Source organism: Vibrio ostreicida (genome assembly GCF_013074385.2).
Classification (GTDB): Bacteria; Pseudomonadota; Gammaproteobacteria; order Enterobacterales; family Vibrionaceae; genus Vibrio; species Vibrio ostreicida.
The window spans coordinates 1-57,671 of record NZ_JABEYA020000015.1 but is presented as its reverse complement, the minus strand read 5'-3'; the positions used below and the strand labels follow the sequence as shown (position 1 = coordinate 57,671).

Annotated in this window: 52 protein-coding genes (1 of these 52 running past the window's edge); 22 read left to right on the top strand and 30 right to left on the bottom strand. The window is 46.3% G+C overall.

Annotation, left to right across the window (positions count from 1 at the left end; all coding sequences use genetic code 11):
• Positions 1-162: the 5' portion of an exoribonuclease II gene (rnb, locus tag HLM86_RS15845; RefSeq protein WP_170883673.1), read on the bottom strand. 1,842 nt of this gene lie to the left of the window's left edge; only the first 162 of its 2,004 coding nucleotides appear in the window; the start codon lies at positions 160-162; its stop codon lies off the left edge, out of view.
• A gap of 377 nt (positions 163-539) precedes the next feature.
• Between rnb and HLM86_RS15840 the strand changes: the two genes are divergently transcribed.
• A complete protein-coding gene (locus tag HLM86_RS15840; protein WP_076589224.1) occupies positions 540-2,453 on the top strand; it encodes a DEAD/DEAH box helicase in 1,914 nt (637 codons plus the stop codon).
• A 131-nt stretch (positions 2,454-2,584) separates the two neighbouring features.
• Entirely contained in the window at positions 2,585-4,528 is a 1,944-nt protein-coding gene (locus HLM86_RS15835) for a sensor histidine kinase (protein ID WP_170883672.1), read from the top strand.
• An 11-nt stretch (positions 4,529-4,539) separates the two neighbouring features.
• On the opposite strand, the gene HLM86_RS15830 is transcribed toward HLM86_RS15835, so the two are convergent.
• From HLM86_RS15830 to HLM86_RS15790, 9 genes are all read right to left on the bottom strand, one after another.
• A complete protein-coding gene (locus tag HLM86_RS15830; RefSeq protein ID WP_076589226.1) occupies positions 4,540-6,087 on the bottom strand; it encodes a DUF3369 domain-containing protein in 1,548 nt (515 codons plus the stop codon).
• 118 nt (positions 6,088-6,205) lie between these two features.
• The gene (locus HLM86_RS15825) at positions 6,206-7,210 is read right to left on the bottom strand and encodes a substrate-binding domain-containing protein (RefSeq protein ID WP_076589227.1); all 1,005 of its coding nucleotides are present in this window, start codon (positions 7,208-7,210) and stop codon (positions 6,206-6,208) included.
• Positions 7,211-7,232: 22 nt separating this feature from the next.
• Entirely contained in the window at positions 7,233-8,153 is a 921-nt protein-coding gene (gene rbsK / locus HLM86_RS15820) for a ribokinase (RefSeq protein WP_170883671.1), read from the bottom strand.
• 133 nt (positions 8,154-8,286) lie between these two features.
• The gene (rbsB, locus tag HLM86_RS15815; RefSeq protein WP_076589229.1) at positions 8,287-9,165 is read right to left on the bottom strand and encodes a ribose ABC transporter substrate-binding protein RbsB; all 879 of its coding nucleotides are present in this window, start codon (positions 9,163-9,165) and stop codon (positions 8,287-8,289) included.
• Positions 9,166-9,224: 59 nt separating this feature from the next.
• Positions 9,225-10,208 carry a ribose ABC transporter permease gene (rbsC, locus tag HLM86_RS15810; protein ID WP_170883670.1) on the bottom strand — a complete coding sequence of 328 codons (984 nt, stop codon included), beginning with the start codon at positions 10,206-10,208 and terminating at the stop codon, positions 9,225-9,227.
• Positions 10,205-11,710, bottom strand: coding sequence for a ribose ABC transporter ATP-binding protein RbsA (gene rbsA, locus HLM86_RS15805; RefSeq protein WP_076589231.1), 1,506 nt, complete (start codon positions 11,708-11,710; stop codon positions 10,205-10,207). Before rbsA ends, rbsC begins: the two co-directional genes overlap by 4 nt.
• Positions 11,711-11,734: 24 nt before the next feature.
• Positions 11,735-12,139, bottom strand: coding sequence for a D-ribose pyranase (rbsD, locus tag HLM86_RS15800; protein WP_076589232.1), 405 nt, complete (start codon positions 12,137-12,139; stop codon positions 11,735-11,737).
• A gap of 254 nt (positions 12,140-12,393) precedes the next feature.
• Positions 12,394-13,740: a UDP-glucose dehydrogenase family protein gene (locus tag HLM86_RS15795; protein ID WP_076589279.1), complete on the bottom strand. Its 1,347-nt coding sequence runs from the start codon at positions 13,738-13,740 to the stop codon at positions 12,394-12,396.
• Between the two features lie 118 nt (positions 13,741-13,858).
• The gene (locus HLM86_RS15790) at positions 13,859-16,138 is read right to left on the bottom strand and encodes an ATP-binding protein (RefSeq protein ID WP_170883669.1); all 2,280 of its coding nucleotides are present in this window, start codon (positions 16,136-16,138) and stop codon (positions 13,859-13,861) included.
• A gap of 278 nt (positions 16,139-16,416) precedes the next feature.
• Here HLM86_RS15790 and HLM86_RS15785 point away from each other — a divergent pair, with 278 nt between their 5' ends.
• Positions 16,417-16,965, top strand: a complete 549-nt coding sequence (locus HLM86_RS15785; protein WP_170883668.1) for an MSHA operon transcriptional regulator — start codon at positions 16,417-16,419, stop codon at positions 16,963-16,965.
• A gap of 35 nt (positions 16,966-17,000) precedes the next feature.
• On the opposite strand, the gene HLM86_RS15780 is transcribed toward HLM86_RS15785, so the two are convergent.
• Entirely contained in the window at positions 17,001-17,783 is a 783-nt protein-coding gene (locus tag HLM86_RS15780) for a transporter substrate-binding domain-containing protein (RefSeq protein WP_083949353.1), read from the bottom strand.
• A 122-nt stretch (positions 17,784-17,905) separates the two neighbouring features.
• Positions 17,906-18,814: a DMT family transporter gene (locus HLM86_RS15775; RefSeq protein WP_170883667.1), complete on the bottom strand. Its 909-nt coding sequence runs from the start codon at positions 18,812-18,814 to the stop codon at positions 17,906-17,908.
• An 86-nt stretch (positions 18,815-18,900) separates the two neighbouring features.
• Here HLM86_RS15775 and HLM86_RS15770 point away from each other — a divergent pair, with 86 nt between their 5' ends.
• The 5 genes from HLM86_RS15770 (at position 18,901) to HLM86_RS15750 (ending at position 23,097) form a co-directional block, all read left to right on the top strand.
• On the top strand, positions 18,901-20,358 hold the full coding sequence (locus tag HLM86_RS15770; protein ID WP_076589236.1) for an aminotransferase-like domain-containing protein: 1,458 nt from the start codon (positions 18,901-18,903) through the stop codon (positions 20,356-20,358).
• 116 nt (positions 20,359-20,474) lie between these two features.
• Complete coding sequence (locus HLM86_RS15765; RefSeq protein ID WP_076589237.1) at positions 20,475-20,885, top strand: VOC family protein; 411 nt, start codon at positions 20,475-20,477, stop codon at positions 20,883-20,885.
• Between the two features lie 118 nt (positions 20,886-21,003).
• Positions 21,004-21,306, top strand: coding sequence for a Dabb family protein (locus HLM86_RS15760; protein ID WP_076589238.1), 303 nt, complete (start codon positions 21,004-21,006; stop codon positions 21,304-21,306).
• Positions 21,306-21,620, top strand: a complete 315-nt coding sequence (locus tag HLM86_RS15755) for a cupin domain-containing protein (protein ID WP_170883666.1) — start codon at positions 21,306-21,308, stop codon at positions 21,618-21,620. The genes HLM86_RS15760 and HLM86_RS15755 overlap by 1 nt, the downstream gene beginning before the upstream one ends.
• Before the next feature lie 169 nt (positions 21,621-21,789).
• A complete protein-coding gene (locus HLM86_RS15750) occupies positions 21,790-23,097 on the top strand; it encodes a methyl-accepting chemotaxis protein (RefSeq protein ID WP_076589240.1) in 1,308 nt (435 codons plus the stop codon).
• 68 nt (positions 23,098-23,165) lie between these two features.
• Here HLM86_RS15750 and HLM86_RS15745 read toward each other — a convergent pair whose 3' ends face one another.
• Positions 23,166-24,989: a M4 family metallopeptidase gene (locus HLM86_RS15745; protein ID WP_170883665.1), complete on the bottom strand. Its 1,824-nt coding sequence runs from the start codon at positions 24,987-24,989 to the stop codon at positions 23,166-23,168.
• Positions 24,990-25,588: 599 nt separating this feature from the next.
• On the bottom strand, positions 25,589-26,164 hold the full coding sequence (locus tag HLM86_RS15740; RefSeq protein WP_076589243.1) for an aldolase/citrate lyase/malate synthase family protein: 576 nt from the start codon (positions 26,162-26,164) through the stop codon (positions 25,589-25,591).
• 162 nt (positions 26,165-26,326) lie between these two features.
• Here HLM86_RS15740 and HLM86_RS15735 point away from each other — a divergent pair, with 162 nt between their 5' ends.
• Positions 26,327-27,850 carry a DUF3612 domain-containing protein gene (locus HLM86_RS15735; RefSeq protein ID WP_076589244.1) on the top strand — a complete coding sequence of 508 codons (1,524 nt, stop codon included), beginning with the start codon at positions 26,327-26,329 and terminating at the stop codon, positions 27,848-27,850.
• Positions 27,851-28,316: 466 nt separating this feature from the next.
• Here the strand turns inward: HLM86_RS15735 and HLM86_RS15730 are convergent, their stop codons facing one another.
• The gene (locus tag HLM86_RS15730) at positions 28,317-28,751 is read right to left on the bottom strand and encodes an Mpo1 family 2-hydroxy fatty acid dioxygenase (RefSeq protein ID WP_076589245.1); all 435 of its coding nucleotides are present in this window, start codon (positions 28,749-28,751) and stop codon (positions 28,317-28,319) included.
• 113 nt (positions 28,752-28,864) lie between these two features.
• Positions 28,865-30,214, bottom strand: coding sequence for a diguanylate cyclase (locus tag HLM86_RS15725; protein ID WP_076589246.1), 1,350 nt, complete (start codon positions 30,212-30,214; stop codon positions 28,865-28,867).
• Between the two features lie 184 nt (positions 30,215-30,398).
• On the opposite strand from HLM86_RS15725, the gene HLM86_RS15720 reads away from it, so the two are divergent.
• Complete coding sequence (locus HLM86_RS15720) at positions 30,399-30,992, top strand: alpha-ketoglutarate-dependent dioxygenase AlkB family protein (RefSeq protein ID WP_170883664.1); 594 nt, start codon at positions 30,399-30,401, stop codon at positions 30,990-30,992.
• 49 nt (positions 30,993-31,041) lie between these two features.
• On the opposite strand, the gene HLM86_RS15715 is transcribed toward HLM86_RS15720, so the two are convergent.
• Positions 31,042-31,953: a DMT family transporter gene (locus tag HLM86_RS15715; RefSeq protein ID WP_076589248.1), complete on the bottom strand. Its 912-nt coding sequence runs from the start codon at positions 31,951-31,953 to the stop codon at positions 31,042-31,044.
• A gap of 88 nt (positions 31,954-32,041) precedes the next feature.
• Here HLM86_RS15715 and HLM86_RS15710 point away from each other — a divergent pair, with 88 nt between their 5' ends.
• Positions 32,042-32,929: a LysR substrate-binding domain-containing protein gene (locus HLM86_RS15710; protein WP_076589249.1), complete on the top strand. Its 888-nt coding sequence runs from the start codon at positions 32,042-32,044 to the stop codon at positions 32,927-32,929.
• Between the two features lie 305 nt (positions 32,930-33,234).
• On the top strand, positions 33,235-34,383 hold the full coding sequence (locus HLM86_RS15705) for a GGDEF domain-containing protein (RefSeq protein ID WP_170883663.1): 1,149 nt from the start codon (positions 33,235-33,237) through the stop codon (positions 34,381-34,383).
• On the opposite strand, the gene HLM86_RS15700 is transcribed toward HLM86_RS15705, so the two are convergent.
• On the bottom strand, positions 34,380-34,667 hold the full coding sequence (locus tag HLM86_RS15700; RefSeq protein ID WP_076589251.1) for a hypothetical protein: 288 nt from the start codon (positions 34,665-34,667) through the stop codon (positions 34,380-34,382). The genes HLM86_RS15705 and HLM86_RS15700 overlap by 4 nt on opposite strands.
• 264 nt (positions 34,668-34,931) lie before the next feature.
• Between HLM86_RS15700 and HLM86_RS15695 the strand changes: the two genes are divergently transcribed.
• The 3 genes from HLM86_RS15695 (at position 34,932) to HLM86_RS15685 (ending at position 38,121) form a co-directional block, all read left to right on the top strand.
• On the top strand, positions 34,932-36,248 hold the full coding sequence (locus tag HLM86_RS15695) for an ABC1 kinase family protein (protein WP_170883662.1): 1,317 nt from the start codon (positions 34,932-34,934) through the stop codon (positions 36,246-36,248).
• Positions 36,249-36,419: 171 nt separating this feature from the next.
• Positions 36,420-36,863: a DUF2850 domain-containing protein gene (locus tag HLM86_RS15690; protein WP_076589281.1), complete on the top strand. Its 444-nt coding sequence runs from the start codon at positions 36,420-36,422 to the stop codon at positions 36,861-36,863.
• A gap of 124 nt (positions 36,864-36,987) precedes the next feature.
• Positions 36,988-38,121: a mechanosensitive ion channel family protein gene (locus tag HLM86_RS15685; protein WP_083949354.1), complete on the top strand. Its 1,134-nt coding sequence runs from the start codon at positions 36,988-36,990 to the stop codon at positions 38,119-38,121.
• 46 nt (positions 38,122-38,167) lie between these two features.
• On the opposite strand, the gene HLM86_RS15680 is transcribed toward HLM86_RS15685, so the two are convergent.
• The gene (locus tag HLM86_RS15680) at positions 38,168-39,343 is read right to left on the bottom strand and encodes an MBL fold metallo-hydrolase (protein ID WP_083949356.1); all 1,176 of its coding nucleotides are present in this window, start codon (positions 39,341-39,343) and stop codon (positions 38,168-38,170) included.
• A gap of 109 nt (positions 39,344-39,452) precedes the next feature.
• Between HLM86_RS15680 and HLM86_RS15675 the strand changes: the two genes are divergently transcribed.
• Positions 39,453-40,061 carry a TetR/AcrR family transcriptional regulator gene (locus HLM86_RS15675; protein ID WP_076589253.1) on the top strand — a complete coding sequence of 203 codons (609 nt, stop codon included), beginning with the start codon at positions 39,453-39,455 and terminating at the stop codon, positions 40,059-40,061.
• 377 nt (positions 40,062-40,438) lie between these two features.
• Here the strand turns inward: HLM86_RS15675 and HLM86_RS15670 are convergent, their stop codons facing one another.
• The 4 genes from HLM86_RS15670 to yegD all read right to left on the bottom strand — a co-directional run bounded on the left by HLM86_RS15670 (position 40,439) and on the right by yegD (position 45,478).
• Positions 40,439-41,053, bottom strand: a complete 615-nt coding sequence (locus tag HLM86_RS15670; RefSeq protein ID WP_076589254.1) for a fumarylacetoacetate hydrolase family protein — start codon at positions 41,051-41,053, stop codon at positions 40,439-40,441.
• 206 nt (positions 41,054-41,259) lie between these two features.
• Positions 41,260-42,282, bottom strand: a complete 1,023-nt coding sequence (locus HLM86_RS15665) for a porin (protein WP_076589255.1) — start codon at positions 42,280-42,282, stop codon at positions 41,260-41,262.
• 779 nt (positions 42,283-43,061) lie between these two features.
• Positions 43,062-43,529 (bottom strand): ASCH domain-containing protein, encoded by a 468-nt coding sequence (locus HLM86_RS15660; protein ID WP_076589256.1) that lies wholly within the window; start codon positions 43,527-43,529, stop codon positions 43,062-43,064.
• Positions 43,530-44,125: 596 nt separating this feature from the next.
• On the bottom strand, positions 44,126-45,478 hold the full coding sequence (gene yegD / locus HLM86_RS15655) for a molecular chaperone (protein ID WP_170883661.1): 1,353 nt from the start codon (positions 45,476-45,478) through the stop codon (positions 44,126-44,128).
• Positions 45,479-45,628: 150 nt separating this feature from the next.
• Between yegD and HLM86_RS15650 the strand changes: the two genes are divergently transcribed.
• The 3 genes from HLM86_RS15650 (at position 45,629) to dgcA (ending at position 48,592) form a co-directional block, all read left to right on the top strand.
• Entirely contained in the window at positions 45,629-46,507 is an 879-nt protein-coding gene (locus HLM86_RS15650; protein ID WP_170883660.1) for a LysR family transcriptional regulator, read from the top strand.
• Between the two features lie 101 nt (positions 46,508-46,608).
• Complete coding sequence (gene dgcN / locus HLM86_RS15645; RefSeq protein WP_170883659.1) at positions 46,609-47,631, top strand: N-acetyltransferase DgcN; 1,023 nt, start codon at positions 46,609-46,611, stop codon at positions 47,629-47,631.
• Positions 47,621-48,592: an N-acetyl-D-Glu racemase DgcA gene (dgcA, locus tag HLM86_RS15640; protein ID WP_170883658.1), complete on the top strand. Its 972-nt coding sequence runs from the start codon at positions 47,621-47,623 to the stop codon at positions 48,590-48,592. Before dgcN ends, dgcA begins: the two co-directional genes overlap by 11 nt.
• Positions 48,593-48,695: 103 nt before the next feature.
• Here the strand turns inward: dgcA and HLM86_RS15635 are convergent, their stop codons facing one another.
• Together HLM86_RS15635 and HLM86_RS15630 are read right to left on the bottom strand one after the other, a co-directional pair.
• Entirely contained in the window at positions 48,696-48,890 is a 195-nt protein-coding gene (locus HLM86_RS15635; RefSeq protein ID WP_076589261.1) for a hypothetical protein, read from the bottom strand.
• Between the two features lie 236 nt (positions 48,891-49,126).
• Positions 49,127-49,786 (bottom strand): response regulator transcription factor, encoded by a 660-nt coding sequence (locus HLM86_RS15630; protein WP_170883657.1) that lies wholly within the window; start codon positions 49,784-49,786, stop codon positions 49,127-49,129.
• A 957-nt stretch (positions 49,787-50,743) separates the two neighbouring features.
• Between HLM86_RS15630 and HLM86_RS15625 the strand changes: the two genes are divergently transcribed.
• Positions 50,744-52,528, top strand: coding sequence for a M28 family metallopeptidase (locus tag HLM86_RS15625; RefSeq protein WP_076589263.1), 1,785 nt, complete (start codon positions 50,744-50,746; stop codon positions 52,526-52,528).
• An 86-nt stretch (positions 52,529-52,614) separates the two neighbouring features.
• Here the strand turns inward: HLM86_RS15625 and HLM86_RS15620 are convergent, their stop codons facing one another.
• Together HLM86_RS15620 and HLM86_RS15615 are read right to left on the bottom strand one after the other, a co-directional pair.
• A complete protein-coding gene (locus HLM86_RS15620; protein WP_170883656.1) occupies positions 52,615-53,229 on the bottom strand; it encodes a DsbA family protein in 615 nt (204 codons plus the stop codon).
• Positions 53,230-53,306: 77 nt separating this feature from the next.
• Positions 53,307-53,933: a LysE family translocator gene (locus tag HLM86_RS15615; protein ID WP_076589265.1), complete on the bottom strand. Its 627-nt coding sequence runs from the start codon at positions 53,931-53,933 to the stop codon at positions 53,307-53,309.
• A gap of 222 nt (positions 53,934-54,155) precedes the next feature.
• On the opposite strand from HLM86_RS15615, the gene HLM86_RS15610 reads away from it, so the two are divergent.
• Positions 54,156-54,404, top strand: a complete 249-nt coding sequence (locus tag HLM86_RS15610) for a hypothetical protein (protein ID WP_076589266.1) — start codon at positions 54,156-54,158, stop codon at positions 54,402-54,404.
• Between the two features lie 10 nt (positions 54,405-54,414).
• Here HLM86_RS15610 and HLM86_RS15605 read toward each other — a convergent pair whose 3' ends face one another.
• The 3 genes from HLM86_RS15605 to HLM86_RS15595 all read right to left on the bottom strand — a co-directional run bounded on the left by HLM86_RS15605 (position 54,415) and on the right by HLM86_RS15595 (position 56,555).
• Positions 54,415-55,842, bottom strand: a complete 1,428-nt coding sequence (locus HLM86_RS15605) for an NAD-dependent succinate-semialdehyde dehydrogenase (protein ID WP_170883655.1) — start codon at positions 55,840-55,842, stop codon at positions 54,415-54,417.
• Positions 55,843-55,921: 79 nt separating this feature from the next.
• Positions 55,922-56,137, bottom strand: a complete 216-nt coding sequence (locus tag HLM86_RS15600) for a DUF3820 family protein (RefSeq protein ID WP_076589268.1) — start codon at positions 56,135-56,137, stop codon at positions 55,922-55,924.
• Between the two features lie 64 nt (positions 56,138-56,201).
• Positions 56,202-56,555: a helix-turn-helix domain-containing protein gene (locus tag HLM86_RS15595; protein ID WP_076589269.1), complete on the bottom strand. Its 354-nt coding sequence runs from the start codon at positions 56,553-56,555 to the stop codon at positions 56,202-56,204.
• 379 nt (positions 56,556-56,934) lie between these two features.
• Here HLM86_RS15595 and HLM86_RS20120 point away from each other — a divergent pair, with 379 nt between their 5' ends.
• Complete coding sequence (locus HLM86_RS20120; RefSeq protein ID WP_143678233.1) at positions 56,935-57,123, top strand: hypothetical protein; 189 nt, start codon at positions 56,935-56,937, stop codon at positions 57,121-57,123.
• Positions 57,124-57,671: the final 548 nt, after the last annotated feature.

Below are 57,671 nucleotides of genomic sequence, written 5' to 3'. Positions count from 1 at the left end.
GCATTTTTTCATGTAGGGAGGTGGAATAAATACGCTGGTTTTGCTGTCGACTTCGAGAAAGCCAAAGCCCTTTTCCGTCGCCTTAATCGTCCCTTCTTTCTTAGGAAGGTTTTCTTGCATTTGCTGCTTAAGTTGAGCCAGTAGAGGATTGTCTTGGAACATCTTTACATATCTAACCGAAAAAATTCGTTTTACTATATCACCCTGCCTAATCACTCGCTAGCATCTAAGGTCGTCGCAAGACGAAAAATCGCCCATCCTAAAGACGGCGAAGGGTGTTATTGTCTTCTTTGTTGGCTGACTTTTGGTGAATAGTTGAACTTAAACGACCAAATCAACAGAAATTTGTGATGAAATTCAATTTTTTCTGGCTTTTTTTGTGCATTTAAGGAATAATCCGCCCCCTTGTTTACGTCCCTAGTGGCTTGATGCGATTTACGACTTGTCCGCATCTGAACGGAATCAGCTCTCAACTGGATTGGTATTGGAATTGGTAGAGCTCGTGGGACCTTTTGTTGACTTAATATAGTAGGATCCCAATGACAGATTCTGTAATCCAGTTTAGCGACTTAGCGCTGAACGACTCTATCCTTTCCGCTCTTAATGGTATGGGTTTTGTATCACCGACCCCAATTCAGGCGGCCGCTATCCCTCACCTAATGGAAGGAACAGACGCCCTAGGTAAAGCACAAACGGGCACAGGCAAAACTGCTGCATTCTCGTTGCCGCTTCTAAACAAAATCGATTTATCTCAACGTAAGCCTCAGGCCATTGTTCTGGCGCCAACGCGTGAGCTTGCCATTCAGGTTGCAGCCGAAATCAAAAATCTAGGTCAAAACATCTCTGGTCTTAAAGTACTGGAGATCTACGGTGGTGCTTCTATCGTTGACCAAATGCGTTCACTCAAAAACGGCGCACATATTATCGTAGGGACACCTGGACGAGTTCAGGACTTGATCAATCGCGATCGTCTTCATCTTGATGAAGTACACACGTTCGTTCTTGATGAAGCAGACGAAATGCTCAACATGGGCTTCGTCGAAGATGTTACTGCCATCATGGAGCATGCCCCATCATCGGCACAACGTGTTCTTTTCTCTGCGACCATGCCTCCGATGTTGAAGAACATTGTTGAGCGTTTCCTACGTGGTCCTGTCATGATTGATGTGGCAGGTAAAAACCATACTGTTGACAAAGTAGAGCAACAATTTTGGGTCGTAAAAGGCGTCGAGAAAGACGAAGCGATGTCTCGTTTATTAGAGACAGAAGAAACCGACGCATCGATTGTGTTTGTTCGCACCCGTCAAGACACTGAACGTCTAGCGGATTGGTTGTCTGCTCGCGGATTTAAAGCCTCTGCATTGCACGGCGACATCCCTCAGTCTTTACGTGAACGTACTGTCGACCATATCAAACAAGGCGTGATCGATATCTTGGTTGCCACTGATGTGGTTGCTCGTGGTCTTGATGTTCCTCGTATCACGCACGTGTTCAACTACGATATCCCATTTGATGTTGAGTCTTACATCCACCGTATTGGCCGTACTGGCCGTGCTGGACGCAAAGGTAAAGCGATCCTTCTTGTTCGCACCAACCAACTGCGTATGCTGCGTACTATCGAACGTGTGACTAAGTCGTCAATGGAAGAGATCCAGCTTCCACACCGCAATAAAGTTGCTGAGTCTCGTCTGACTAAGCTTGGCGCTGAGCTGGAAACGGAAAAAGAACACAAAGCACTAGAGAAATTCTCTGAGCTTGTCGAAAAGCTACAAGAGTCTTTACAACTTGATGCCGCAACGCTTGCCGCCATCTTGCTGAAACGTCAGCAAGGCAAACGCCCATTGTTCTACATTGGTGAAGACCCAATGATTGAAGCAGTTGAACGTGACAAGCAGCGTCGTAAAGAGCGTCGTGATAACGGTCGTGACGGTCGTGATGGTAAACGTGAAGGCGGTCGCAGCTTCAATACGCAAGATTGGGATACTTACCAATTGCAAGTTGGCCGTGAACAAGGCGTTCAAGTGAAAGATATTGTCGGTGCTCTCGCGAATGAACTTGGCCTAACCAAAGGCTCGATCGGTGCGATTAAACTTGCTCAAGGCGAGACTTACGTTCAGTTGCCTAAAGCGATGTCTTCAGAAACGGCTGGCAAGCTGCGCAAACTGCGCATTCGTCAGAAGCAAGTCGATGCGGTCGTGTGTGATTTCACGGATTTTCGCGAGCCTCGTGGCAACCGCGAAGGTAACCGTGGCCGTCGTGATGGTGGCGGCAACCGTGGTAACCGTGAAGGCGGTCGTGGTGGACGCGAAGGTGGCGGTTACCGTGGTAACCGTGAAGGCAACCGTAGCGGTCGTGATGGCGAACGTCGCTTCGATCGCAACCGCGGTGGCGATCATCGCGGTAATCACCGTGGTGAACGTGGTCACAACACTGAACGTCGCAGCGAAGCTTAATTAAACGCTAAGACATCAAATCCCCACCAGCGCAAGCTCGTGGGGATTTTTTGTTTTCAATCCTCTCTCGCTTTTTTAAAAACTTATTGAGCGCAAGCTATACTTGTTTAAAAATGTTGCCTTAGAGTGCTATGAGTCGTCGTAGAAAAGTAGAAGAGAGCATCAATAACCCCTTGTCTAGCCGAATTGGTCGAAGAATCATACTGCTGATGGTGACCCTAAGCAGTGTCATTACCTTATTGACGACACTGTTACAGCTATCTTGGGATTACAGCAAAGAATTTAACGATGTCCAGCAGCGCCACATCGAAATTCGTGACGTCCACGCTGGCCTGCTGGCCTCATCACTGTGGTCGTTTGATCTCGTCGTCTTGCAGGAAAGATTGGACGGTTTGATTAATTTGCCCAAGATTGATTACTTAGAAGTCACCTCCGGCAGTTATAGCTTTAGTTCAGGCCATGCCGTTACGGACAATGCAGTCAGAGCCAACTATTTGCTAACGTACCGTGATCCAGAAGATGGCCACACCGAGGACATCGGCACCATTCACGTTGAATCAAATGCACAAGAAATTTATAACTATTTGATCAAACAGTTTATCTCCAGCCTACTCCTCAATGCGTTTAAGACTATGCTTGTCTGTTCTATTATGCTGTTGATCTTCCACGTCAGTGTTAATCGTAGAATTTTCCAAATCGCACAATTCTTAAGAGCCTTTAACCCCCGTCATCCAGCCCGGCCTCTGGTTCTTGACAAAAAACGCTGGTTGTCTGAAAAAGATGATGAACTGGACTGGCTCGCCGATGGCGCGAATAAGATCAGTAGCAACATTACCCTGCTTTATAACAACATAAAACATGAGCAAGAGAGGCTGTCGGATTTTACCCATGTCTCTTCGGACTGGTTATGGGAAACCAATGAGCTTGGCACGCTCACCTATTGTTCAGAACATATGCGAGAGACTCTCAATATCGTGGATGACAACGTAGACATCAGTTTTAACACTCTGGCGACGTTTGAGCACAGCGAGCAACTGCTTACAGCCATCGACGGTCGCAATGACTTTTCTCAAATCGAAGAGAGTATCAATATAAATCGTGCCTCCATCCACCTTCTATTTCAGGCCACCGCTCGTTATGAAGGCGATCGTTTTATTGGCTTCCGAGGAACAACCATCAATATTACTGAACTTAAGTCCGCGCAATTTGAGCTTGAAAAACTCAACCAAAATCTAGAACGTATGGTCGCCTCTAGAACCATTGATTTAAAGCAAAGTATGGAACAATTGCAAGATGCCCAAAATAAACTGGTGGAGTCAGAAAAGTTAGCGGCCTTAGGCGGCCTCGTCGCTGGTGTCGCGCATGAGGTCAACACCCCACTTGGCATCGCCGTCACCGCCGCCTCAATCATGGGGGATGTCACCAAAGAACTCAACGATGCGTTCTCCGCACAAACTCTCACCAGCACGCAGTTTGAGAGCTTAATGAAACGCATGTCTGAAGGCGGTGAAATGTTAGGGCATAATTTAGACCGCGCTGCCAAACTGATACGAGATTTTAAACAAACTGCGGTCGATCAGGTCTCGGAAGCTCGCTCCCACTTTAATGTTATGCAGGTTTTGCAAGCGTTACTGACCAGTTTACATCCGGAAACGCACAAAGTGCCGGTAATACCTCAGCTGAGTGGGGATGGAGCGATCGCCATGACCAGCCTACCCGGAGTGCTGACGCAAATCATCTCGAATTTGGTGATGAACAGCATCAATCACGCTTTTGACCAACAGCCTGAGGCCAAGATTGATATTGTGTTCTATCAGGATGAGGACAATGTGGTTTTTGAGTACAAGGATAATGGCAGTGGAGTCGATGCCTCTTTGCATCATAAGATTTTTGAACCGTTTTACACCAGTAAGCGAGGGGCTGGCGGATCAGGGCTCGGACTTAACTTAGTGTTTAATCTCATCAAACAAAAGTTGTATGGTGAGCTGGAATTCAACTCCGAGCCAGGGCAAGGTGTGCACTTCAAGATCACGCTGCCTGCAACCCTCCCTCAGGAACAAGCGCCCGACGCCTAAATTGAGTTGACTCAGTCGGGCAGTGAATTACGAATTTCAATAAACTCCGCCCAGTGGTCAACCAATATTTCCACCAGTTCAGGCTCAAAATGTTTGCCCTTTTGAGAGACTAATTCGAGCATAATGTCTTCATCGCTCCAAGGCTCTTTGTAGCTGCGTTTTGAGCCAAGCGCATCAAAGACATCAGCCAACGCCGTAATACGACCTGTCACCGGAATATCAGTACCCGATAACTGTTTAGGGTACCCTGTCCCATCCCACTTCTCATGGTGAGAACCCGCGATTTCCTTAGCAACGGTGATAAGACGACGCTTTGATTTACTCAAAATATCGACGCCATAATCCACGTGCTTTTTCATAATTTCCCACTCTTCGGCGTTCAATTTTCCCGGTTTGTGTAAAATCGAATCTGGCACGGCCACTTTACCGACATCATGCAACGGCGAGGCATGCTTTATCATTGAGGCGTCATACTCACTGAGCCCATACAATAAGGCGAGCTTTTCACTAAACAGGGACACGCGCTGAACGTGAGCGCCAGTCTCTTTACTGCGGGCTTCGACCGCGTTGGCTAAATTGTACACCAGCTCTTTTGACGTCTCTCGTATATCCAGCATCAGACTGAGGTTTTCAAAAGTCAGCCCGATGTTTTGCATATAGATTTCCAGTAGCTGCATATCCAGTTCAGACAACAAGCGGGTGACATTAACATATAAAATACAATCAACCCCTTGTTCATCGTGGCTATACATCACGTACGCGTCATCGTAATTCTTTGAAGCGCCGCTCTGAAAGACTTCTTTGCAACGTTCGGATACTCCCTCGGGCAACTTTTCAAATGCACATTCACTGTAAAAGTCAACGAAGTCGCCCGTCGCAGCCAATGTTAAGGCCCGTGATTCTTCCCCATTCGGCCGAGGTTGAACGATACAATAAAGGGCGGATTTATCCAACTTAAGTAATGACGTCAACTGTTCAAGCACACTCGTGGCGTAGGTTTGAAGTGAGTTGGTGTTTTGGACGTAGGCTGAAGCTTCGATGACTTTTCTCAACCCTTTTTTTTGCTGTTCAATCAGGCACAAATCACGGTACGAACGCAACATAGAATACAGTAGGGTTTTGAGCTTTTGTGTGGTTAGCTCTGTCTTTTCTTTGTAATCGTCGATTTCATATTCACGAATCACAGTGTCTTCGGGCGCTTGCCCCGCTTGACCAGTACGGAGTACTAATCTGACGAGGCTATTACCCAAATCTTCACGTACGTATTTGACGAGGTCCAATCCCGCATGTTCTGTTTCCATGACAACGTCCACCAAGGCTAAAGCGATGTCATCATAATGATGAAAATGCTCTTTGGCCTCACTCGCGGAATGCGCTGAAATTAGCTCAAGCTTACGCTCCTCGAACTCAAAATCCGAGAGCGCAAGTTTAGTAATTTGATGCATCTGTTCGTCATCGTCAATCAGCAGCACTTTCCAAGGCGCCGAAGATTTTTTCGTCGCTTCGCTTTGAATCCTTTTAGGCTGGCCTGACTGTCGGTGATCTGCAAACAATTCCATTAATGAACACACTCCTATTGCAACCGCCCTACCATTAGGTTTAGCACAATCCAATGAAAAAAGGCTAGTTAGTCACGCTCTAATTGACATCGACATCATTAGAATAAGGTGCCGTTAATTAAGTCATTATGCGCACCGTTTTCCGTTTAACCAAGGTTGGCTCTATTTGAACCACCTGTGCTTCGGTTTCGCCCTGTTCCAATTTTTTAAGCAATGCCTCCACGGCCGCTTTCCCCAAACGATATTTTGGCTGGTGGATCGTCGTCAATGCTGGGGTCATAAATTTAGAAATGAGAATGTCGTCGTAGCCAATAATAGACAAGTCATCGGGGATTCGAATCCCTTTCTCATTCGCCGCGTTGATCACCCCCATCGCCATCATGTCGTTGCACACAAAAACAGCGCTCGGGAGCGGCCCATTGGCATGCATTTTATTGAACGCTTGATAGCCTCCCTCGCACTCAAAATCTGATTCGATAATCCAATGAGGGTTAAATTCTAGCCCTGCGTCAAGCAAGGCACGCTTATAGCCTTCATAACGCATCTGCGCTTGGTGCTTAACCAAAGGCCCAGTAATACAACCAATGTCTTTATGCCCAGAGTCAATCAAATTTTGTGCGGCCAGATATCCGCCCGTTAACGAGTTATCCTGAATTTTATCGCTGGCAAATAACATAGGTCCCCAGTCCATCACGACCACAGGCACATCTGGGTATTTTTCAAAAACATCAATCCGTTCACCTTCTAAAGAAGAACACATCAGAATCAGCCCATCAACCCGCTTTTGCAACAAGGTGTCTATCGACTCCCGCATTCGCGTATTGTCACCTTCAGTATTGCATAAAATAAGGTGATAGCCTTGCTGATAGCAGCTGCGCTCAACCCCTTTAACCACTTCGCCAAAAAATGGGTTGGTGGATGTCGTCACCAACATCCCTAGGGTTCGAGTTCGGTTGAGCTTGAGACTTCGAGCCAATGCTGAAGGCGTATAATTGAGCTCTTGCGCGGCTTGATTGACACGTGCCGAAATGGCATCACTGACAAAGCGAGATTGATTAATCACATGGCTAACTGTCGACGTGGAAACACCCGCAAGTCTGGCGATGTCTTTCATAGTAGCCATGTCATTGTCTCCTGATTCTCGCTTATGAGTATTGTTGTAAAAAGGCCTCAACCTCATGCCGTGTCGGAATCGACGTTTGAGCGCCGAAACGCGTCACCGAAATCGCGGCCGCCGCATGGGCAAACTTTATCGCTGATTTTAGTGGTAAATCTTCCAATACACCAGTGATCAGCGCCCCATTAAACGTGTCGCCTGCTGCGGTCGTGTCAGTGACCTCAACATTAAACCCAGAAATACGCTCGCCCTTGCCACTCTCGCTTAACCACGCACCTCTTGACCCGAGGGTAATCAACACGGTGCCCACGCCTTTAGCATGCAACACATCAGCGGCCTTTTGAGCGCTGAAATCATCATTCACCGCGATCCCCGTTAACACCTCAATCTCTGTTTCATTAGGGGTAATGATATCAATACAAGCCAACAGTTGATCACTGAGCACTCTGGCTGGGGCAGGATTCAATATCACCTGTGTGTCGGCTGCTTTCGCTACCATCGCCGCTTTTTCGATACCACATATCGGCGTCTCCAATTGCATCAATAAGTAGCGGGCCTGTGCAATACGTGCCAAATCAGGTTCAAGGGCCTCTGCCGTCAGCTTTGCGTTGGCTTCCGCTGAGAGACAAATGCTGTTTTCGCCATTGTCGGCGACCTGAATCATTGCAATGCCCGTCGGACAATTGGGCTGCATTTTCACCCCAATTGTGTTCATTTTTTCTAACTTAAATGTTTCGCGAATATTAATGCCAAACGCATCGTCCCCGACGCAAGCAATAAACCCCACATCGGCCTTTAACCTCGCGGCGGCCACGGCTTGATTTGCTCCTTTACCCCCTGCGATCACTTGATAATTTTGGCCATGTAATGTCTCGCCCGGACGAGGAAAAGCGGGCACTTGCAGAACATGATCAGCGTTAACACTGCCTAAAACCACTAACTTATTCATTCATTATCCCCGGTTCTCACGAACCTCACTGGTTAACAACAGCCATCATAGGTTTGCACTGGCAAACCAATACAAACCTATGGGTGCTCCCCATGAGACTGGCGCATCCGCGCACACGTCTCATGGGTTAACATCATTTGCTGATGACTTTCAACGGCACAGGAATAAACGCTTCCACCGCCTCATCCTTAAGTACTTTGTCGGCCGTTTCAATACCCAACGCCCCAATCAAGTCGGGTTGTTGAGCGATAGTCGCCTCAAGCTGACCACGGTTAACAGCAGCAATACCATCGTCGGTTCCATCAAAACCGACGATCATCACCTGCTTTCCTGAAGCCTGCACCGCGCGCAATGCGCCAAGCGCCATTTCATCATTTTGTGCGAACACGGCTTGCACATCTGAATTCGCAGCCAATAGGTTTTCCATGACATTTAGACCTTTAGTGCGGTCAAAGTCCGCAGGTTGACTCGCCAGCAATTGCATATCGCTGCTCTTGACCGCGTTCATAAACCCTTCACCACGCTCACGGGCAGCAGACGTCCCAGCGATCCCTTCAAGTTGAATTACCTTGGCCTTTTCACCCACTTTTTCTACAATGAATTTGCCCGCCAACTCACCTCCTATCACGTTATCAGAGGCAATGTGGCTAACCACCTCTCCACGGCTAGCCCCGCGATCCAATGTGATTACTGGGATCTTGGCTCGATTCGCAATACGAATGGCATTTGACACCGCATCAGAATCGGTTGGATTGATCAAAATCGCTTTGACTCCACGTACCGTCAAATCTTCTACGTTCGACAGCTCTTTACTGGGATCGTTTTGCGAATCCAGAACAATCAGTTCATAACCGAGTTGTTTAGCTTTCGCTTGTGCGCCCTCTTTCATCGTCACAAAAAAAGGATTGTTGAGAGTCGATAGAACAATCGCCATGGTTTCTTGTGCTTGCGCTGACACCGAAAATGTCGATGAAAGTAGGAGGGTAGACATCAGGCTTGCGAGTTTTTTCATTATGTGGATTCCTTTTTGTGTAGGGTGTGCTCGGGGTCCTTTCCCCGAGCTTATAAGCATTACTTGTTTTTGTTGTCAACCAACACGGCTAACAGGATGACCAAGGCTTTGGCTATCATTTGGTAGTAAGAGGTCACATCAAGCAGGTTAAGCGCATTGTTAAGGAAGCCAATGATCAACGCACCAATCAACGTGCCCATGATCCGTCCTTTTCCACCCATCAGGCTGGTGCCTCCCAGCACCACTGCTGCGATGGCATCTAACTCATAACCCATCCCCGCCGTCGGCTGAGCAGAGGACAAGCGGGAAGTGATGATGATGCCCGCTAAGGCGGCAAGCAAACCACAGATGGAATAAACCCCAATTTTAACTCGGTCAACATTGATGCCCGATAGACGGGTGGCCGATTCATTACCGCCCAGCGCGTAGACATAACGACCAAAACGAGTGTGAGTCAGCAAATACCAAACCGCAGCGAACACCAAGACCATGAGCCATACTGGCACCGGAATCCCCAATACGTAGCCAGTACCAAACCACGCAAAGGCATCGGCGGTATCGGTAAAGCCCGTCGATATAGGGCGGCCATCGGTGTACACCATGGTCACGCCACGGAGCAATGTCATCGTGACTAAGGTAGCAATGAAGGCCTGTACCTTGCCTTTGGCAATGATGAAACCGCTTAACGCCCCTAACCCAGCTCCAGCGATCAGCGACATGGGCAAAGCAATCATGACAGGCACTTCCATCGCGATAAGACTCGCCGCAAGCGCACCGCAAAGGGCAAGAACGGAGCCGACGCTGAGATCAATCCCAGCGGTGAGGATCACCAAGGTCATCCCAACCGCAATGATCGCGTTAACCGACGTCTGGCGCAGAATATTGAGAAGGTTGTCCACGCTAAAAAAGTGTGGGTTAAGAAACGAAACAACAACAATCAAAAACAGTAGGGCAATCAGCGATTTCTGCTCGATAAGCGATTCTTTGCTCAGCCACTTTTTACGGCCCGTTTGATGGGTTTTGTTCATGGTTTTGGTACTCACGCTGCTTCCTCACTGATTTCTTTTCCAACGGCACACGCCAGAATTTTTTCTTGATCGGCGTCTTGGGCATCAAACTCCCCACTAATACGACCTTCATGCATCACAATGATACGGTCACTCATCCCCAATACCTCCGGCATTTCCGATGACACCAGTATGATACTCATTCCATCCGCTTTGAATTGGTTGATGAGTTGGTAGATTTCTTTTTTTGCGCCGACATCCACGCCTCGAGTCGGCTCATCCAAGATCAAGACTTTGGGTTGGGTCATTAAGCCTTTGGCTATCGCCACTTTTTGCTGGTTTCCGCCGGATAGGTAGCCAATGACCTGCTCACGCCCTGGGGTTTTGATGTTGAACAGATCGATAAAGTCATCAACGGCATCTACCTCAGCCGAGCGCTGAATGTGACCGCCTTTGGCGAATCTATCTAACGAACACAGTGACATGTTCTCTTTGACGGAGAGCCCCAACACCAAACCATCACCTTTACGATCCTCGGAAATATAAGCAATACCACTTGCCAACGCTGCTTGGGGGCTGCTCGGAGTGATGGTCTGATTGTTCAACTTTATGGTTCCGCACGTTGTGGGAAGTGCACCATAAATCATTTTCATCAACTCGGTTCGCCCAGCGCCCATCAGGCCAGAGACACCCAGTATTTCTCCTTTTTTGAGAGAAAAGCTGACATTGTCTATGCCCGGCGCGCTCAGGCCGTTGACCTCAAGGCAAAGATCGCCATGCTGCACTTCAACACGTGGATATTGTTCGTCCAATTTGCGTCCAACCATCAATTCAATCAACCCATCTTCATTCGTGTCTGACACCTCACATTGACGAATAAATTTGCCATCACGCAGCACGGTAATGTCATCACAAATTTCAAAAATTTCTTTCAAACGGTGGGAGATATAAACAATGCCACACCCCTGCTTTTTCAGTTCCCGAATTACCGCAAACAAGGACGCCGTTTCCGTATCCGTTAAGGCGTCTGTTGGCTCATCCATGATGATAACTTTCGATTCGAAGGACAGCGCTTTTGCAATCTCGACCATTTGTTGCTCACCAAGGCTAAGTTCCCCCAACCGCTGCTTAGCACTGTGTTTGACATTAAGCCGTGACAGCAGAGCATCGGCTTCAGCGTACATTTTATTCCATTGTATTCGGCCGAATGCGTTGGTAAATTCGCGGCCCAAAAAGATATTTTCAGCAATGGTTAACTCTGGGATGAGATTCAATTCCTGATGAATAATACTGATGCCAGCGCGCTGCGATTCTCGCGGGCCTTTGAATTTTGCTGTCTGACCTTGATACACAATCACCCCACCATCCAAGGTTTCTATGCCAGTCAGCACCTTCATCAAGGTCGATTTACCGGCCCCATTTTCCCCTAATAAGGCCATAGCCTTACCCGGATAAACCGTCAGGCTGGCTTGATCCAGAGCTTTTACACCTGGAAATGCCTTTTCAATATCGCTGAGTTGTAATATCGCATCTGTCATCAAAAGCTCCTCACTATCAAACGACTAAAACCCAACACCAGCGCTGAAAATAACATTGGCAAACGGGGTGCATTCTCCTGTTCTAACCACCGCTTTACAGCGATGAGTTTGTACCTTCAGTGCTTCATGCGGTAGGTAGGTAACGTCAACCTTCTCACCAGCATTGAGTTCCGCAAGCAAAGCGTCATGCAGCGCTGGACTCACTAAGGCAAATTCTTCCGCAATGATCACGCTGTCAATGTGAGTTTCAGATAGCATCACTTTGACGGTCTCTAGGAAACTCGGTACACCATGAGTCAAAGCCAAATCAATACGTTGAACACCATCTGGTATCGGCAAGCCAGCATCACATATGGTGACTTGATCAGTATGGCCTAGTGTGGCGACCAAGTAAGATAAGTCAGAGTTTAGTAAGGTACTTTTTTTCATTTTATTGCCCTATCGAACGCGAATAGCCAGGGAATCGTGTGACCGTTTTACCCATACCTACTATTGATAAAACTAACATCGAAACGTTTCGATAGAATATTGATCAGTGAATCGAATTTTGCGACAGTCCGATTGCAATAATGTGAATTTGATCTTTAATTGACGAGTTTAACAATGAAAAGAGTGACAAGATTCACCCCATTGGGCGACATGAATTGGTCATCAAGGGCGCTGATGACGGTGTTTATCGATCATTATGCGCGTCCAATTGAATAATATTGAATGCCTTTTTTGTGCAACCGCTCCGGATCATACAAATTTCGCCCATCAAAAATGACGGCGCTCTTTAACGATTGGTGAATGAAATCAAAGTCTGGGGCTTTAAAGTTTTGCCACTCGGTACAAATGATGAGCCCATCCGCATCGATTAGCGCCGCTTCTTTTGTCCCCATTAAGCTTAATTGGCGACAAGCGCCATAAATACGCTGTGCTTGTTCCATTGCCTTAGGATCATAAGCCTGAACTTTCGCGCCCGCCTGCCAAAGTGATTCCATCACCACCCTGCTGGGTGCTTCACGCATGTCGTCGGTACAAGGCTTAAACGACAACCCCCATACTGCAAAAGTTTTGTCTTTGAGTTGGTCAACACCGCCAAAATGGGACTGGATCAAATCAAACAGCTTTTGTTTTTGGTAAAAGTTAACATTTTCTACCGCTTTTAAGATATTACTGCTGTAACCAAACTCTTCGGCTGTCTTTATCAATGCTTTCAGATCTTTAGGGAAACAAGAGCCCCCATAGCCACAACCGGGGTAAATGAAATGATAGCCAATTCGTTCATCACTGCCGATCCCTTTGCGTACGTCTTCAATGTTGGCGCCTGTCCGCTCGGCGATGTTCGCCATTTCATTCATAAAACTGATCTTGGTCGCCAGAAGGCTGTTCGCCGCGTATTTGGTCAGTTCGGCCGATTTGACCCCCATAAAAACCAATTTTTCGTGGTTGCGGTTAAAAGGAACGTATAGCTCTCGGACCATTTCTTTGAGCAAGGCGTAACGAGGTGTCGATTTATCAATGCCGACAATGATCCTATCTGGTCGCATACAATCGCTCACCGCCGTCCCTTCTTTCAGAAACTCCGGATTCGACAACACGGGGACATCGATGGCCTCCAAACCACGGCGGTTCAACTGACGACGAATTTCACTTTCAACGGAATGGGCCGTTCCAACTGGCACCGTTGACTTATTGATCACCACTTGGTCACGTTCCAGAATTTGCCCGATTTCAGTCGCCACGTTCAACACGTACGTAAGATCTGCCGAACCATCTTGCTCTTCTGGGGTTCCTACGGCAATGAATATCACGTCCGCTTGATTGAGTTCTGTGTCGGCATCGGTGGTAAACCTTAACCTGCCCGCGGCCACACTCTCCGTGACCAGTTTTTCTAAACCGGGCTCATAAATTGGGATGATCGCGGCGGTCAGTGATTCCACCCGATCTTGGTCTACATCGATGCAGCAAACGCTGTGGCCTGAATCGCTCAATACGGCGGCCTGAACTAACCCCACATAACCCGTACCAAAAATGACTATTTTCATCATCACACCCGTGTTCGTTTCACACTGACTCAGTGTCCCGATGAAAAGTGACAAGCTGTTTAATGTTTTGCGGCATTCTGTTTACAATTTGAACCCATTGACGTGAATGAGGTATCGTTTAATCGTCGTTATTAGCACTGTTTTTTAAACAAAGAATGAAGGTCGTCCCTTTGGCCACTTCACTGTGCAACTCTATTGTGCCCCTTAATTTTTGAGTGCATATGTTGTACACCATGTGCAAGCCCAGACCGGTCCCTCCTCTCGCTCTGAGTGTGGTAAAAAATGGTTGAAAGACTTTCTTTTTATGGTCCACCGAGATCCCAACGCCATTGTCTTCAATCGTGATGATGATATCGTCACCTCGGTTGTGAGCCGTGATCGTAACACGTCTGTCGTCACTGACTTTGTCTTCACCAAACGCATGGAGGGCACTATTGATAAGCAGCTCTTCTACCGCACACTGCAAGGAAAAAACGGGCAAAAACACCTGCCACGCCTCATCACATTGCAATTCAACCTCAATGCGATGTTGTTTCAAGGTGTCCGATACATGTAAGATCGCTTCATCGAGGGTCTGTTTCAGTAGCATGAGCGTGGGCGCTTCACCGCTCATTTTCTGGTTGACCTGTTTGAGCTTACTGACCAAAGCAACCGAGCGCTCAATGTTGCTGGTGAGCAGATCTAGGCACTCCGTAACAATATTGAGAAACTGACTCAGATCATCGGTCGTCATGCTTTTATCGCTAAATTTCTTCTCAATACTGTTCAATTTTTCGCTAAGAATAGACAAGCTGGTGACCGAAATGCCCAACGGCGTGTTCAGTTCGTGGGCAACCCCCACCACCATGCCTGTCAAAGCGGACATTTTTTCCGCTTCCATGAGTTGATCCTTTGAAGATTTAAACTTCTCTATCAAGGTCTGAATCGAGTGCTCGTTAGATTCCAATTGTTGAGCTTGATGCCCTATTTCATCTTCGACTTCATCTCTGAGCGAACGTAAGCAATCAATCATGGTAAACAATGAATTGGCCATGATGTCTTTATCACTGCTCGGAACAATATTGATATCTTCTAATTTGCCCTTGGCGACTTTATGCAAGACCTGAATGTTCGACTCCAGACGATCCATCAGGTGATTAAAAGACTGCGCCACATCGCCTGCTTCCGTGCCCACTTCAACAGGGACTCGTTTTGAATAATCGCCTTCACGACTGATATTCTCTATAACTCTTAGTGTCTCCAGCCAACTCATTTTGATGCCGTGCTCAGAAATATTTAACCCCAGTTGCTCATCTTTTTCCGAAATTCTGTCGAGTTTAAAAAACTTCAGTAAACGAAAGCACACATAAGCGTTAAGCCCAGTCCATAAGAGGATAATCGCCAGACCAAAAGCTTGAACACCTAGGTTAGAGAACACGCTAGAAGAGGTATTCAGCAACAAGGCAGTGTATACCACCCCACACGCTCCACAAAAAAGGTGGACGGGGATCGCCCCGACCGGATCATCAATGCGCCATCGAATCAGCCATTGATCGCCGTAACGCACAACAAACGAAGCCATCACACCTAGGACGACAACATCCCAAGTCCTCGCGACATCTGCGCACGATGTCACTATCACCAATCCACCTAGCACACTGTTAAGAACCACAAATACGGGGACATGTTTACGTCTATGCACCATACACAAAGTACAGAATCCTGCGATCGTTCCACATAGTAGGGTGTTAAACAAAATCGTCGAAACCCGTTCATCAAACTGGTATAGACTTCCGCCGTTAAAGCCCAGCCAAGCAAAAACCATCAGAAAGACGCCAAGCGTGACTAGGGTGTGATTATAGGAAGGAATTTCATTGACGTTTTTGGTGTGGGTAAACCTGTCCTTTCGCGACCCAATGATCATAGTCCCTAGCAGGCCGAGCATTCCCCCAACTACATGCACCGTAGCACCACCTGCAAAATCATGAAAGCCAAGAACATAGAGCCACGCGTTAGGGTTCCAGGTCCAGTAAGCCACCACCGGATACGTGACTACCCCAACAAACGCAGACGCGTATATGTATCCGCGAAAACTCATTCTTTCCGCCACACAACCAGAAACAATCGTCGCGGCCGTGGTCACAAACATCAAATTAAACAATAAAATAGGGTATTGGTCTTGATGTACGGGAAATGTTTCAAACGAGAAGAAGCTGCTGCCCTGGGTCAGTGGAAAACCAACGAACGTGAACGTCACTGTAACCACAATAAAATCCGCGAGGTTTTTCATGGCCACATTGACGGAATTCTTTGCCCGAATAGACCCTGTTTCGACCAAGGTAAAACCCGCCTGCATAAAAAAAGCAATGCATGTACAGACCAATAACCACAGAAGTGCGGTATATTCTATATCTTGCATATTGAACTTTTAAGATCTCTTAAAACGACTAACTCTAAGCTTAGCCGATTGTATATTCCTAGCCTCCCTAATCCTCAATGATCGTCGAAACGTATATTTAAGCCGTTACAGTTATTTACTAGAAATTAACCAAGAAAATGTGGTAGCTTGGAATGGAATTCAGTAAAGTAATGGCATCTTGGATGACAATGTCGCCTCTCGGTTTCTATGTTAAAGGGCTTCCCTAATCACGCCTTGGAACCGCGTTTTTCATTATTAAAAACAATGCGTACCCATTTATGGACAAAGATAAGTTTACTCATATCTACCGTTTGCCGACCGCAATACAAATACGTATCGCTAAGTGGCAGCAAACCTTTAACGGCACCTCTGATTTGGTGATGCACCAAGCCATTGAAGTGCGGAACAAACAGTACCGCCAGTCCGATTTTTTCCCGACGGGGTGGCGTATTCAACTGTTCGAAAAGAACGATATCTCGATAACCAATCATGGCAAATATATTCAGACCTCCATGAGAACAATGGTGGATCGAAAAGTCTCTTACAAACGCATTTATCTGGCACGACTTCCTCTGGAACAAGCTCAACCCGCGCTGGAAAAGTTTAAACGTGAATGGGTCGACAAGCACAATCGTGTGGCGAGAAAATACAACCAAATTAAGAAAAAAGAATTCTTAAACTATGCCCGCGAAGAAGAGGAAACCCTTTATCCATCGATTCCTAAAAGTTGCTTTGATGCCCAACTCTGGAACAAATTAGTCAAATCTGAAATAGGACCAGAGAAGAAGTTCGACAACCCCTACTTTGTGAAAAACGCCAAAGTCTGAGACTTTTACGTGACCTCTTCAGCCCCTGTCCACCCCTAGAGATATTTATCCATGATTTCCTGATACAAACTCTTACCGGAAGGGCCCTTGGTACTGTGAAGTTTATCGATCCCTTGCTGTAATCTCTCTATCGTCTCATCCGGCACCTTGGTATTAAAGGCAAAATACACATGCCCCTCTCTGACCACATACACGATTTCAAACAAACCAGGGTCAACTTGAGCTTTTTTTGACCACCAAATGGCCGCCTTGTGAGCATATACCAGCAAATCCACTCGCTTTTTCATCAGTTGTTCAGCGAGGTGAGTCACCGAGTTGGCTTCTTGCATTGCGTCTCTGGGCATCCCCATGGTGAGTAGCGTTTGTTCGCCAATATCATCACGAATCACGCCAATTCGGTAATTGGCCATATCCATCGCACTGTTGATTGAAATATTGGAATCCTTACGCGCAAACACAACAATTTCTGTGTCGGCAATCGGGCCAGCCCATTTAAATAGTTTTTCTCGGTGGTTTGACCGCGTGGTCGAAAAAAGCACCGTATTGCCCTGAGTTAAAACGGTGCGATAAGAACGAGCCCAAGGTTGCAAAGTAATTTGGGACATTTTTATTTCTTGGCCCACGATTTTACTGGCGGCAAGTAGGATCTCGACCGCATAGCCAGAAATCTTATCGTCCTTTAAATAATTGGCGGGCGGGTAGGATTCGGTAAAAAAGGAGAGCTCACGCAAATCCTTTGTTGCCTCTGAAAAACAGACAGTCGGCCACCACATCAGCAGTGTTGCCATCACTGAAGAAATTAATGAGCTTACCTTCATAACACATTTCCATTGGTGATTCTGATTTAAATCTAGTCCACCATCGATGAGTTCTAAAGTGCTTAGACAAATTATGTGCATACCGTCTCGGCGATCGCCGCTCACCAACACGCTCTCTAGCCCTACCTTTCTGCGCCAAGCGGTCGTTCAGAACGACCCAAACGTGAGAATGTCGGGGCTTTCACAACAAGATAAACAGCCATCGCCGCACACATAAACCCTAACATTCCCCATCTATCAAATGATTCATCGAAAATCAACCAAGCCTGAACCGCTGTCACAGGAGGGACCAAATAAAAGACACACGCCACTTTAGAAGCCGCGCCGTGTTCCACCATATACAAAAGCAACAACACCGCGAAGCCTGACAGGACGACCACCAACCAGCCCAAGGTCATCATAAATTCTATTGTCCAATGGACCTGCATGCTCTCATTTAGCAAAGCGTAGGGGAGGAAAAGACAGCCCGCAGCCATATACTGCACCAACGCACTGCCGAGTTTATCCCCCCCGTGACAAAAGCGTCGTTGGTACAAGGTCCCGAGAGTGATCCCTATTAGAGACAGTAGACAAAAGCCAATCGCCAACAGTTTGTGTTGTTCCAACTGCCATTGAACTTTTCCAAATAAAACAAGGCCAATACCAACAAAGCCCAATGCAAGTCCCATCCATTGCGACCAGACAAAACGCTCTCGGGTAAACACAACCAATAACACCGCCGTAAAGATAGGTTGAAGGCCAACCAGTAACGAACTCAGCCCCGCAGGCATTCCTAAATGAATCGCCATATAAGTGCCGCCTAAATAAAAACCATGGATAAAAATACCCACCACACAGCTATGAAAAAACGGCCCTTTGCGTGGGATAGCTCGGCCCAATACGTGGACCAGAACGAAAAACATCACTACGTTTGCCATCATACGAATCGTCAGCAAGGTTGCAGGCTCAGCATATTGCAAACCCAACCTCGCGCCAACAAAACCCGAAGCCCATAAAACAACAAAAACAAATGGGACCCATCTCACTAACATTTCCAAACCTCTAGCGTTCACTCTGTCATTGACGTTACTCTAGTTAGGAACAGATAGTCACAAAAGGCACAGATAGGGTATTTTTAATGGGTACAGATAAGTCTTCACTCAACAAATTCGCTCAGGTAGAGCAGTATATTGTTGAAGCCATCTCTCAGGGTGTGTTTCAGTCTGATGATAAATTGCCGTCCATTCGACAATTGGGCCGCGATCTCAATGTCAGTAAAAATACCGTTATCCGGGCTTATCAGGAATTGGAAGCCGCCGACATTATTTACGCCGTGCCTAAATCTGGCTATCGGGTCCTTCCGCCTCAACCGCTGTCTAATGAACACCATAGCCCGCACTCTGTTGATCTGCTTTCGCTCTCTAAGCAGATTCTGAGCTACCCACAAAGTAAAGAGCGGCTCCCCACTGGGTCGGCGCATCCCAATATTGATGCGCCCGCTATTAAAAGCCTTTACGCCGAAATCGGACGCCAAAGCCGCGCTCAAAGCCATATGCCCAGCCACTATCAACTCCCCCCCGGCAATGCGCTACTGATCAAGCAACTGGCGAAAATGAGTCGCGAATTAGGTGTGAAAACGCATTCACAAGCCATTGCTGTCACACAAGGTGCTCAGCAGGCAATCAGCCTCGCACTGCGCGCACTGACCCGCCCAGGAGATATCGTCGCAGTAGAATCACCATGCTATTTTGGAAATTTGCTCCTAATGGAATCCTTGGGGCTGAAAGTGGTTGAAGTGGCGAGCTGTGTTCGTCGTGGCATGGACCCTCAAGCTCTCAAGCACGCTATCGAAGAATGGCCGATTCGTGTCATTTTGATCACGCCCAACTTCGCCAACCCCACTGGCGCACGGATACCCCTTGAAAGACGCATTGAGTTGTTATCTGTATCGCGCGATATTCCCATCATTGAAGACGATGTCTTTGGGGCGCTGGCATTTGACGATGGGCTTTTACCACTGAAAACGCTCGATAACCAAGACAGAGTGATCTATGTGAATTCCTTATCCAAAATGCTCGACTCCCGACTGCGTATTGGTTGGCTCCTCTCGGGTAAGTACCACAGTGTCATTGAAAAATACTTGCTGTGCGAAAATATGGGCAGCTCCAACTTAATTCAGTCTGCCGTCAGTGAGTTTCTCGCCACGGGAAAATATCGTCAACATATCAGTAAAATGAAACGGATGTACCAGCACAATATCCGGCGGTTTTGCCTGTTGCTCACCCAAGCGCTCGATCAATACGCTGAGTTGCGCTGCCAGCATCATCTTTCTCAACCACAAGGGTCTTTTCTGGTATGGCTAACCTTACCCCAACACTTGGACAGTTTCGCACTTTATCAGGCATGCCGTCGCCGTCGTATCAGTATTTTTCCCGGTACAGTCTTCTCGACCTCAGGACAATTTCGCCAGTGTATCCGTTTAAGCTGCGCCCATTTTGAAGAAACAACGGAATGGCATACAGGGATTGAGTTACTCGCTGAACTTATCCACCAACAACTCAAGAAACGACTAGAATCACCCTGTAAGACAGGGTAATAATGGGTCATCATGGGCGGGCTCGCTGTTACCATAAAATAGACACAAGTCCTCGCTCCAAATGTGAGGGTTTACTATCCCCGCGCCATTAAACTCAATAACAAAGGGAGGGTGTGATGATTGAGGTTCAGGCACTGGATCATCTTGTTCTGCGGACGACAGACCTAAACAAAATGCTCCACTTTTATCAGAACATCCTTGGCTGTCCGATTGAGCGGGAGTTACCAGAACTCGGATTAACACAACTTAGAGCTGGCAGCGCCTTGATCGATATCGTGACCGTCGATAGCGAATTAGGTCAGTTAGGGGGACAGGCACCCCAGCAAAATGGCCGCAACGTAGACCATTTTTGCCTGCAAATCGCCGCCATCGAGGAAAGGCAAATGATTGACTTCTTAAAACAGCATCAGGTTGCCCATCAGCCTTTCGCAGAGCGTTACGGTGCTCAAGGATTTGGCCAGTCTGTGTATATTGAGGATCCAGAGGGTAATGTGGTCGAGCTCAAAGCACAAATCGACAAAATATAACGACTTTGTCGAAATCGACCTGTACCCAATTGACGAACAAGGATATTCTGATTACCTCCACAGAATATCCTTAGTTGTGATAATCAGGCCAATAAATACGATACGGATTCAAGAATCAATGATACGACATATTTTGCTTATTCAATTTAAAGACAATGCTGACCCGCAACATATCGCACGCCTTAAAGAAAGCTTTTTGTCAATGCCCCAAACCATCGAAGGGGTTGTGGATACAGAATGGGGGAAAAACGACAGCCCAGAAGGCAAAAATAAACATTACACTCATTGTGTTATGATGACGTTTGCTGATGAAGCCGCGCGCCAACGTTACTTACCCCACCCAGATCACGACCAGTTGAAATCACTTTTCAGGCCGCTGCTTGAAGATATTATTGTTTTTGATTATACCGTGTCGGCCTGATGAACCTATTCCATCCCTTACCAAACGCTCTAGCAGAAGAGGTGGTCGATGATCTGTTGACAGGGTCACAATTTCGTGTTGAACGCATCGTCTCAAAAGGTCAACAGTCCCCCGCCGACTTTTGGTACGAACAAGCTGAACATGAGTGGGTCGTCGTACTCAAAGGCCATGCCCGCCTCCAATACACTCATGGTGAAGAAGTCGAACTCAAAGCGGGCGACACCCTCAATATTCCGGCGTACACCAAACACAGGGTCAGCTACACCGACAAAGAGGTAGAAACCATCTGGTTGGCCATATTTTATAACAATTAAGCCATGTAGGTCGCACACCTCAGTTTAGCGAGGGGGCAGTAAGCGGCCTTAACTCACTGGTTTACCAATCCTTTTTGAATAAATAACCAAAATTTCACCCAGACTCACCTTGACTCCCCAAAACATTTGTTACTATATTGATTCTTTTGTTAATAATTAAGAGGGAATTATGTGGCCATTTAAGCAGAGCAATGTGGATGCGTCAGAGTCATCCCGCCATATTAACAATGAGCAAGTGCTCACATCTCTGACCCGTTCGTTGGTCACCATTGAATTTGATCCAACAGGGCATGTTGTAACAGCAAGTCCCCTTTTCCTTGAGGCAATGGGCTATCAACTGAATGAAATTGTCGGTCAACACCACCGAATTTTTTGTGCCAAACACGATGTGGGCAAACAAGAATACACACAGTTTTGGCAGAGCCTAGCACGTGGGCAAAGCAAATCTGGGACATTTGAACGATACAACAAGTCTGGTGACCTCATTATTATTGAAGCCACCTATTTCCCTGTTTTGGATGCAGATGATCATGTCGTCAAAGTCATAAAGATAGCCAATGATGTCACAGAAAAAGTCCAGCAAGCTCAAGCTCAACAAGATCTAATTGTTGGGTTACATCAAAATTTTGCTGTGATTGAATTTCATCCAGATGGCACCATCATTGACGCCAACAACAACTTTCTCGGCGCACTTGGCTATACACTTGAACAAGTCAAACATCAGCACCATCGCATGTTTTGCTTCGACGAGTTTTATCAAGACCATCCAAACTTTTGGCAAGATCTGGCCCGTGGTCAGTCTTTTTCAGGGCGGTTTTTACGTAAAACACGCTCCGGAGAAAACTTATGGATTCAGGCCTCTTACAGCCCAGTGAAAGATCCACAAGGCAAGGTGTATAAAGTCGTCAAATTTGCTTCCGACATTACTGCCGACGTGACTCGAGAACTCGCGATTTCTGATGCAGCGAACGTCGCCTACAGCACCGCTGTCGAAACCTCTCAGGTGGCGCAAGAGGGTAATCAGGTGCTTAAGAACACCGTCGACATCTATCAGAATATGATGACAAGCCTCACCGCGTCCATCGGTCAGATCGAAGAGCTGACTTCGTTATCCACTGACGTGTCTGAAATCGTCAAAACGATTGGCGGCATTGCCGAACAAACAAACTTGCTCGCTTTAAATGCGGCTATTGAAGCCGCCCGTGCTGGAGAACAAGGGCGAGGGTTTGCAGTGGTGGCGGATGAGGTGCGACAACTCGCGTCACGAACATCAGAGTCGACAGAAGAAATCACTCAGGTAGTGAGCCGGAACCTATCGTTAACAAAAGAAGTGACGGTCACTATGCATAACGTGAATGACATAGCAGAACAAGCCAATGCAAGGATTCAAGACGTTTCTCTGACCATGGATGAAATCTACACTGGAGCGGAAAGTGTCGCAACGACTGTGAATAACTTCAAAGAAAATAATCGCTAATCCTGACGAGCAGGTTTCTTAATCGCCTAAAAGGGCTCCCCAAGGAGCCCCTTTAAGCTGACCAGCGCCTAGTCCAGTCTGAGTGTCACACCAGAATAAGATGAGTAAGCTCTTAACATCACGTGATAGGTGGTGCCAACAGACGCAGAGACATTACATTGCTCGGTATTGCCGTAGTTGTATGGACGGCAATCAAAGCTTGTCGTAGTCGGTTTGCTGCCGGCCTTGACATACAAGTCTGCATCACCGCTACCGCCTGACATGGAGACCACCAAGTTAGCCGCAGTGTCTGTCGTAAAAGTGTAATAAACCTGTGAAGATTGAGACCCGGATAAGTTTGGCACTGGAGTCCCTTTCACCAAAACATCACCGGTTGGTGGGGGGGGTGTGATGCAAGAGGCGTTCACACCCACGGTGCTAAATGCCGCTTCCACATCCGATGTGCTGTAACCCATATCCTGAGCCGCTTTCACCACACCACATCCACCTTGGTCAAACGTACTATTCGACGTCCAGTACATTTGGTTTGCCAACGTAAAGATTTCAAAGCCTTTACGTACATTCCAACCGGGTTTGTTGGCCAATAAGTAATAGGCACGGTTGAACACACCACTCGAGTAATGCACATTTAATCCACTGTAATACTGCGAAGCATGGTCAATCGACTTCCCATCTTTAGACGGAAGGTCAAAATAACGAAGCCCGCCATTGGACTTAAAGATATCCGCGCCGACAATCCAGTCTACCGAACCCTTCATAAAGTATTCAGCCGCTTCACCCGCAATATCAGAGAAGGCTTCGTTCATCCCACCCGACATATTCGCATAAACCAAACCAGAGTTTTGTTCAGTAAACCCATGGCTCACTTCATGCGCACTGACATTGATATCCACCAAAGGATAGAAAGTATTGCGCCCATCTCCAAAGGTCATCGATGTGCCATTCCAGAACGCATTCTCGTAATTAGAACTGTAGTGGACACGCATGGTAAGCTGGAAACTCAGTGGTGATGTATTCATCCACTCTTGGTACATATCAAACACAACCTTACCAAAATAATGAGCGTCATTTAATGGTGAATACGCGCCGTTGATGGCCTTGTAATCATTGAAATTGCTTGAATCATTACAGGTGTAACTATAGGGTGTACTGCCTGAAGTACGGCCATTTAAGTTAACCGTTTTCACGGCCGCATTATTCATCGTACACGTACTGCCCGATTTATCGACAACGAAGCCAGGGTAATCTGTCCCAAAATTGTATTGACCTGTTTTTTCATTTCCACCGGGGCCTGTACCTTCTGCTTCAGCATGGTTGAGTCCATCCCAATGCTTAAGGACTTCGCCTGTATTCGCATCGATGAAATAAAATGGACGCTCTGGTATCTCAGCGGCTACAAAAAAATCGACCATGTAAACCATTTTTGCAGTCTGACTGTCATCAAGCCATACCATCAGCTTAGAGTTTGCGCTTTCCATTGGCGCGTCAGCAGCGACCAAAGACTGGGTTTTGAACACCGTTTGTGCCGCGCTGATCGCCTGTTTGCGATCCAAAGTCGGAGTGACGGTCGCCAAATCAGCGCTAATACCTTGCGCCATCATGCCATACACATCACTCTGAACACTTTTGGTCTGAGTCGATACCACCGCAGTATTAAAGACTGGTAGGCCCATGTGCGTTTGTTGATAACGTACTTTCACTTTACCATTCGGCAAAACTACGCGTTTTACCTCCGAAAAACCAGTTTCAAGTGGTACCATGCTCGTCGACTGCGAGGTTAGCGTTTGTTGTAATAATGCATCGCTCGTAACTTTAACCATCTCCGCAGCTGTCGCCGGCACGCTGACCCCTAAGCCAGCAGCAACCAGCCAGACTAATTGACGTTGTTTCATTTTACTTTCCTGTATTGTTATAAAGTCCTTCTTCCCAACGGCTTGGTAGGAAGTCTCTTTGCGTTTAATCGCTTCAAAACCATGGGTGACAAACACACAACCAAGCAAGTTTCAATCAAAAATATTCTCAAGCCAATGGCAATTAATGAGTACATTAAATACTCATTAATGATGAAAACCGGTGAGAAAAGCTCAGAAACCATTCAAAAAAACAATCATATAAACACCATTGATATTTGAATGTAATTTTTAGTTGGCATACTTCTATCAGTAATGACACGTGACCTAGGGTCTTATATTTTCCTTTTATTTCAAAAAATTACAGAATGGGTGATAGATAAAGTCTTCGAGTATGCTGAGGCACTAATCAACGAAAATGTGAAGTTCAACTTGATCGCCGCTAAACACGATAAAACACACGTCACGAATTTAATGGATCGAGCACCTTGTGTCTCACCTGATCGTTGGCGCATTTTGTGACCTAGGGCTTATCTGGAGTGTGAATGACAAAAGCCTGAACGTCAGGCTTCTGTCTATATAGACCCTAACCACAGGCCAACGATTGAGGACGCCGTGAAAATAAGGGGAGGATAATGGCGTTAGCGACTCAGGGTGTAGCAACATTCAAGATCATAGTCTTCGCCATTTTTCGCTGTGTATTCTTTGATTTCCGTGCAGGCGCAAGGCTTTCCTTTGCCATCGCTCTTCACGAGGCTAATCCAGTGTCGCATGGCCGAAATTTCACTGAGTTCCTGTGGGAAAGTCGTGCAGGTTTCCAACTGAATATCATCGATATCGACCAACTCCACGCATCCGGTTCCTTTGTGCTTGCCCAAACTCAATTCAACATGACTGCCCGTACCATCTCGAAACAGAATAGATTGAGGATCTTCTTTCTCTCCACCAAAAGCAACGAAGTGTTTTGGGTGTTGCAATCCGCTATGGCTTCCATCTTTAAAGTAAGCCATGACATGACGATAATCGATGACGTAGGCGGCAACCTGTTGGTGAGAGCCACTTTTCAATGGAAACAAACGATCCATCAATCGCTTCGCTGTTGCCTGCTTTTCTATGCCTTGACTCGCACTCATATTTTCTACCGCGAATACAGCTTCAGCGATAAACGGCTTGTCTTGTTGTTGAATGTCAGTTTTATCGAACGTAAGCATATTCATAGTCTTTCCCTCGCGGAGTTTGCATAACTTTTATGTCCTAGAGCAAATATTTCAAACTAGCGTTTAATCCGTTTGCTGTTTTGTGACTTTGCTTACTATGTATACTAGTGAAATTTTTACTACAATTTCACAACAAAAATTTTACAATGTGAATTTTACAAAATGATGTTGTCAAAAAGTCTGATACGCCAATCCCATTTTTTGGGCACAAAAATCAGGAACCTAAGAAAACGCAATCACCTGACAATGGAAGACCTATCAGCGCGATGTATTCGGGTTAATCCAGAGTACGCGCCATCGGTCTCTTACTTATCGATGATCGAACGGGGAAAACGTGTCCCAAGTATCGACATGCTAGAAGTCGTTGCGACCGTTTTTCAAAAAGAGCCCGCATGGTTTCTGGACGATGAACCAGAGCAAGCTGACATTACTCCGGATAAGGGCAATCGAGGTGGTATCAAAGGAATGGCACTGGAACCCAGCTTTCTCTTCTCCAATGACATTCTACAAATTGCGATCCCTGAAATGCTGTCTCAAACTGGGATCACTGGTCGTCAGTTTGCGCATTTACTGATTCGTGCCCATCAAGAAAGTAACCAGAACCACTTTCCCGATTTGGAGCGTGCCGCAGAAGAGATCGGTTTAAAACGCCTGAATTTATCCGAACAGGACCTTATGAACATTGCACGCAGTCTTGGTCTCACTATCCGCTGGGTGTCCCGCCCCCCACAAGATGTCGTCGATGAGCTCGGCATCAATGTGAAGCAAATCATCACTTCATTCTTTGAACCGCCTGGTGTTATTTATCTTAACCAAATCCTTAAGCAGTACCCCACTCGGCTCAAATACGATCTCTCTGTTTACATTGGCCATTGCGTACTTCATAACAAAGAAGGCCTGAAAAGTGTGTTGTCGGTTGGGCAAGCGAATGGTTGGGAGGAGCAGACGCCATCAGCTCCAACCTCAAGCCTCAATTCCCAAGACATTCTGCAAGCTTGGCGTGATTTTGAATCGAGCTTTTTTGCTGGTGCATTACTCTGTCCAAAAGTGCCTTTCCGCCAGTTACTCGATCGTAACGGTTATGAAATTGATGTTCATCTTAAGGCTGGGGTGTCTCCTTCGGTGGCAATGAGAAGAATGACGGTGGTCTCCCCCTACCCTCATTGGCATTATTTTGATGCCTACGGACAAAATAAACTCAAAGCAGTGTACCGAGGTAACGGCATTCCGCTTCCTTGGGGTAATATGCGTCAAGTCAAAGACCCTTGCCAGCACTGGGCCGTTTTTCGTCGGTTATCAGAACCTAAGAATAATAGTTCAGCTCAAATATCCATCCTCAATGTGGGTGACGAACCCCGTATTTATTGCTGTGAATCCATCAATATGACAGACCCCGCGGGCAACAACCGAGTACTTTGTGCTGGCATTGACTTGAATCCTGCGATAGACGCTCAAGGTGGCGACTCGCGAAGTCTTGCCGGAGAGTTACAATCGTTGTGCGTTAAACAAGGAGGGAGTTCAGCCATCCCCAACCCCATGCAAAAGGAATTCACCACCATTGCAAAAATCCTTAATATCAACTGGATCGAACGGGGAATCCAGTCGGGTGCGCGAGTGATCTGCTCTCGGGGCAACGTTTGCCCTCGAAAACCCAGCTGTTATAAAGGCTGTCAGGAAGCCCCATGACAACCGTACTGTTGTCATCAAAGCGAGCGCGCCAAACCGGTCATTAAAAAATAAAAAAAGCCAATCACAATGAGTGTGATTGGCTATCTATAACTGTGAACAAATTTGGGTTCACTAACAACGTCAGTTGGCTAGGTGACCCTCGGCTTAATAAGGGTCAGTTACATTAAAGCATAAAGCATGCCAAGTTTAAATCTCAATAAAAACGCTGTTTTTTGTTTAAAATAGCACCTGATGCACGAAAACTGTACGCATAACAAACTCTCAAGTTGCATTCTGTTGCAAAATGAGAACTCCCATTCATTGCAAAATGCAAAGACCTCTTTAAAACCAAACGGTAAACGTGGTGAACTGTGGGTAGAATCCCGAGGTGTGGACACTGATGATCAAGACAATGGTCGCTTAATCCAACAAGGAGAGGCCAGCGGTTCAGAGTTAGTATGCCCCTTGAATGCAGAGACAGGATCTATTTCTGACGGAACACCCAAATCGGCCCTATCAGCAAAAAAACAAGGTCATCTATAAATGACGGCTTTTTTCCCTCAATTTTGTGTCCAATGAACTGTAAAATCCACAACACCACAAACAAAATGAGGGAAATAATAAAGACAGGTAATTCGAGAATGCTCATGGACCAAATCAGACCAATACACGCCAGCGTAAAACCCAGCATCATTAAAAACACACTCAATGACAGTCGAAAATAAAAGACCATCACTGGTGTCATCGCGATCCAAACCCAGTTGAGCGTCAGGCCAAACACCGAAATAGATGGCAGTGACCAAATTAATCCAACGATGGCAAGAAAAATGCCAGGTACCGCCACTTTATGGATTTTCTGATTGATCGTATTTTGGTGACTTTCTCCGTAGTCCTGTAACCACTGCCCCAGTTCTCGCATCTCTATTCCTTATAACTTCAATATCTTATCCAGATAACGGCTATTTAACCTATAGCACGAAAGTGCTGTCTATGCTGAGGCTAATGACAGATCCGTGATTACAATCCATCGTTTTACAACAGGCGACTTTTTTGCTGATACATGTGGGCATCGGCGACTTTAAGCATCTCATTGATTGACGAATATTGGTCATCGTAGAGGGCATAACCCACGCTGACCTCAATATTGATAAAGTGCTTATCGTAGGCGATGGGCTTGTGACAAATAGCGTGTTTCAGTTTGTCGCTCCATACTGCGAGTTCTTGCTGGTTGGTGACATCAAGTAACATGATTAAGAACTCGTCCCCGCCAATACGAGCGACAAAATCCGAGCCTGTCAAAACACATTGAATACGCTCTGCCACTGCCTCCAATACCCGATCGCCTGCCGCATGTCCGTAGGTGTCATTGATGGATTTAAACTTGTCCAAATCAACATTAAGAATCGCAAAATGTTCCCCTTGTTCAACATACTCAAAATAGTGTTGCAACGTGGACATGAAATATCGTCTATTGGGCAGTGCGGTTAAGGTATCATGCAGCGCCTGTTGACTCGCGCTTTTGTAAAGCCCAAATATAGTCCCAAATGCGACGACAAGAGAGATCACCATTGGATAACCAAGTAGGCGAACCGCATGAACCCGAAACCAATCACTTTGATCTAAAAAATCAATTTTTGTCGCCGCTGCGATACGCCAGGTCCCATAGGGAAACTTGACCGTTTCTTTCGAAAAAGCATGGTCAAACGTACTCTGGGTTCCATAGAAAATGGGCCCATTTCGACCAGAGCTGTCAAGCCCTCGGATCGATAAGTGATATTGACGGGCGTACGCGTCAACGCCCGCCTCTAAAAACAAGCTTTCTAATGATATCATCACACTGCAAACACCCCAGTAGTGACGATTGTACAAAGGGTCCGTAAAGATGGGCACTCGGGCAATCAGGGCATGGCCTCCCTGAGCCAGACTGATAGGCCCAGCAATAAAGAGCTCTTGTATTTCTCGCGACTTCTTGACTGTTGCCCACTGCTCGGGAGCGGTTCGATAGTCTAACCCTAACGTTGTTTCGTTGCCTTCCAATGGATAGACGTATCTAATCACATCATCGGGAGCCAAACTGATCGCTGTGATGTGGTTGGCTTTACGCATCACACTGGACGCCAACAGATCCCATCCAACAAATTCTAAATTGGGTTTAGAGGCTACCAACGCAGATAATCCATGAACGGCCAGAATGTCTGAGACGATGGCATTCTCTAACTCGGAACGGACTATCGACAATTCTTCTTTTGCTCGCGCTGAAAGGCTATCTCTCAAGAAGTTTTTTTGGCTACGGTCAATCGACTCGATCAATCCTATCGCACAAATGAGCATAATAAAGGCCAGCACTGACAGAGGCCAATGCCTCTCCAGACGATATTTCATTTCACCCCCAATCACTCAACGTCCATGGCCGTATGTCTGGTTTTACCCAAAAGTGAACCGCTATTGGACAAAAAAAATGAGCATCATATTATCTATACTGTTGTTCAATCGGCAGGCGATGCGCACTCATATTGACTTGGTTTTTCCTGCTTATCACGCTAATTATAGATAAAGGAATGAAACATTGGACCTATTTGGCGCTCTCAATCACCCATGGTTAACCCTAACCAATGGGAAAATACTTTGGGTTGAGCACTTTATCGACAAAGAGGAGGCGGATGTATTACAGGCAACATTACGTGAGACGGTTCCTTGGTCACAAGAAAAGATCACGCTTTTCGGTCGCTCAGTCTCTCAACCACGCTTACAAGCTTGGTATGGTGACAAAGCCTATACCTACTCCGGTTTAACCTTAACGCCCACTCCATTACCTCCTTCATTGGAGGCACTTAAGTCTCGTTGCGAAATATCCGCCCAACAAAACTTTAACTCTGTTTTTCTTAACCTTTACCGTGATGGACAGGATTCCATGGGTGCTCATCAGGATAACGAGCCTGAGCTTGGACCAAATCCCACGATTGCCTCGTTAAGTTTGGGGTCAACACGTCGATTTGTTCTTAAGCACACCCAAACCGCACAACGACATGTACTTGAGCTGACTCATGGCAGTTTATTAGTGATGTCTGGCGAGCTACAACATTACTGGAAACATAGTGTGCCAAAAACCACCAAACCCGTCGGTGAACGCATCAATCTCACCTTCAGATGTCTACTCTAATACCAAACAATGTGTATCGTACTGGTCATCAAAGTGCCTTCATGGCACCTCAATTTAATCCCGCTGAGGTTTGATTTGAGCGCTTGGGAATCATCACACTGATAATATTCGCGAATAGAATGATCAGGAGGCCAGCAGCTTGATAGGGTGTGTATTGTTGGTCATAAAACACACTCTGCCATGCTGCCGTGAACAAGAGATTAGTGAAAATAAGCGGTGCCAGTTGAGAGCTCGAGGACGCAAGTGCATAAGCTTTGGAACGGCATACCTGTGTATTAATGATCAATATCGCCAACACCATCAAAGCGGCGACAAGCCCCCAAGGGTGATCAAGTGAGGGTAAATAGATTGGGTGATTGTTGGCCATTCCGAAACCCACCAGAGGCACCAAAACCACCGAGGCCCGCAAAAAAGTCCATAGATTGATTTCAAAAGCATTAAGACGGCTCTTACTTAAACAATACAGGCTTAATTGAGACCCCGCATTAAACACACCAGCGGCTAAACCCACCAAGAGTTCAAGTCTAAAAACCAATTCCCCTTGTTGCCCAGCCAGCAAAAGAACCCCTAGGAATGTGCAAAGCAGGCACATCACATTTAGCCGATTCAACCGCTTATTAAATATAAGCTTTTCTAACATAGGGATAAACAAAGGACCGGTACTGAACAGGACCACACTTTCCACGAGAGACAGATGTTCAAGCGCATAGATAAAACACACTTGACATGCACTAATACTGAACGCACGCAGCCACAACGGGCCTTGTTCATCACGCGTCGGTGATTGTATCTCTCTTAACGACAATACCCCTAAAATGATTAAGGCAGGCAAGATAAAGCGCAGAAAACTAAGTAGACTGGCATCAAAGAAGCCATTTAAATATTTGGAAAGCAGCGCGGTGAGTGACAAACTGAATGTTGAAGACAACATAAATAATACTGGATAAAATTGACTCGACATAAATCCCCCCTTTTCAGCGCCAATTTTAACCGCTAACCTGTCAGATGAATAACGAGTAATACTGACAATAAAGGTAAGAAAAACTTACATGAAGAAACTGGCACCACTTAAATCTATCTATTCGTTTATCGCCGTGGCTGAAACGGGCAGCATGACCGATGCCGCTCGGCAACTGAACGTCAGTCACTCCGCTATCAGTCAGGCGATCAAGTCCCTCGAACATCAGATTGGCCAACCTCTACTCCAACGATCTGGCCGTCAAGTCTCATTGAATGCGGTGGGTCGACGCTACTATAAACAAGTCGCCCCTCCGATAGAGCAGATCGTCGCAGCGACGCAAAAACTCGTCGAGGAGCAACAAAGTCAACGGCTAACACTCAATATGGTCAACTCTCTTGCCATGCACTGGTGGATCCCTCGAGTTTACGAATTTCACCAATTTGCTCCCGACATTGATGTCAGAATTTCCAATTTGATAGGCTCTTTCTCCATGGAACAGGAAGGCGTCGATGTGGCACTCATCCATGGTGATGCCGAAGATTGGCAGGACTATTACTGCGAACGTCTCGCCCACGATGAATTGATCATGGCCGCCAGCCCAGATTTGGTGTCTTCGAACTCAACCCCCGAATCGCTTTTGAGCCAATATCCTGCCATTATTGCCAACAATGACAGAAGAAAACACGATTGGCAGGTTTGGTGCCACCATTTTGATCTGCCCGTACCCAGCTCTTCAAAAAATCTCAGCTTTGCTGCCTCGATTCAAGCCGTTCAGGCTACCATCAGGCAGTTAGGAGTGTTTGTAACCCACCGGCAGTTTATTCGTGACGACATCCATCACGGTTTATTGGTCGAAGTCGGCTCGTCTGTCCCGAATCCCCATCAGGATTTTTATTTTGCCTGTCCACCAGAGAAGTTGAAGAATGAACATGTTCTGGCTTTGAGGAACTGGCTCCGCAACGAATTTAAGGCGTGACTTCGCCGCCGTCAGACCACTTCGTTAGACTTTTTTATTATAAAGAAGCGATGATTTGGTTCGTATTGATAGTAAGAATCTCTGCTTTCAATTTTTTAACTTTGTCGAAAATTTAAAAAAAACTTTAAATACAATAGGTTAAGTGTATGTGTTTACCCTTACCGTATCGAAGCTGCACACCAATTGCATCTAGTTGCATTTAAATTATTGAATTACTTCAATTCACCCATCTAGTACTTTCGTTCAGACTTTCGTTTTTCTTCTAGACTTTAATAGCCGGATTACAAATTTAGGACAGGGTAAAGATGGCGCGTTTTGTAGGACAACAATTGGAAAAAATGGCGGACTTGCGGTCGGCACGCAATAATACGGTGCTGCTCCTGTGTACCATTGTTTCTGTTGCCGTATTAATCTACCTTGGTTTTATGCACTTGGTTGAAAATAATGTTGTTGTTGGAGGCATTAATCTTGCGTCAGCGATGTTGCTCTTGGCTAACGTCGGGTTTCTTAAGTTGCGTCCATCGTCAGCCAGTCATGCCGATTTAATTGTTTCCGGTATCTTGCTATTCCAAGGCACTGTCATTTTAGTCTATGGCGACGGCTCACCGGAACGATTGTTGTGGTTGTATCCAATTATTGTTGCTGTGGTCTTTTTATGTGAATTTCGCACTGGCAGTATTCTGAGCTCTGCTTTCTACTTATTGACCGTAGTGTTCTGTTTATCGTTCGACTCTGTCTCTCCTGCTGTACAATGGTCGGAAAATACCTTTCTACTCAGTTTTCTTGTCCTGCTTTTTTTGTGTAACACCTCTTCCTACTTTTATTCTAAAGCCGTCAACTACATTAAATCTTTGCATCAAGAAGGGATCGAAGAGCTGGCCTATCGTGACCACCTAACTGGCCTTGCCAACCGCTGGAGCTTCGAAAACTGGGCGCTGGAAAAACTGGCGCAAGAGCAACAGGCGACCACCCTAACCGCCATGGTCTTCCTCGATATTGATAATTTCAAAGTGATCAACGATACCTATGGCCATGATATTGGCGATCGCGTCCTACAACACTTTGCTCAGCGCTTACAAAATAATATTCGGTCAAAAGATAGAAAAACAGACAGACATGACTACTCGATTGCCCGCTTTGCCGGCGATGAATTTGTTTTGTTACTCTATGGGGTGCAAAGTCAGCAAGATTTGGATCGTATTCTTGAACGAATTTGCCATTTATTTGAAGGCAGTGATCAATCAACGGAAAGGATCAATCAGTTGACGTTGAGTGTCGGCGTTGCTCTTTACCCTGATGACGCCGATTCTTTACCCGAACTGACGCGATGCGCCGATAAAGCAATGTACTCCGCAAAACATCGCGGCAAAAACCAGTATCGCTATTATCAACGAGAGCGTGCGAACCATCAGTCCGAAGATTCAGACAATATTACCAATATTAAGAAAATCTAACGGGTCATATACATCAACCACAAACAGCCTGACATAACCACCACCAGCCACGCCAAGTATCGAGCTGTGTTCGGTTTGTCCTTTTTGGGTACGACCACGGGTTTCATGGCAGCGTTTTTGGCCGAACGTGCTGCAGAGGATATAGACAGTCTCTGCTGAACTTCGTCTCTCCTTTGCTGAGCTTTGTTCGCCACCTCACCAAAACGGTGCAGTTGGTCTGCAGTCAACTCTTTCTTCGGGTCGTAACGCGTACTCTGATCTTTGTATTTTGGTACAACTGCCATTAGCAACCTCCTGCAAAAACGGTGTTGTGACCCTTTAAGTATAGACAAGCCCAATTGGAATGGTATTTACGCAAGTGTTTCCATTGCGACCCTCTCATTAATGAGACATTCTGTGCTTCTTTTCGTGATCGTGAGGGGGTTAGATCGCAACGATTTTTCGTCGTATTTTGGCCAAATTATCGTGATAAACCGTATCAGTAGGTGTCCGGCAACAAGGTAGAGCTTTGTTGGAAAAAACGTGTTATCCAGAGAGGAAAAAAAAGCATGGCAAACTATCCATCAAAAATTCCAACCAGCCGATTGTCTCGTTTTGGCCAAGTCGCTTCTTTGGCCACCAAAATAGGCTCGAATGTAGTGTCCGAGGGAGCAAAACACTGGCTGAAAGGCCAGCGCCCCACCAAACAAGATCTGCTGTTCACCTCACTCAATATCACACATGTTGCTGATCAGCTGGCACATTTACGCGGTGCCGCCATGAAGATCGGGCAAATGCTTTCAATGGACGCTGGAGATATTCTCCCCCCTGAGATGGCTGAACTGCTGTCACGTCTTCGTGCCAATGCGAACCCCATGCTGACAACCCAGCTTGCAAAAATGATGGAAGAGGGTTTGGGCAGTCAGTGGAAAAGCCACTTTCTGTCGTTTAACTTTAGCCCTATTGCCAGTGCCTCCATCGGGCAAGTTCATTTTGCGTATACGGATGCAGGCGATCCTGTCGCGGTCAAAGTGCAGTATCCCGGGATCCGAGAGAGCATCGACAGCGATATTGACAATGTCGCAGCACTACTGCGTCTTGTTGGTCTGATTCCAGAGCATGTCGACATCAAATCACTGCTTAGCGAGGCGAAACAGCAACTCCATGATGAAGCTGATTACCGTCGCGAAGCCAAACTGCTGTTGACCTATAGAAAACACCTTGAGGACGATGTGCGTTTCATCGTGCCCGATGTCCACAGTGAAACCAGCACCGACACCATATTGACCATGTCCTTTGTCCAAGGTCGGCCGATCGAAGAGTTGGTGTCGAAAAATCAAGCCACTCGGGATACGTGCATGTCAGCGATGGTTTCCTTGCTGCTCAAGGAGATGTTTGCTTTTAAACTGGTACAAACAGACCCTAACTTTGCTAATTATCTGTTTAATGATCAAACCAACCAGATTATTCTGCTCGATTTTGGTGCAACGAGGACAATGAGCTCACAAATGAGCATCGGTTATCAGCACGCATTCAAAGCCGTCTTGGACGGTGACGACGAAAGCCTGGAACAAGCGTTACTTCAGATTGGGTTCTTCAGTCAAGCTATTGACTCCTCGCAAAAAAATGCCGTCTTGAATATCGTCAAGCTCGTTTGTGAACCCATGCTGGATGAACAAGGTTACGATTTCGGTAACAGCGATTTGCACGAACGCGTTAGACAAGCTGGTACCGCTCTTACCCTGAAAAAAAACTATTGGCATACGCCACCGGTTGATGCCTTGTTCCTCCACAGAAAGATTGGTGGACTTTACTTGCTCGCCGCTAGATTAAAAGCAAATGTCAATGTCAGGGCGCTGGTGTCTCCCTACTTAGGCTCCGAATAATGGTGGCTTTATGAGCTTAAGATCAAATTTATTCGTGTTACTGATGAAAGGTTACAATAATCACTGGTCAAGTAAGGTACACTCTAAAATTAATCAACGCTGAATGCGCAAAGTTTTAAGTGTCGTTCTAAACCTATGACCAATACAACCAAGCTCAAAAAACGTCGTTATATGCCAAACCATGCGACTTTAAAATTAATATTTTCTACGCTATTCGTTGTCTTGGCGATCGCGTTTTCGTCTCTGCTCTACATCAGCTATGAAGACTACGTCAACCCTAACAATGTATACGGCCGTTGGTTAGAAATAGGCACCCCCGGTTACAACACCGAGGTGATGGCTTTTAACGAGATCGGCGTTTTCCGAAATGGCCGCCTTATCGCCACTACATTTACCTTTGATGGCCAAGAAATCACGGTCACTACGGGCAATGGGAACTACATCTATGCCATCTCAGGCACATTTGATTCACCTCAGTTGCGACGTCTTCAACCCAATAGCCCAACACAACGTTTTATAAAAGAAGGCTACGAGAAAACCGTCAATGACCAAAGTGGTGGCCAAGCGAAACAACGCCGTGCCGCACTCTCTGATCATTTCAGTGACAAGAAGTAACCCTCTCTTTCACTCGGCCCTTATACTCAGCTGTTGCGATCACAATCTTCGTTAAAAGCCTAGTTTGCTCTCCCGCAACCCTTTATAATTCGAGCCGTCATTTGTAAAAAACAAGAGTCGTAAAATGAACGAGTTAGTCTCATTGTTTCCACAACGCCTTGCCACCCTCCTCACAAGTTGGGATAGCAATGTATGGTTAATTACCGCTGCGAGCCTTTTGGCTTGGATCGCTTGGAGAGTTGTCTACAACCGCTTAGAGATATTGGTTTGTAAAACACCATTTTACTGGGACAACCTCACCTTACATGCCCTTAAAACACCCGTTAGTACTTTGATCTGGTGCTGGCCAGCGACGATTTCACTAGGATTCATTCTTCAAGACTATATGGCCACTAAGCTTAACTGGCTGAATACCTTGAAAATTCTTCTCGTCATTGGCGCGTTCATCTGGATAACACTTCGGCTGATAAACAATATAGAGAAGTATGTACTTGAACAAAAAAAACGTGACGAAACCACGGTTCAAGCCATCGCCAAGGTATCTCGATTGTTCTTCATCGTCATCGCTGTTCTTACGATTATGCAAGCGTTTGGGTTGAGTCTTTCTGGCCTTCTGACCTTTGGTGGTGTCGGTGGATTGGTTGTCGGTTTAGCGGCAAAGGACTTGTTGTCTAACTTCTTCGGCGGAATGATGATCTATTTTGACCGCCCCTTTAAAGTCGGTGACTGGGTGCGCTCACCCGATCGGCAAATAGAAGGGACGGTGGAACGTATTGGCTGGAGAATGACTATCATACGAACATTTGACAAGCGACCTCTCTATGTCCCGAACTCCGTGTTCAGCAATATCGTGGTAGAAAATCCATCTCGAATGCTCAATCGGCGGATCAAAGAAACCATTGGGGTTCGCTATGATGATGGCCAAAAGGTGAAACAGATCGTTCAAGACATCAAACAGATGCTTCGAGAACACGCTGACATCGATACAAAACAAACGTTGATCGTTAATTTTAACGCTTTTGGCCCTTCATCCATGCAAATACTGGTCTACACCTTCACCAAAACCGTTAACTGGATTCGCTATCACGAAGTCAAAGAAGATGTGCTGTTGAAAATTATGGGTATCATCCATCAACATGGCGCTGATATTGCCTTCCCCACTCAAACGCTCAAGTTCGAGCAACCGATGGATTTTTCTACACCGTCTCACCCGCGAGAACCGCAAAATTCAGAGAGCGTCCACACCGAGATACTTTAACGATCAATAAAGCCTGCCTATGCAGGCTTTATTATTGTTTACACCGCTAAAATATCTCATTACGAATATTGAGGGCCGACTGAGCGAATGTGTCCTCTGACTTCTGCCACCAATACGTTGTCTTTATTTCTGAGGCTAAGTTTAACGTCTCGCCAATCATCGGGGTGACAAGCGCAACACTGGTCTTGTTTGCATTGGCCTCAGCAATGAGATCTGTCATCGGTTCATCCCACTTATGGGCAAAAAGTTCAAATGTTGACCAATGAACTGGGAACAACTTTTCAGCGCCCAGATCCTTAAACGCTTGCAGAGTATGGCGCGCTTGCATATGGCCCCAATTCTCAACCGGAAAGCCCTTGCCTTGCTTTACATTCGCTGCAACCTCAATGAACGCCATATCAAATGGCCCCAACCTTTCCCCAATGTCTTTAAAGTGTGTATCGTAAGCAGAATCCCCGCTGTAGAACAATGACCCTGATTGGCCTTGAATTGCCCATGAGGCCCACAAGGTGGCGTTAGAATCATAGCCCGTACGACCAGAATTATGATTTGCTGGCGTGGCGGTTAAGGTCACACCATTGACACTCGTCGACTCCCACCAATCAAATTCTTGAATATTATGCGAACTCACTCCCCATTTTTCAAGATGTCTCCCTACCGCAAGAGGCACCAGAAATTGGACATTTTTTTCCGCGTAATAACGTATTGTCGATTCTTCTAAGTGGTCATAATGATCATGGGAAATCAAGATAGCATCTGGCACAGGCAGTGCTTCACGCGCGACTGGCACATTGACATTGCGAGAAAACAATCGCTTGGCAATCCATGGCGAAGCGTACTCAAACACCGGATCTATTAGCAGCCGAGTTTGGTCAATATCTATAAATAAACTCGAATGCCCAAGCCAAGTCACCCTGACGTGATCGCTGCGAACGGCGAGCTGTTTCGTGTCCACCTCTACATTGGGGAGAGTAAACTGGGGCTTGAGCTTGTGACGCTCAAACAAGAATGCCCACATCACTGACAGCAGACTCTCTGAAGTGGCAACCTGTGGCATTCGGGCAATGGCTTTCCCACCAGAGAACTGTGCAGAGCTCAGTATTCTGTTTGCCCTAAGCGCCTCACTCTCTTGCAAAGCGGTCTGATTATCCGTTTTTAATAACTGGCTCAATCCCACAGCACTGAGCGCTGAAATGACGGTCGTTTTAATCATATTGCTCATTTTCATGATCCACTGGCTACCCAATAAAGTAAACGATGGTGTATACTCTAATCATCACCTCATACAAAGTAAACACCGTCGTTTACTTTTTTATTGTCGAGATCGATGAATGAGAAAAATAAGCGATATAAAACAATATGATATTATCAAATCTGCCATTGACGTTTTTTCTCAAAAAGGCTTCGAACAGGCCAGTATGGAAGGTATCTCGAAACATGCAGGTGTTTCAAAGCGCACGCTTTATAAATACTATCCAAACAAAGACGCGTTATTTGAAGTCATTATAGATAAGATGATGTGTCGCTTTGATGAACAATTTGATAGGAAGTTTGAATCTTCTGTGTCACTTGCAACCCAGCTTACTGATATGACCTTGGAAAAAATGGCCTACATCAACACCGAAGAATTCCAGACGACCGCTCGTCTCGTCATGGTCGAATGTATACGCTGCCCTAAAGCCTCTGATCTATTGATGTCCAAATTTAATGCTCTTGAAGACTCTTACGGTTTAAACCAGTGGGTTGAACAGGGGATCGCCGCGGGTGCACTGCAAATCAATAATATCCCGATGGCGATTGATCAGTTTATTGGCAGTATTAAATCGATCGTTTTTTGGCCACAGCTTCTGGCTCACCAACCCCCTGCCAGCCGTGAATTACTGAAGGCTGCCGTAGAAAGTGCAGCGGAATCATTTGTCGCCTGCCACCAAGTCAAATAAATCACGAATGGCCATTATTACGAGAAATAGCAAGCGTTTAGCACGCCTTTGTCAACCTCCTCGAACATTTACTGTCGTCACGTTTCAGTACTGGATGCCCGTCTCATCTCATTTATGAGAAACCTGAAAGGCTCGGCCAATAGTAGTCGATTAATTGCAGTAGACTTTTATACTGCATTTATCGCAGTCGCTTCAGGCACTTCCCTTAATGTCAGGTTTGAGATTAAACCATGGTATTTGCAGCGCTCACGCGAGTTTCAATTGAGTTGATTAAACAATTTTAAGGCAGGTCTTGTACCTGCCTCTTTTTTAATGAAACGCATGTCAATGCGATGAGAAACACCAGACCCATCATGCGGTGCAGGAAAGGTAGAGCATTATTCAGCCAACCACTCGGCTTCGACCAAGGTTTTCTCGCCTGCTTTGATACGCCCCAAAAACACGTCTCCCACATGGATTTCCCCAACCCCCGGCGGCGTGCCCGTCATAATGATATCGCCATCTTGGAGGCTTGTGTAAGTGTTCAGCTCTTCAAGAATGGTGTGGGGTGAGTAGATCATTTGTTTCACCGTCCCTTTTTGCACTCGGACGCAATTGATCAACAGTTCGATTTCTAGCGTGTCTACCTCAACCCCAGTTAGGTCCACAAAACGGCTGAACAGGGCAGAACCATCAAACCCCTTAGCGCGCTCCCAAGGAAGGCCGTTCGCTTTTAACTGTGACTGCAGATTTCGTTTCGTTAAATCCAATCCCAGAGCAACGGCGGTATAGGCACCATCCTTGATCAAAAAACACATTTCTGCTTCGTAATGCAACGGCTCTTGATCAAAGGCAACCAGCTGAGGAGAAATCGCTGAAGGCGGTTTATTGAACACCACCATCTGCTCAGGCACCACATTATTGAGTTCCTTTATGTGCTCAAGGTAGTTACGTCCAATACATACAATTTTTGTTGGGTACACATACTTGTCGCCAACTCTGACTGACGTCATGCCATTCTTCCCTGCCCAGTTTAAATGAGGCTCATATAATAATTGATGTGTCTGATGATAAAATGAAACTGTCCCTAAATTCAGATCCGACCCCCATAAATATTAAGAACAAATTCACATACAAGGCGAATGACATAGAAAAACGCCCATTCCATATTGGATGGGCGCTAACACAAGGTTGTGTTGAGGCAGTAGATGGTTAGACTTTATAGGAAGTAACGAACACCTATCGTCCACTTATCTTCTTCAGCAACATTGATGTCGTTGCCCATATCAAATTGATAACCCGCAAAGCCCATGAGTTTTGGCGTTACGGTATACTCTGCTTGAAGCGCCGCTTCGCTGTATTGGGTCTTACTGGTCTTATCGTTAATAACAGCTTCATAGTTACCACTCAAATTCCAACCATTACCCAGTGCATAGGCAAGTAGAATCTCATACTGATCACTGTCTTCCATCGTGCCACCAGCGGATTTATCCGTGTTCATGTATTCACCGATGGTATAGACAACCGCCGAATACAAGCCATCACCGTAAGAACCAGAGCTGAAGGCGAACGCGTGTGAGGTTGCGTCAAGGCTCCCCACATCACCACCGTTGTAGGAATAACCGAGATCAAAGCCATAGACGCTAAAACCAAGGGCAATCTGACCGCGGGTATCATAAATTGTCGTTGTTGAGGTCGTTGAGTCGGTCTCCGTGTGCTTGCCCTGCCAACCCAGACCAAGTTTGAAGTTGACCATGTCACCAATCATGATGTGGTTGCGGTAACTCAGCATTTCTTCACCGCGTGCTGTACCAAGATTGTTGTGATCGTTGTAAAGGAAATCATTAGCGAAAGCTATCGGTAAGTCAGCAACGCCAGCCACATCATAATAAGGCGTCCACTGTGTTCCCGCCACCACTCGGCCAAACTCATCATGGGTCATTCCTATGTAGCCCAGTCGAGTCGTAAACGTGGTATCTCCACCACCAAGATAGTTGAGCTGCCATTCTCCTTTGGCGTCGACAGTTATGCCGTGACCCACATCCTGAGTACCCGATACATTGAGTCTTGGAGACACATCATGGACTTCGACATCGTCTGCGGAATCGTATTCTCCGACACCGACATCGACATAGCCCCCGATAGACATTGTTGTACCTTCACCGTTAAACACTTCCGCTGCGAAAGCGTTCGTACCACATGCTGTTGCCGCGATAGCTGCGGCTAATAATTTAATGTTCATAATTTAACGTCCGTTTAAAGATTTTAGCCTCTGTTCGCGACACGCTCACTCACTAGAGCTTCACGAACAATTAAAACGTAGTACGAAATAATAAAAAATGAAGCGAAACTAAACGCTTAATGCAAGGTTTCATTAGCATCCGCTCAACTAACAAAAAAGTGAACAAAATTTAACCAACTGAAAGTGAAGGGTTTTTTAATGGAATATCGACCCATTTAAATGATCGGATATAGATCACACTTTTTGAAATTATCAGGGAACTTTTTTGAAAATAGGTAAGTTTATTTCTATCAATAGGAAAAATTTACTGCCAAGTCTTGTAGTTAAAGACGATTTTGGGACGCCTTACTCTCAAGTAAAATCACCACCGTTTACCGATTGCAAAACGCAACAACGTAGAGATAAAAACGGCGCAGGCTACGCTGTGCTATTTTGGTCTCGATTCGGCTATTTGGGATTAGGAGTGCATTCAACAAAGTGACGATCTGGGCATTGGTGAGGATTTTTGTTTGTTTTCATATCTCAAACGAGTGTCCATGATCTCGGCACCGACCATGACTGCTGAAATAACAGTAAGAACTTCGTTGAAGGGAACGGCCGTTTCTTGAGCCAGTAGATTTGACCAGAACGAAAGACCAGTTCCGCTCCATCACCTATGGTATGGCCGTCATTTGCTTTGAAAGTCACTGGGTGAGGATCCATTTAGCGATAAAAAGAAACACGACAAAGGCGCTTTTTGTAAACACGCTCACGCCTATTTTAATCATCAAGTATCTTTTTTACCCGCGAAACACAACGTTGAAGCGTTCCAACACCAAAAGCATCTCTTGCGTTGGCTTTATGCCCAGTTGTTGGCATTCTTGGGAGAAAAACGTCCAATGGGCCCCTTGCCACCACTCTAGTGTTTTATCGCCTTCTCCTTCTTCCGCGGCAAACTCAGCAGTGACAAAACGGTACTCGCACAGTTCAACTTCAGTGATTTCTATAATACAAACAGGCTCACCTGACCAATTTGTCACGACTTGGAGGTGCCCACTGACGGGCATAGTCTCACCTTCCTGGCTATACCAGTGTTCCAGACTGCATGAAGCCCGTTTTTCTCCACGAAGAATTAAGTCTGCACATACATTCGCGTTGTCTTCATCCGCACAAAAGTAATCGGCACTGTATGAGGTATATGTGTTTGCAATCTCGGGGTTTAAGGCGCTTAAGTAGCGCTCCAAATAGTGTTTACTTCTTTTATCCATCTATCCATCTATCCATCTCAACCTGTTATCGAAAGCGAGCGGCATCTAACCCAAGAATTGCCAATCCATCACTATTGAAAAATAGTAATTTATTTATAGTGTTAAGTCGAGAAACCATCAATAAATGCCTATTGATGCTCTGATTGAGACCAAAAAATTGAGCACCTATTTTGAGAAAAATGCTTAATTATATAAATAATAGTAAAGATCAACTCTCCAAGATAAATAGCAAACCCACCCCTATAAGATCAGAAAGAATAAAGATATGATCAATACCACTTCCATGCACACTAAGACAAATATGGTTTTCATGAGCATAATTACCCCGATATCTAGTCATTCCATCAAAAACGTAATTCACCCCAAAAATAATGGATATAATGTTATGGCATGAAGATTAGGTTTCATTATTCTGATAAAGAAATGATTAAATAAGTAATTAATTATTATTTAACTACCGATTATAGATAATGTGGTTATTTACAATGTATGCCGCGACTACACCCATGACACAACACAAAGACCCAACTGCATGCGCAAATACAAACCTTACGGTTTCGATGGCGTGCTTTATCGATATAAACCCTCCATCAACATCAACGGTATATTGTCTCTGCCCATCGTGCTAATCCTGCCGTTACTGAGCCAAAATCGTTACCACTGGCCAATGGGGTATCAGGCAACACTGATTCAACCGCAGCGGTCAATATAGGGGAACGCGACGAACCTCCCGTCATATAAACGACATCGGGACGAATGTGGCTCTGCCTGATGGCTTCATCCACCAGTGATTTTATTTTTTCAGTCGGGTTATGTATGGCTTGCTCCAAGGACTCGCGAGTCACGGGCGTTTCAATCGTTTCAGAAATCAGATCAATACTGGCCAAATAACTGGGTTGCTCGGCTAACGCGATCTTCGCTTGTTCCGCTTCACGGACCACTGAATGCCCCAACGTTTGAGTGTACAATTGCACCAGCCTCGCTACCTTTTCTGGTTGCTGCGATTGTTTCAGTAGTTGCCGAAGCACCTTGAGATTACTACGGTCAAAAAACGTGCGCTGCGCCTGCACATCGTTGATGGCGATCGGATTCCAAAATTGGGTCGTTGGAATGTCGAGACCCGCCAAACTCTTCGAGCCCAAACCAAACTCATGCATAAAACACCTAAATGCAGTGAAAATGTCCAGATCGTTCCCGCCGATTCTCTGGCCACAATGGGCGATAAGGGAGGCGCTTCGGTCTTGTTTTCCAACCCAACTGGGCCCCATCTGCACAAAAGAGCAGTCCGTCGTTCCACCACCAATATCCACGACTAACACATGCTTGTCTTCTTTCAAGCTGGCCTCAAAATCAAGCCCTGCCGCCAAAGGTTCAAACTGAAACTCAATGTCTTTAAAGCCGGCACGCGTAGCAGCGCGGCGTAAGATCCCTTCGGCCTGAAAGTTGGACTGCTCACCACCTCGGCCAAGAAAGTTAACCGGACGACCAATCACGGTTTGGGTCATATCGTCTTGCAGGACTTTCTCTGCCTGATGTTTGATATTGGCCATCATTGCACACACAAGATCTTCAAAAAATGACAACTGCATGTCTCGCAGTCCCATGACGCCCAAAAAGGATTTGGGCGATTTTACGTAATACACATCACGCGGGTCGTCGAGATAAGAGGCCAAAGCCTCCTGACCAAACCGGATCTCATTGGCGATGATTTCCAACCCTTCTTCACGGTTGAGTTTTATCGCTCGGCGCAGCACACTTTCACCGCCGCCACTGGTCGGCAAAATATTCAGACAACGGAACAGATACTCAGACAAGGCTTCTGGCGTAGGCGCGCTTAACGTAGAGGGAATATAGTAGTCCTCTCCCACCAACGGGATCAACCTAGCGGTCTGATTGACCATTTGTGCGACCGAACAGTTCGCCGTCCCATAATCAAAACCTATCGCCATGACTTACCCCTTGATGCTCCAAAAAATTGACCGCACAGTAGACCCTAGACTCGTAAAGAGGTCAACGACGAGGGTTAGTTCTTTTTTAAAAATCCCACTTGCTTTACAGTATTGCCTTTAATGTCAAAGTCGACCCAAGGAAGGTGATTGGTGAACTTACGCCAGATCGAAGTGTTTTACGCGGTGATGCAGGCCAAAACGGTTTCAGGCGCGGCCAAACGCCTGCATGTTTCCCAACCCAATGTCACCCGTATTCTTTCACACACAGAACAACAACTGGGCTTTGCTCTGTTTGACCGAATCAAAGGTCGTTTGGTCGCCACTCAGGAAGCCAAAACGCTGTTTTTGGAGGCGGAAAAAATCTACCAGCAAGTCGGCCAATTTCGCCATCTCACCAACAAAATTAAGCAAGGCGCTCAACATCTGCGAATTGGTGCTCCACCGATACTAGCTTCAGGCATGCTCGCTCCTTTGGTCGCTGAAGTCTGCCGCCGCAATGAGCACAGTGTCGAAGTCTCGACCGCCAATCGAGATCAAATTATTGAGGGGTTGATCAAAAATGAATTGGACCTCGCGATCTGTTTTGCTGGCGACAGCGCCTACCCTATCATTGAACAAACAATCCTGACGACCCAAATGACAGCACTCATGCCCTCGGGCGATGACGAAACAGCCACGGTAAGTTTAGATGCCCTACTTCAATGCTCGCGTCCCTTGGTCGGCTTGGATGTTCGAGATCCGCTTGGTTTTTTGTTGCAAGAAGCGCTGCGCAATATCCAACCAAACTTTCACCCCAAAGTGAGCGTCAGAAGTTATCAAATGGCCGCCGAAATGGTGCGAAGCGGTGCAGCAAACGCGGTCGTTGACCCATGGACGGCACAACATTATCGTCACCACTCATCAGTCGACTGTGTGCCTCTCGTCCCTGACCTTACTCTTTCTGTTTCTATGCTCTTTAGCGAGCATTACCCCCTTTCCATTTCAGCAAAAGCCTTCGCCCAAAATCTGCAGCAGAGGGTGACTCTATAACCCTAGGTTATAGGGTTGATATAAATAGGTATTCGGCAAACCTATTGATGCGGACTAGAGTAGAACTTATCGACTCATTGCCCATCAAATCAAGGATGTTTATGTCTATCATTCAACCCTATTTATTATTTCTCGGAGATGTGACCGATCCGGTGGCTGCCAAAACAGCAAGAGGTATCGCCTTATGGCGCCCTGAACGTTGCCTTGGCCAACTCAGGCTGACCACAGAGACCGTTTCACTTAACTTACCTGATCTTTCCCTCCAGCAGGCCAAGGACAACGGCGCGAAAACCTTGGTCATCGGAACGGCTAACGCGGGGGGAGTGATACCCGAAAATTGGCTCTCCTGCCTGATACAAGCGGCTAAAATGGGTTATAACATCGCCTCAGGCATGCACCAAAAGCTCATTGATATTCCTCAACTCAAACCATTGCATGACGCGGGGGTTACTCAACTGCATGATGTCAGGCACCTCGGTGGATCTCTGCAGGTCGGTAATGGTCGACCTCGCCGCGGAAGACGGCTCTTGACCGTCGGCACAGATTGCTCTGTCGGCAAGATGTTCACCGCATTAGCTTTAGAAAAATCCATGCAACGCGCCGGTATCAAGGCACAATTTAAAGCCACTGGGCAAACCGGTATTCTTATTGACGGACAAGGCATCCCTGTTGACGCGGTCGTGGCCGACTTTATCTCTGGGGCCGTTGAAATGCTCAGCCCCTCTTTCGACGATCACGAATGGGATATTATTGAAGGTCAGGGATCCCTCTTCAACCCATCGTTCGCTGGCGTGAGTCTGGGGCTTTTACATGGGGCTCAAGCGGATGCGTTAGTCTTGTGTCATGAAATTGGCCGTCAACATATCCGCCATCTTCCTCATCAAGCCTTGCCAAACATCAAACAAACCATCGAGTCAAACCTGTCAGCCGCCCGGCTCACTAACCCTAACGTTCGGTGTGTTGGCATCAGCCTCAATACCTCCATCCTGAACGAAGAAGAAGCCGAGCAACTGTGCGCGCAGTGGCAGCATCAATATCAGGTTCCCGTCACCGATCCGGTCAGATTTGGATTGGAAGCAATAACGCAATATATTCAATCAATGGGAGCCAGATATGAAGATTGAAGTGGCCAGTAAATCCATCCCGCTCACTCAACCTTTCGCCATAGCCAGAGGGACAAAAACACACTGTGATCTGGTCAGAGTCACGATTCGCAGCGGGTCGCATATCGCTCGTGGGGAATGTACCCCTTCCGCCCGATATGGTGAAACTGTCACATCGGTGATCGAGCAAATCAAACAAATGAGACCAGCACTCGCTCACCTTTCGCCAGCCGCTGCCAAATCGCACCTCCAGACCCTGCCCGCAGGTGCGGCAAGGAATGCATTGGATTGCGCCATATGGGAAATGATCGCCTTAAAAAACGGCACCCGCTTTCCCGCTCCCTACTTTGATATTCAACCAAAGATCGCAACCGCGATGACGGTATCAATCGATACGCCGACCAAGATGGCGAAACAAGCCAGCCAGTATCTCAAGTCCGGCGCAACCTTGCTCAAAATCAAACTCGATAGCCATCTAATTGTTGAGCGAGTCAAAGCCGTTCGCCAAGTCGCCCCTGACTGCGAGATTATTCTTGATGCGAATGAGGCTTGGCAGCATCTCGATTTACCCGCCCTATTTTTGTCTTTATCTGACTTGAATGTCGCCATGATTGAACAACCTGTCCCCAGCGGGTATGACTCACTATTACGAGGTATCGCGCGTCCAATTCCGATTTGTGCCGATGAAAGCTGCCACACCCACGAAGACCTCCACCGACTCGAAGGCGCCTATGATATAATCAATATCAAGCTCGATAAATCAGGCGGTTTAACAGAAGCACTCATCCTTGAAAAAATGGCTCGGGAGAAGGGGTTTAAGATCATGGTGGGCTGTATGCTCGGAACATCCATGGCAATGAAGGCTGCCCTACCCATTGCCACTCGCGCCGACATCGTCGACTTAGACGGGCCTGTATTACTTGGCACGGATGTGGACGACGGACTGATTTATGAGTCGGGTCATCTCACGTTAGGCGAGTAGGTCCCTCATCGGGCCGATGAACAAACTGGTTGGATTGAATTGATGTGATAACGCCAGTTTATCTGGCGTATTTTGTCGCCAATTTTTTGCCTCTGACTAGAAGCTAGCCGTCAAACGATAAACCAATCTGACCGAGTTTGTCTTTAAATTCTTCAATGGTCTCGGCTTGATAAGTAGGGGACCCATTAAAGTATCTTGGCTTTTCCGGTAACATGGCATTTTTTAAGCTATTTTCCTGTTCAATGTTGTCATGATACACCGTCACGCGGTGTGGAATATCCTGTTTGAACGTTGTCATTATCGTCTCCTTAAATATCGACTATTCTGGATCACCTGACCAAGTGACCTTGAACGGAATGTTAAGCGTAGCCACTGTACCTTGGCTGTCAAAAGACAATCGTTCCACAAAATAACGACTTAGGTAGACGTTAAGCGAGGTAAATCCGTTGTTTCACCGAATCGCCTCATCACCACAAACAAAAAGGAAAATCTGTATTTGTGACGCTATCGACAATCACATACACCCATGAGTTGTTATCGGTCAATAAGGTAGCCGACGCCACGAACATTCTTTATTTCTACCCCCGGCATTTTCTTTCTCAAGTTGAATATGTGAACTTCGACCGAGTTAAATCCAGAATCGATGTCCCAGCCGTGGAGATGCTCCAATATCTTGGATTTATTGAGTACTTTCCCCAAATTGCTCATAAAGAACACCAAGAGTTTGAATTCGGTCGGGGTTAATAACACCTCTTCTTCCGCCACCCAAACTTTATGCGCGTTAACCGAAACGGAAACATTTTGGCTGACGATTGTATCATCTCGACGATCTCCACTGCCTTTAATCAAAAGACCCAAGCGCACCAACAGTTCTTCAATAGAAAAAGGCTTCCATAAGTAATCATTTGCGCCGCATTCATTTAGTGCGTAAATACGATCCTGATGTTCACAACTGTCGCTGATCACCAAAAAAGGGGTGTCGTTACCGAATTTTCGCAATCTCTTTAAGGTATCGAAGCGCTTCTTACCCAATTGAGTGTTATTCAGTATGACAACGGAAAAGTACCCCGTTTTGAGGGCATAGAACATATTTTCATCATCCGTCACGACATCAACGGTATAATAATATTGATTAAGGATAACTTTATGAGCTGCGCCAATGTACCTCTCATCTTCAACTAATAGTATTCGCATTTGTCTATTCCCATTGTCAATCACAAGTGGCTAACAAAGCCAAATTCTTGGTTATATGGCCGCAGGGCGTCTTCTTCCACTCAGGCCTATTCCCATCCAACTAACTGGTCGACATTCATAAACGCCAAGAGTTGTGACGCAGTAAAGCCCATGCTACCAAAGAATACTTAATAACGACTTAATAGAATTCACTGAATGCCAACATTAACCATACGACATTCAGTAAAATAAGGATTTAACATCCGATGTCTTGCTTATCCTAAAGCACCAAATGTATTTGACGGTTCTGTCACTCATACCAAAAATAATCAAACCCTATTTTTACTCTTTTCACAGGATAAGGGGGAGAAAGAGGGGTTGATTATAAATTGCAATACAAATCAAAAACTTATAATAAAAACACCTAAAAAAATGGAATATCATTCCATTAAATGAGAAGGGGGTTATCAGCGGGCCTCAATTTTTAGAGAATTCGCTATGACGACACCATCGTGGCCGAAAGTATAGTTTCACTGTCTTTAAAATATTGTAAGAATTCATTAACGCCATTTTCAAACTCGCTCCGTTATTCATGCGTGGGTAAGCCAGTCAAAACGGGTAACGTTGAGTTCATCATGACCACTTTGGTATTGAGGTTTAAAAACCATACTGGTGGCAAGACTTTTCTGCGCAAACTTTCATCTCCATCGAACACAAAATTGCACTATGGAGGGAGTATTCCTACCTAGATCACAAATATTTGATTAAAAAACCATCATAAGAAGACCGTCCAACAATGACAAAATGGCTAAACCTGTTGATTTTGAGATTAAAAACATGGGGATGGCACCAAAATTACATAGAGTTTATGCTTGTTATTTGATATGCATTCACCTTTATAAAAAATGTTATATACGATATTTCTATAATTTAATCTTTGATGAAAAATGGAATGGATTGTTTAACAAGGAGTCACACATGCAAGTAAGCATAACAACAAAGTCCATTCTCGCGACCGTCATTAGTAGCACCATGCTAACGGGGTGTCTATGGGATGATCCACGTGAAGCGGCCAAATACGTCAGTGATAGTATCGATAGAGAAGCGGTTGTTGGCCATTTGGTCACACTCGAAGGATTAGCTTCAAAAACCACCGACGGCAGCGCAATCACTCGCGCCGCAGGCACACAAGGCTATCAAAATTCGGTTGAATTTATTGTCGATACCATGAAAAAGCATGGTTACGAAGTGACGACCCAAGCGTTCGATTTTCGAGCATGGGAAGAACTTGCTGGCAATGCGGCCACGGTTGATGGTCAAGTATTGGTCAGCTCAAAGCAAGCCGACGACGGTGTCGAGGCCGATTTCTCTGTTATGTCCTATTCAGGTAGCTCTGATGGCCAACTGAATGGTGAACTGGCCTTTGTCACACCCGATTTCCGCTTTGATGCCCCAGATTACGACAGCACAGACGGCTGTGAAGCCACCGATTTTGTCGGTAAAGATGTCTCGGGGAAAATCGCGGTTATTCAACGAGGTGGTTGTTCATTTGATGCCAAAGCGGTCAACGCCGAGAACGCGGGAGCGAACGCTATTATTGTCTTTAACCAAGGTAATGATCCGGGCAGAACCGCTGTCGTCGGTGGTACATTAGGGAGTGTCACAAAAGCCACCATCCCTGCGTTGGGCGCGCGCTTTGACCTTGGTCAAACATGGTACAACAAAAGCCAGTCAAACACCGTGTTGGCTAACCTGACTGTCAATGTCAAAGATGAAGAGGTTGTGACGCAAAACATTCTTGCTCAAACCCCAATGGGCAATACGGATCAAGTGGTGATGTTAGGTGCGCACCTAGACTCGGTACCAGAAGGGCCGGGAATCAATGATAATGGTTCAGGCAGTGCGGGCTTACTTGAGTACGCCATCACGCTCGCGACGCTCGAAGCACCAGTGAAGAATAAAGTCCGTTTCGCGTGGTGGGCAGCAGAAGAAGCAGGATTAGTCGGCTCTGAACATTACACCAAAGACCTCTTCGAACCCATTTACAATCAAGCACAAGCACAAATCCTTGAAGAGCTCGGATTGGAGGACCCAAGTCAGTTAACTCCCGAGCAAGTCGAGTTAGTTGAAGCGAGATACACGCAAATCAACAAAGTGAAGCTCTATCTAAACTTCGATATGATTGGTTCACCCAACTACATTTATGGCGTAATGGATGGGGATTTGTCTGATACTAAAGAGAGTCCCGACAACGCCTATACCGGCGATTTCAAACCTCCATATGGCACATCAGATATTGAGTCAATCTTCCAAGAATTCTTTACTGAAAAGGATCTAGCCACTATCCCTCAGGCTTTGTCAAAACGTTCCGACTACGCAGGTTTTGCTGATTGGGGGATTGCGTTTGGTGGGCTATTCACTGGTGCAGAAAAAGTCAAGACGGCTGAAGAAGCCGAAAAATTTGGGGGTGACATCGACGTATCTTACGACAAGTGCTATCACCAAAGTTGTGATGATGTTAATAACGTCAGTCAGGCCGCTCTGTACACCAACACTCAATCACTGGCTTACGTCACCACCTATTACGCCTTTAGTGAACCCCTCTTCCCAGAGCCTGCAACTCAAGCTGCAGTGAAGACGATGCGCGCCTTCTCTGACGCACAACCTAAGCAAAAACTGCGTATTGGTGAAAGGCTTAAGGCCGCGGATAGTGTCTCTGATCATGACCACTTCCACGGTGATTTTGACCAAGACATCAAGTAATCAGTTAGACTGATAAACCGAGCGCCGTCTCCCACACAGCGCTCGGTTTCATTCGGTGTTCCTACCCACTTAGACGCCAAAGGCACTTAGGTGATCAATGATTGGATCTTTTGTATGGTTGACATCGCCGATTGATAATCAACTGGCAACTCAACGATACCCTTTGACGTTTCCAAGAACAAAGACGGAAAATGAACGCCCCCGATAGAACGGGCGAATTTGAGTTCTTCGCTAAACGCTTGCTCCAAGGTTTTTGACTCAAAATCTTTAATAAACCGCGTCTTATCTAGGCCTGCTTCCTCAGCCAGCGCAATCAAAACATCATGGTCACTTGGATTTCGAGCCTCAAGGTAATACCCTCGCTGTATCGAATCTAGCATGGTTGGCTCTGCTTGCTGAGCACGTGCCGCCAGTACCGCCCGACAAGAAGGATAAGTTGAACGTTTCGGCGTATTGTTGGCCCAGAAGTCATGATTAAACCTCGTACCAAGTTCGTCTTCTATTCTTCGCCAATAAGAGGCAATTTGTTGCTGCATCGCAATCGGCATCGGCTCGCTTGAATCAGGAGCCAGACCACCCACAACATATTGCACGGTCAGCATTGGTTCAAGTGCCTTCTGTACTTGTTCCCAAACCGGCTTGTAACCCCAGCACCATGAGCACATTGGGTCATAAACGTAGTAAAGCTTGGCAGATGGCATGGTGTTCTCCTTTGAGCGAATCGTGATCAACAGTATCTTTAGCTTATCACAGCAGCGTGGGCTTAGACTTGACACGGCTATTTGGTGACGGCCAGATACGCACCGGCCATAATCATCACGCTGCCTGCTCCCGTATTGAGATGACGTTGAGCTTTTGGGGTTTTCAACACTTTCACCAACCTTCTAGCCCCCAGAGCGATCAGCATCAGCCCTGTCATAAGAGCGACAATACTGAGGCAAGCAGCCACCCCAATATCTTGGTGACTGAGCACCGTCAGATCCATAAAGGTTGGCAAAAATGAAATGTAGAACAATATAACTTTGGGGTTGGAGGCGGAAATTAAAAAGCCTTGCACAAATCCGGATAAATGAGAGCCTTCTAAGGTATTTGAGTCTTCGCGGAGAGCGGCTTGTGCCTCTGGTAATGTTTTAATCATCTTATAGCCAAGATAAACCAAATACGCCGCCCCCACATAACGAATCACAAGAAACAAAGTGGCCCAGTTTTCGGCAATCGCCGCCAAACCTAGGCAAGCGAGCAACAAGTAAATAACGTCACTGACGACCATGCCGGCCGATAACCAAATGCAACTTCTCATCCCCGATACCATGGCTCGGGCAATAATAGCGAACACCCCAGGACCCGGGGTGATGCTAAATACCAGCATTGCAATAAAAAACGTCATCGCACTTTCAAACGTCATAGTCGTGCCTCACAAAAATAGAGAAAGCGAACGTAACATCATTTAAAAAGAAGGCCAATAATTAATAACAATCAATACAACAAAGGGCCGCGCCTGTACGAAAACACACCTCAATAAGCGCCTCTGCAGGTGGGCTGGTAATCAAAGCCAAGGAAAGCTAAAGTATCGCGATAAATTATTGGGTTACATCGAACTCTAGAATGTAACCAAGGAGAAAAGACTATGTTCAGTGACGATAGAATCATCGACAACCTTAATGATCTGGAAACCTTTATTACCAACGTAGAAAGTGGCCACTTAGGTCTGGAAGGTGTGGCAGGCATTGCTTTGGCAACAAATAACGCCGACGGACGCCACTTTGTCGCGGTGATGGATGACAAGCACCAGCTTTTACTGGCGCGCTGGATCAGCGATGAAGTCTTCCAAACAGGTCAAGATTTGGTACGAAAAGGGCCTGGATACCGCAAGTAAAGCGTCAACACTAGCCCCCACCAAAGCAAAGGTATTTAATGTCCATGTATTCATCCATACCTTGCTTTGCGCCTTCGCGCCCAATTCCCGATTGTTTGATACCACCAAAGGGGGCGACTTCAGTTGAGATAGCCCCTTCGTTAATGCCCACCATTCCATAATCCAAAGCATCAGCCACTTTCCATACTCGGTGTATATTTTGGCTATAGAAGTAAGCGGCTAATCCGTAGATGGTATCATTTGCCATCGTAATCAAAAACTCATCACTATGAAAACGAATCACAGGGGCCACAGGGCCAAAAATTTCATCGGCAACGATCTCCATGTCGTGCGTCACATCTTTGAGCACCACAGGAGAAAAATACTGCCCTTGCTGCGGCGTGATATTGGATACGGGGATTGCGCCTTGCTCCAATGCCCGCTTTAGCCTCGCTTGAATGGCGTCTTTCGCCAACGTGCTAATCAAGGGCCCCAGCTCGACACCATTGTCTAGACCGTTACCCAAGCGCAATGTTTGCGCAGCAGCATCAAACTTTTCAACAAATTCATCGTAGACATCAGCCTGAACATAAAAGCGGTTCGCACAGACGCACGTTTGCCCAGCATTACGAAACTTAGAGGCCATTGCACCTGCAACCGCCGCATCAATATCTGCGTCGTCAAAGACAATAAACGGCGCGTTTCCCCCAAGTTCCATTGAGGTACGTTTAATATCATGGGCACTTTGCTGCATCAGGAGCCGCCCAACCCGAGTCGACCCTGTAAAAGATAACTTGCGCACTAAAGGATGAGACGTAAATACGGCCCCGACTTCGGGGGCATTCGCGCCTAATACCACCTGTAATACGCCACGTGGAACACCCGCCTGATAAGCAAGCTCAGCCAGTGCAAAAGCGGACAAGGGTGTCAACTCAGCCGGTTTAACAATAAAGCTGCAACCCGCAGCTAAGGCGGGTGCCGCTTTTCGAGTGATCATTGCAATGGGAAAATTCCAAGGCGTAATCGCACAAGCCACGCCAACAGGTTGTTTGATGGTCATCATCCGTTTGTCTGGGGAAGGCGAGGGAATAACCTCACCATAGGCGCGCTTCGCTTCCTCGGCAAACCACTCGATAAAGCTGGCGCCGTACAAAACTTCACCTTGGGCTTCGGCTAAGGGCTTGCCTTGCTCCAACGTCACCAATCGACTGAGATCATCCCGATATTCAATAATCAGTTCATACCAATGTCGCAAAATTGCAGAGCGCTGTTTGGCCGTTCGGGCAGCCCACTCCTTTTGAGCATAGTGAGCATCGACAATGGACTGTTCTAGCTCTTGAGGGGTTAACACCGGAGCATAGCCGAGTAAGGCCTGAGTCGCTGGGTTGTGAACCGCAATACCTTGGTCTTCCACAGCCACCATAAAGCCAATTAAGCGCTGATTTACGATCTGATCCATGACGAATACCTTGTTTACGTTGCGGTTGAGCTCGCTGACGGGGTTAATGGCCTAATATCAGGGGAGTCCTAACCGATATTCAAAGATGCTTTAGTGGTTTGACGACACTGTCAAGCCCTTCAATCTTAAGGGCAAGGCACAGCTTAAGCAATCCGCCCAACTCTCCAGAGGGCCAACCTTTTTTGTCAAACCAGAGTAAGTATTCCTCAGGAAGGTCGATAAGAGCGCGACCCGCATACTTACCAAAAGGCATGGTCATTTGTGCCAGCTTAACGAGGTTTTCTTTTTCCAACATGATTGTTGCTTATTTAGGGCTCAACGCTAAAGGGTAACACTTAATCTCCCATAAGGTGAAACCACTAAGTTGGATTAACCGTATGTGCATATTCGACCACCACCTGATTGCCTTCAATGTAGGCGTTCTGAATATCGCCATCGACGCTCATTCGGCTTTGTAGGTACACTACTTTAGGGCCAGATTCGCTCGACTGCTTTAACGAAGGAAATACCAGCTTGGCATCCAAACGAAGTAGCCGACAAAATTGGCTAATAAATGACATCGTCAAAGGTGCCTCACCTCGCAGAAATTGAGAAAAGCTTAATTGAGTAATTCCAAGCTTTTTAGCAAATTCCATCTGAGTAAGCCGCATTTTTGATTTTTGAGACATCCACGTGCTATATAGCGCCTCTCTATCTTTTTCCGTAAATTCCATCATCGGTCCTTATGTTTCTTAATGGCATACATTTTCCTTTTTTCGATCAGGCATGATGTCAGACTAGGGTAAACATTCGTCAAGAGTTGTTCTGTTCGGGCAATCATTGAGCGCGACACCATCGCCACCGAGGCACCTTGCTAAGGCTTAAGTCCTTACTCAGTGTTCATTAGAACCGAGCAACAGTACTGAGAAAATAGAGAATGGGGGACCAAAAAAACCTTGATGCCGCCCGCCGACCATTGGGTCGAAAGAGGAAAAGATTGATTACGTCGAGCCCATCACAAAATGATTAAAATGGGCAAAATTTAATAGGTAGAATATCCATCTTATTGTTATAAAAGGTCAATATAATCAAACTTTCAATGAGAATCGTACAGTGAGCAATTCAAAAAGCATATTCCCCAAAGGTTCAATTGCCTTTGAAAACGAGCTTAAACCAACCCCCGCCAACAAATCAGACGCCCAAGCCGACACTTTTTTCCCAAAAACATCCATCGCATTAGAAAATGAGCAAAGAGCAACACGGGTGACTCCGGGCGCAGGAAAGGGGTTTTTGCCGGATTGATCAAAAACCCATTGAGCCCCCGTATCCGCTAGGCAAAATGACACAACGTGGCTTGAAAAGCACCTCTCGCCTTTGGGCTTCAATGGGTATCCATACTTTGGAATAACTTGACGAGTTCAAAACCATACTTGGCTTTAAAATCATCGCTCGAATAAACCAGTTCAAGTTCATTGGTGACGGTCAGTTCACAAAATAACTTGAGCTGTGACTCTGTTAGTGTGAAGACCTCACCATTAAAGCGGTGCCTAAACTGAATGTCATCTGTGTGGGAAAACTGGTGAAAGACATAGTCTCTACCGCAGGAACAGTACAGATAGACTGAATTAGTGTGATTACCAAGGGAGACTGGCGGTATAACTACCAACCGACTTTGTCGTAGTCACACTAGCAATGATATCCCAAGTTGGCAACTCAAGCCGACTTGGGAAGTAGCTCTAATTTTGCCAGCCTCAATGCTGCTGTATTCATGTTTTCTCTCAACCAGATCAACCTGACGCCATTCGGGCTGATTTCCACATCGTATTTGGCTTTTAACTGCCGTGAGACTT

Coding starts and splice junctions, on each gene's coding strand:
- rbsD (WP_076589232.1), bottom strand. CDS start 12,139: ATGAAAAAAAGTACCTTACTAAACTCTGACTTATCTTACTTGGTCGCC.
- HLM86_RS15735 (WP_076589244.1), top strand. CDS start 26,327: ATGATGTTGTCAAAAAGTCTGATACGCCAATCCCATTTTTTGGGCACA.
- HLM86_RS15730 (WP_076589245.1), bottom strand. CDS start 28,751: ATGCGAGAACTGGGGCAGTGGTTACAGGACTACGGAGAAAGTCACCAA.
- HLM86_RS15620 (WP_170883656.1), bottom strand. CDS start 53,229: ATGCCATCTGCCAAGCTTTACTACGTTTATGACCCAATGTGCTCATGG.
- HLM86_RS15795 (WP_076589279.1), bottom strand. CDS start 13,740: ATGAAAATAGTCATTTTTGGTACGGGTTATGTGGGGTTAGTTCAGGCC.
- HLM86_RS15665 (WP_076589255.1), bottom strand. CDS start 42,282: ATGAACATTAAATTATTAGCCGCAGCTATCGCGGCAACAGCATGTGGT.
- HLM86_RS15695 (WP_170883662.1), top strand. CDS start 34,932: ATGGCAAACTATCCATCAAAAATTCCAACCAGCCGATTGTCTCGTTTT.
- HLM86_RS15825 (WP_076589227.1), bottom strand. CDS start 7,210: ATGGCTACTATGAAAGACATCGCCAGACTTGCGGGTGTTTCCACGTCG.
- HLM86_RS15615 (WP_076589265.1), bottom strand. CDS start 53,933: ATGACGTTTGAAAGTGCGATGACGTTTTTTATTGCAATGCTGGTATTT.
- HLM86_RS15660 (WP_076589256.1), bottom strand. CDS start 43,529: ATGGATAAAAGAAGTAAACACTATTTGGAGCGCTACTTAAGCGCCTTA.
- HLM86_RS15770 (WP_076589236.1), top strand. CDS start 18,901: ATGGGTACAGATAAGTCTTCACTCAACAAATTCGCTCAGGTAGAGCAG.
- HLM86_RS15710 (WP_076589249.1), top strand. CDS start 32,042: ATGAAGAAACTGGCACCACTTAAATCTATCTATTCGTTTATCGCCGTG.
- HLM86_RS15785 (WP_170883668.1), top strand. CDS start 16,417: ATGGACAAAGATAAGTTTACTCATATCTACCGTTTGCCGACCGCAATA.
- dgcA (WP_170883658.1), top strand. CDS start 47,621: ATGAAGATTGAAGTGGCCAGTAAATCCATCCCGCTCACTCAACCTTTC.
- HLM86_RS15690 (WP_076589281.1), top strand. CDS start 36,420: ATGCCAAACCATGCGACTTTAAAATTAATATTTTCTACGCTATTCGTT.
- HLM86_RS15685 (WP_083949354.1), top strand. CDS start 36,988: ATGAACGAGTTAGTCTCATTGTTTCCACAACGCCTTGCCACCCTCCTC.
- HLM86_RS15600 (WP_076589268.1), bottom strand. CDS start 56,137: ATGTTGGAAAAAGAAAACCTCGTTAAGCTGGCACAAATGACCATGCCT.
- HLM86_RS15740 (WP_076589243.1), bottom strand. CDS start 26,164: ATGAATATGCTTACGTTCGATAAAACTGACATTCAACAACAAGACAAG.
- HLM86_RS15755 (WP_170883666.1), top strand. CDS start 21,306: ATGAACCTATTCCATCCCTTACCAAACGCTCTAGCAGAAGAGGTGGTC.
- HLM86_RS15760 (WP_076589238.1), top strand. CDS start 21,004: ATGATACGACATATTTTGCTTATTCAATTTAAAGACAATGCTGACCCG.
- HLM86_RS15765 (WP_076589237.1), top strand. CDS start 20,475: ATGATTGAGGTTCAGGCACTGGATCATCTTGTTCTGCGGACGACAGAC.
- HLM86_RS15610 (WP_076589266.1), top strand. CDS start 54,156: ATGTTCAGTGACGATAGAATCATCGACAACCTTAATGATCTGGAAACC.
- HLM86_RS15715 (WP_076589248.1), bottom strand. CDS start 31,953: ATGTCGAGTCAATTTTATCCAGTATTATTTATGTTGTCTTCAACATTC.
- HLM86_RS15625 (WP_076589263.1), top strand. CDS start 50,744: ATGCAAGTAAGCATAACAACAAAGTCCATTCTCGCGACCGTCATTAGT.
- HLM86_RS15775 (WP_170883667.1), bottom strand. CDS start 18,814: ATGTTAGTGAGATGGGTCCCATTTGTTTTTGTTGTTTTATGGGCTTCG.
- HLM86_RS15705 (WP_170883663.1), top strand. CDS start 33,235: ATGGCGCGTTTTGTAGGACAACAATTGGAAAAAATGGCGGACTTGCGG.
- HLM86_RS15830 (WP_076589226.1), bottom strand. CDS start 6,087: ATGGAATTGTTTGCAGATCACCGACAGTCAGGCCAGCCTAAAAGGATT.
- dgcN (WP_170883659.1), top strand. CDS start 46,609: ATGTCTATCATTCAACCCTATTTATTATTTCTCGGAGATGTGACCGAT.
- HLM86_RS15595 (WP_076589269.1), bottom strand. CDS start 56,555: ATGGAATTTACGGAAAAAGATAGAGAGGCGCTATATAGCACGTGGATG.
- rbsK (WP_170883671.1), bottom strand. CDS start 8,153: ATGAATAAGTTAGTGGTTTTAGGCAGTGTTAACGCTGATCATGTTCTG.
- HLM86_RS15670 (WP_076589254.1), bottom strand. CDS start 41,053: ATGACGTCAGTCAGAGTTGGCGACAAGTATGTGTACCCAACAAAAATT.
- HLM86_RS15635 (WP_076589261.1), bottom strand. CDS start 48,890: ATGACAACGTTCAAACAGGATATTCCACACCGCGTGACGGTGTATCAT.
- HLM86_RS15745 (WP_170883665.1), bottom strand. CDS start 24,989: ATGAAACAACGTCAATTAGTCTGGCTGGTTGCTGCTGGCTTAGGGGTC.
- HLM86_RS15780 (WP_083949353.1), bottom strand. CDS start 17,783: ATGAAGGTAAGCTCATTAATTTCTTCAGTGATGGCAACACTGCTGATG.
- HLM86_RS15605 (WP_170883655.1), bottom strand. CDS start 55,842: ATGGATCAGATCGTAAATCAGCGCTTAATTGGCTTTATGGTGGCTGTG.
- HLM86_RS15680 (WP_083949356.1), bottom strand. CDS start 39,343: ATGAGCAATATGATTAAAACGACCGTCATTTCAGCGCTCAGTGCTGTG.
- rbsA (WP_076589231.1), bottom strand. CDS start 11,710: ATGACAGATGCGATATTACAACTCAGCGATATTGAAAAGGCATTTCCA.
- HLM86_RS15675 (WP_076589253.1), top strand. CDS start 39,453: ATGAGAAAAATAAGCGATATAAAACAATATGATATTATCAAATCTGCC.
- HLM86_RS15835 (WP_170883672.1), top strand. CDS start 2,585: ATGAGTCGTCGTAGAAAAGTAGAAGAGAGCATCAATAACCCCTTGTCT.
- HLM86_RS15725 (WP_076589246.1), bottom strand. CDS start 30,214: ATGAAATATCGTCTGGAGAGGCATTGGCCTCTGTCAGTGCTGGCCTTT.
- rbsB (WP_076589229.1), bottom strand. CDS start 9,165: ATGAAAAAACTCGCAAGCCTGATGTCTACCCTCCTACTTTCATCGACA.
- HLM86_RS15840 (WP_076589224.1), top strand. CDS start 540: ATGACAGATTCTGTAATCCAGTTTAGCGACTTAGCGCTGAACGACTCT.
- yegD (WP_170883661.1), bottom strand. CDS start 45,478: ATGGCGATAGGTTTTGATTATGGGACGGCGAACTGTTCGGTCGCACAA.
- HLM86_RS15750 (WP_076589240.1), top strand. CDS start 21,790: ATGTGGCCATTTAAGCAGAGCAATGTGGATGCGTCAGAGTCATCCCGC.
- HLM86_RS15630 (WP_170883657.1), bottom strand. CDS start 49,786: ATGCGAATACTATTAGTTGAAGATGAGAGGTACATTGGCGCAGCTCAT.
- HLM86_RS15790 (WP_170883669.1), bottom strand. CDS start 16,138: ATGCAAGATATAGAATATACCGCACTTCTGTGGTTATTGGTCTGTACA.
- HLM86_RS15700 (WP_076589251.1), bottom strand. CDS start 34,667: ATGGCAGTTGTACCAAAATACAAAGATCAGAGTACGCGTTACGACCCG.